The sequence below is a fragment of the Peribacillus sp. NPDC096448 genome, from assembly GCF_044762675.1.
Classification (GTDB): domain Bacteria; phylum Bacillota; class Bacilli; order Bacillales; family DSM-1321; genus Peribacillus; species Peribacillus frigoritolerans_B.
Window position 1 is genome coordinate 57,672 of record NZ_JBIWEU010000014.1, and the last position, 51,401, is coordinate 109,072.

At 37.7% G+C, this 51,401-nt stretch carries 45 protein-coding genes, 3 pseudogenes and 2 riboswitches (1 of these 50 only partly in view); of the genes and pseudogenes, 20 read left to right on the forward strand and 28 right to left on the reverse strand.

All coding sequences use genetic code 11. From position 1 onward, the window contains the following. From ACIQ0C_RS21280 to ACIQ0C_RS21305, 6 genes are all read left to right on the forward strand, one after another. A protein-coding gene (locus tag ACIQ0C_RS21280) for a GNAT family N-acetyltransferase (RefSeq protein ID WP_403063708.1) crosses the window boundary here: on the forward strand, positions 1 to 586 show its 3' portion. Its footprint begins 86 nt before the window's first position; the window shows 586 of its 672 coding nt (coding positions 87-672); the start codon falls outside the window, past its left edge; its stop codon occupies positions 584 to 586. Between the two features lie 232 nt (positions 587 to 818). Next, entirely contained in the window at positions 819 to 1,106 is a 288-nt protein-coding gene (locus tag ACIQ0C_RS21285; protein WP_403063711.1) for an SAV0927 family protein, read from the forward strand. A gap of 52 nt (positions 1,107 to 1,158) precedes the next feature. Beyond that, positions 1,159 to 1,407, forward strand: a complete 249-nt coding sequence (locus ACIQ0C_RS21290; RefSeq protein ID WP_403063822.1) for a biotin/lipoyl attachment domain-containing protein — start codon at positions 1,159 to 1,161, stop codon at positions 1,405 to 1,407. Between the two features lie 213 nt (positions 1,408 to 1,620). Then, positions 1,621 to 2,664 (forward strand): type I glyceraldehyde-3-phosphate dehydrogenase, encoded by a 1,044-nt coding sequence (gene gap / locus ACIQ0C_RS21295; RefSeq protein WP_403063714.1) that lies wholly within the window; start codon positions 1,621 to 1,623, stop codon positions 2,662 to 2,664. Next, the gene (locus ACIQ0C_RS21300) at positions 2,634 to 2,807 is read left to right on the forward strand and encodes a GapA-binding peptide SR1P (protein WP_403063717.1); all 174 of its coding nucleotides are present in this window, start codon (positions 2,634 to 2,636) and stop codon (positions 2,805 to 2,807) included. The genes gap and ACIQ0C_RS21300 overlap by 31 nt, the downstream gene beginning before the upstream one ends. Positions 2,808 to 3,008: 201 nt before the next feature. Then, positions 3,009 to 3,836, forward strand: coding sequence for an HAD family hydrolase (locus ACIQ0C_RS21305; protein WP_403063719.1), 828 nt, complete (start codon positions 3,009 to 3,011; stop codon positions 3,834 to 3,836). 287 nt (positions 3,837 to 4,123) lie between these two features. On the opposite strand, the gene ACIQ0C_RS21310 is transcribed toward ACIQ0C_RS21305, so the two are convergent. The 10 genes and pseudogenes from ACIQ0C_RS21310 to gnd form a co-directional block, all read right to left on the reverse strand. Beyond that, positions 4,124 to 4,432 (reverse strand): iron-sulfur cluster biosynthesis family protein, encoded by a 309-nt coding sequence (locus ACIQ0C_RS21310; protein ID WP_403063721.1) that lies wholly within the window; start codon positions 4,430 to 4,432, stop codon positions 4,124 to 4,126. Positions 4,433 to 4,615: 183 nt separating this feature from the next. After that, the gene (gene gcvPB / locus ACIQ0C_RS21315; protein WP_403063724.1) at positions 4,616 to 6,103 is read right to left on the reverse strand and encodes an aminomethyl-transferring glycine dehydrogenase subunit GcvPB; all 1,488 of its coding nucleotides are present in this window, start codon (positions 6,101 to 6,103) and stop codon (positions 4,616 to 4,618) included. Beyond that, positions 6,096 to 7,448 carry an aminomethyl-transferring glycine dehydrogenase subunit GcvPA gene (gene gcvPA, locus ACIQ0C_RS21320; RefSeq protein ID WP_403063727.1) on the reverse strand — a complete coding sequence of 451 codons (1,353 nt, stop codon included), beginning with the start codon at positions 7,446 to 7,448 and terminating at the stop codon, positions 6,096 to 6,098. The genes gcvPB and gcvPA overlap by 8 nt, the downstream gene beginning before the upstream one ends. Before the next feature lies 1 nt (position 7,449). Beyond that, entirely contained in the window at positions 7,450 to 7,845 is a 396-nt protein-coding gene (gene gcvH, locus ACIQ0C_RS21325; RefSeq protein WP_328176443.1) for a glycine cleavage system protein GcvH, read from the reverse strand. A gap of 73 nt (positions 7,846 to 7,918) precedes the next feature. Beyond that, a complete protein-coding gene (gene gcvT / locus ACIQ0C_RS21330) occupies positions 7,919 to 9,031 on the reverse strand; it encodes a glycine cleavage system aminomethyltransferase GcvT (protein ID WP_403063731.1) in 1,113 nt (370 codons plus the stop codon). A gap of 14 nt (positions 9,032 to 9,045) precedes the next feature. Further along, a complete protein-coding gene (gene sdaAA, locus ACIQ0C_RS21335; RefSeq protein ID WP_403063825.1) occupies positions 9,046 to 9,927 on the reverse strand; it encodes an L-serine ammonia-lyase, iron-sulfur-dependent, subunit alpha in 882 nt (293 codons plus the stop codon). Then, on the reverse strand, positions 9,927 to 10,445 hold the full coding sequence (locus tag ACIQ0C_RS21340; RefSeq protein WP_403063734.1) for a serine dehydratase beta chain: 519 nt from the start codon (positions 10,443 to 10,445) through the stop codon (positions 9,927 to 9,929). Before ACIQ0C_RS21340 ends, sdaAA begins: the two co-directional genes overlap by 1 nt. Positions 10,446 to 10,460: 15 nt before the next feature. Then, positions 10,461 to 11,711: a serine hydroxymethyltransferase gene (gene glyA, locus ACIQ0C_RS21345; protein ID WP_403063737.1), complete on the reverse strand. Its 1,251-nt coding sequence runs from the start codon at positions 11,709 to 11,711 to the stop codon at positions 10,461 to 10,463. A gap of 86 nt (positions 11,712 to 11,797) precedes the next feature. Continuing rightward, positions 11,798 to 11,918: riboswitch (glycine riboswitch) on the reverse strand. Positions 11,919 to 11,920: 2 nt separating this feature from the next. Then, a riboswitch (glycine riboswitch) is annotated at positions 11,921 to 12,026 on the reverse strand. A gap of 263 nt (positions 12,027 to 12,289) precedes the next feature. Further along, the gene (locus ACIQ0C_RS21350) at positions 12,290 to 12,493 is read right to left on the reverse strand and encodes a hypothetical protein (RefSeq protein WP_403063740.1); all 204 of its coding nucleotides are present in this window, start codon (positions 12,491 to 12,493) and stop codon (positions 12,290 to 12,292) included. Between the two features lie 574 nt (positions 12,494 to 13,067). After that, a pseudogene (gene gnd, locus ACIQ0C_RS21355) lies at positions 13,068 to 13,879 on the reverse strand (phosphogluconate dehydrogenase (NAD(+)-dependent, decarboxylating)); the annotation flags it as partial. Positions 13,880 to 14,292: 413 nt separating this feature from the next. Here gnd and hxlR point away from each other — a divergent pair. From hxlR to hxlB, 3 genes are all read left to right on the forward strand, one after another. Beyond that, positions 14,293 to 14,658, forward strand: a complete 366-nt coding sequence (gene hxlR / locus ACIQ0C_RS21360; RefSeq protein ID WP_328176449.1) for a transcriptional activator HxlR — start codon at positions 14,293 to 14,295, stop codon at positions 14,656 to 14,658. A gap of 518 nt (positions 14,659 to 15,176) precedes the next feature. After that, entirely contained in the window at positions 15,177 to 15,818 is a 642-nt protein-coding gene (hxlA, locus tag ACIQ0C_RS21365) for a 3-hexulose-6-phosphate synthase (protein WP_403063744.1), read from the forward strand. A gap of 16 nt (positions 15,819 to 15,834) precedes the next feature. Further along, positions 15,835 to 16,392, forward strand: a complete 558-nt coding sequence (gene hxlB, locus ACIQ0C_RS21370; RefSeq protein ID WP_403063747.1) for a 6-phospho-3-hexuloisomerase — start codon at positions 15,835 to 15,837, stop codon at positions 16,390 to 16,392. Positions 16,393 to 17,103: 711 nt separating this feature from the next. Here hxlB and gndA read toward each other — a convergent pair. Continuing rightward, positions 17,104 to 18,528 carry an NADP-dependent phosphogluconate dehydrogenase gene (gene gndA / locus ACIQ0C_RS21375; protein ID WP_403063750.1) on the reverse strand — a complete coding sequence of 475 codons (1,425 nt, stop codon included), beginning with the start codon at positions 18,526 to 18,528 and terminating at the stop codon, positions 17,104 to 17,106. Positions 18,529 to 18,812: 284 nt separating this feature from the next. Then, a complete protein-coding gene (gene zwf / locus ACIQ0C_RS21380; protein ID WP_403063828.1) occupies positions 18,813 to 20,267 on the reverse strand; it encodes a glucose-6-phosphate dehydrogenase in 1,455 nt (484 codons plus the stop codon). A 206-nt stretch (positions 20,268 to 20,473) separates the two neighbouring features. Between zwf and ACIQ0C_RS21385 the strand changes: the two genes are divergently transcribed. Then, positions 20,474 to 20,842 carry a winged helix-turn-helix transcriptional regulator gene (locus tag ACIQ0C_RS21385; RefSeq protein ID WP_202186438.1) on the forward strand — a complete coding sequence of 123 codons (369 nt, stop codon included), beginning with the start codon at positions 20,474 to 20,476 and terminating at the stop codon, positions 20,840 to 20,842. 348 nt (positions 20,843 to 21,190) lie between these two features. Here the strand turns inward: ACIQ0C_RS21385 and ACIQ0C_RS21390 are convergent, their stop codons facing one another. Together ACIQ0C_RS21390 and ACIQ0C_RS21395 are read right to left on the reverse strand one after the other, a co-directional pair. After that, entirely contained in the window at positions 21,191 to 21,409 is a 219-nt protein-coding gene (locus ACIQ0C_RS21390; protein ID WP_403063754.1) for a DUF3574 domain-containing protein, read from the reverse strand. A 714-nt stretch (positions 21,410 to 22,123) separates the two neighbouring features. After that, positions 22,124 to 22,321: an IDEAL domain-containing protein gene (locus ACIQ0C_RS21395; protein ID WP_403063757.1), complete on the reverse strand. Its 198-nt coding sequence runs from the start codon at positions 22,319 to 22,321 to the stop codon at positions 22,124 to 22,126. A 654-nt stretch (positions 22,322 to 22,975) separates the two neighbouring features. On the opposite strand from ACIQ0C_RS21395, the pseudogene ACIQ0C_RS21400 reads away from it, so the two are divergent. Further along, positions 22,976 to 23,173: pseudogene (locus ACIQ0C_RS21400) on the forward strand (aminoglycoside phosphotransferase); the annotation flags it as partial. A gap of 238 nt (positions 23,174 to 23,411) precedes the next feature. Here ACIQ0C_RS21400 and ACIQ0C_RS21405 read toward each other — a convergent pair. The 13 genes from ACIQ0C_RS21405 to ACIQ0C_RS21465 all read right to left on the reverse strand — a co-directional run bounded on the left by ACIQ0C_RS21405 (position 23,412) and on the right by ACIQ0C_RS21465 (position 37,852). Further along, the gene (locus tag ACIQ0C_RS21405; protein WP_403063760.1) at positions 23,412 to 23,741 is read right to left on the reverse strand and encodes a hypothetical protein; all 330 of its coding nucleotides are present in this window, start codon (positions 23,739 to 23,741) and stop codon (positions 23,412 to 23,414) included. Positions 23,742 to 24,059: 318 nt separating this feature from the next. Continuing rightward, a complete protein-coding gene (locus ACIQ0C_RS21410; protein WP_403063763.1) occupies positions 24,060 to 24,593 on the reverse strand; it encodes a hypothetical protein in 534 nt (177 codons plus the stop codon). A 17-nt stretch (positions 24,594 to 24,610) separates the two neighbouring features. After that, positions 24,611 to 25,645: a bifunctional lytic transglycosylase/C40 family peptidase gene (locus tag ACIQ0C_RS21415; RefSeq protein ID WP_403063766.1), complete on the reverse strand. Its 1,035-nt coding sequence runs from the start codon at positions 25,643 to 25,645 to the stop codon at positions 24,611 to 24,613. 91 nt (positions 25,646 to 25,736) lie between these two features. Then, positions 25,737 to 27,785, reverse strand: coding sequence for a CD3337/EF1877 family mobilome membrane protein (locus ACIQ0C_RS21420; RefSeq protein WP_403063769.1), 2,049 nt, complete (start codon positions 27,783 to 27,785; stop codon positions 25,737 to 25,739). Positions 27,786 to 27,796: 11 nt separating this feature from the next. Beyond that, positions 27,797 to 28,231, reverse strand: coding sequence for a hypothetical protein (locus ACIQ0C_RS21425; RefSeq protein ID WP_403063772.1), 435 nt, complete (start codon positions 28,229 to 28,231; stop codon positions 27,797 to 27,799). Beyond that, complete coding sequence (locus ACIQ0C_RS21430; protein WP_403063775.1) at positions 28,228 to 28,575, reverse strand: ATP-binding protein; 348 nt, start codon at positions 28,573 to 28,575, stop codon at positions 28,228 to 28,230. The genes ACIQ0C_RS21425 and ACIQ0C_RS21430 overlap by 4 nt, the downstream gene beginning before the upstream one ends. After that, the gene (locus ACIQ0C_RS21435; RefSeq protein ID WP_403063778.1) at positions 28,511 to 30,676 is read right to left on the reverse strand and encodes an ATP-binding protein; all 2,166 of its coding nucleotides are present in this window, start codon (positions 30,674 to 30,676) and stop codon (positions 28,511 to 28,513) included. Before ACIQ0C_RS21435 ends, ACIQ0C_RS21430 begins: the two co-directional genes overlap by 65 nt. Before the next feature lie 12 nt (positions 30,677 to 30,688). Next, positions 30,689 to 31,078 (reverse strand): TcpE family conjugal transfer membrane protein, encoded by a 390-nt coding sequence (locus ACIQ0C_RS21440; protein WP_403063781.1) that lies wholly within the window; start codon positions 31,076 to 31,078, stop codon positions 30,689 to 30,691. Next, the gene (locus tag ACIQ0C_RS21445; protein WP_016236199.1) at positions 31,075 to 31,305 is read right to left on the reverse strand and encodes a TcpD family membrane protein; all 231 of its coding nucleotides are present in this window, start codon (positions 31,303 to 31,305) and stop codon (positions 31,075 to 31,077) included. Before ACIQ0C_RS21445 ends, ACIQ0C_RS21440 begins: the two co-directional genes overlap by 4 nt. 5 nt (positions 31,306 to 31,310) lie before the next feature. Next, a complete protein-coding gene (locus ACIQ0C_RS21450) occupies positions 31,311 to 32,390 on the reverse strand; it encodes a conjugal transfer protein (protein WP_403063785.1) in 1,080 nt (359 codons plus the stop codon). Further along, positions 32,377 to 34,362, reverse strand: a complete 1,986-nt coding sequence (locus ACIQ0C_RS21455) for a type IV secretion system DNA-binding domain-containing protein (protein ID WP_403063831.1) — start codon at positions 34,360 to 34,362, stop codon at positions 32,377 to 32,379. The genes ACIQ0C_RS21450 and ACIQ0C_RS21455 overlap by 14 nt, the downstream gene beginning before the upstream one ends. Next, positions 34,331 to 35,125, reverse strand: a complete 795-nt coding sequence (locus ACIQ0C_RS21460; protein ID WP_403063788.1) for a hypothetical protein — start codon at positions 35,123 to 35,125, stop codon at positions 34,331 to 34,333. Before ACIQ0C_RS21460 ends, ACIQ0C_RS21455 begins: the two co-directional genes overlap by 32 nt. Positions 35,126 to 36,301: 1,176 nt before the next feature. Next, positions 36,302 to 37,852, reverse strand: a complete 1,551-nt coding sequence (locus ACIQ0C_RS21465) for a primase C-terminal domain-containing protein (protein ID WP_403063791.1) — start codon at positions 37,850 to 37,852, stop codon at positions 36,302 to 36,304. 1,043 nt (positions 37,853 to 38,895) lie between these two features. Between ACIQ0C_RS21465 and ACIQ0C_RS21470 the strand changes: the two genes are divergently transcribed. From ACIQ0C_RS21470 to ACIQ0C_RS21510, 9 genes and pseudogenes are all read left to right on the forward strand, one after another. Next, positions 38,896 to 40,755: a helix-turn-helix domain-containing protein gene (locus ACIQ0C_RS21470; protein WP_403063794.1), complete on the forward strand. Its 1,860-nt coding sequence runs from the start codon at positions 38,896 to 38,898 to the stop codon at positions 40,753 to 40,755. A gap of 161 nt (positions 40,756 to 40,916) precedes the next feature. Continuing rightward, a complete protein-coding gene (locus ACIQ0C_RS21475; protein ID WP_403063797.1) occupies positions 40,917 to 42,059 on the forward strand; it encodes an Alp7A family actin-like protein in 1,143 nt (380 codons plus the stop codon). Positions 42,060 to 42,068: 9 nt separating this feature from the next. Continuing rightward, entirely contained in the window at positions 42,069 to 42,488 is a 420-nt protein-coding gene (locus tag ACIQ0C_RS21480) for a hypothetical protein (RefSeq protein ID WP_289336461.1), read from the forward strand. A 1,256-nt stretch (positions 42,489 to 43,744) separates the two neighbouring features. Further along, positions 43,745 to 44,428 (forward strand): MerR family transcriptional regulator, encoded by a 684-nt coding sequence (locus ACIQ0C_RS21485; RefSeq protein WP_403063801.1) that lies wholly within the window; start codon positions 43,745 to 43,747, stop codon positions 44,426 to 44,428. Positions 44,429 to 44,977: 549 nt separating this feature from the next. After that, entirely contained in the window at positions 44,978 to 45,418 is a 441-nt protein-coding gene (locus tag ACIQ0C_RS21490; RefSeq protein WP_403063804.1) for a hypothetical protein, read from the forward strand. A gap of 468 nt (positions 45,419 to 45,886) precedes the next feature. After that, positions 45,887 to 46,459 (forward strand): recombinase family protein, encoded by a 573-nt coding sequence (locus ACIQ0C_RS21495; protein WP_403063834.1) that lies wholly within the window; start codon positions 45,887 to 45,889, stop codon positions 46,457 to 46,459. Between the two features lie 284 nt (positions 46,460 to 46,743). Beyond that, positions 46,744 to 48,195 carry an AAA family ATPase gene (locus tag ACIQ0C_RS21500; protein ID WP_403063807.1) on the forward strand — a complete coding sequence of 484 codons (1,452 nt, stop codon included), beginning with the start codon at positions 46,744 to 46,746 and terminating at the stop codon, positions 48,193 to 48,195. A gap of 12 nt (positions 48,196 to 48,207) precedes the next feature. Further along, positions 48,208 to 49,155, forward strand: coding sequence for an HNH endonuclease (locus tag ACIQ0C_RS21505; RefSeq protein ID WP_364277985.1), 948 nt, complete (start codon positions 48,208 to 48,210; stop codon positions 49,153 to 49,155). Between the two features lie 9 nt (positions 49,156 to 49,164). Beyond that, positions 49,165 to 49,278: pseudogene (locus tag ACIQ0C_RS21510) on the forward strand (cytidine deaminase); the annotation flags it as partial. 355 nt (positions 49,279 to 49,633) lie between these two features. On the opposite strand, the gene spoVB reads toward ACIQ0C_RS21510, so the two are convergent. Continuing rightward, positions 49,634 to 51,184, reverse strand: a complete 1,551-nt coding sequence (spoVB, locus tag ACIQ0C_RS21515) for a stage V sporulation protein B (RefSeq protein ID WP_403063810.1) — start codon at positions 51,182 to 51,184, stop codon at positions 49,634 to 49,636. Between the last annotated feature and the right edge of the window lie 217 nt (positions 51,185 to 51,401).

Here is a 51,401-nt window from a genome sequence, read left to right on the forward strand (position 1 = left end):
AGTATTAGAATTCGATCTTTGGAAAGAACCTTTGGAAGACCCAGGAATCCGTGTTTTTGTTGCCGTTCACAATAGGAAAGTAATAGGTGCTACGGAGTACCGTTATTATGAGGATTTTAATGTTGCGATGACAGATTTTACGATCATTGGTCAGGCTGGACTTGGCATCGGTCCATTTTTAGCCAATAAGAGATTAGAAGATTTAATTTACTTGGCCTCGATTAATGGCAATCGTTTATATGGGATGTTTGCTGAAATTTACGATCCATATCGAGTAGAACACTATGAATTTGGCGGGGTTAAGCCTATGAATCCATATGTCCGCCGTGAAGTATTGTCTCATCTTGGTTACAAGCGTCTTGATTTCCCTTATGTCCACCCTTCTTGGAACAATGATGGAGAGGCTGTAACAGGACTCGATCTTTGTTTTCTTCCAATGGAAGCTAGAGTCAATGAAGTACAAACAGAGCTGATTGTAAAATTTTTAAAACGTTATTACTCTGTCTTATCTAACAAACCGAAATCCTGGCATGCAATGATTGAGAACTTAGGAGCAAACGATAAGGCAACACTATTACCCATTTAGAATAAAGGATATATCCAAGTGATAATTATATCCCCAAAGAAACTGGAAACCCACCATTGGATTCACTCCTCTCACACCTAAAGTGAAATATAACCTTTAAAGGTCTTTGAAACATCCAAAAGCTTCGGCGTAAATATGAAAACGCGTTCATATATTGGAACAATTCGAAGGTTGACCCAAGTTCCACGAGTTAGTGGTTGGATCAAATAAAACCTTAAGAAGGAGCATAGACATGGTAGATATTTTATTTGAGGAAAGCGGAAGCCAATCCGTCCATCATTATTGTATAGCAACGGAACATCATCGATATGACTTTTCTATCATATTTACAAATAATTTTTTTGGGAAAGCAATGGTCGTTTCTATTCAAAGTGGCACAATGGTCTTAATGTGCAATGAAGATATCGAAAACGATTGCTATTGGGCAGAAAAATTAGGAATCCATCCAATTGATGTTGATGAATGCCGAATCTTTCTTCAGATGATTTTAAATCAGAAACTTTTCGTAAATCAATATTAAACGCTACTTTGAGCGGTATCCCTTATATCAAACCGGAAGGAGATTACTTATGATTCAACATGAAATGGTTATGAGCTCTTGTTATGGAACCATCCAAGAAGTCTCCATTGAAAATCATTCACGAATATATGAATGGGAACCTTTGTTTACCATAGAAACTGGTAAAGGAAATATTGAAACCATAAGTATTGGGATAAGTGGTGAAGTGTATTCTTTAGAAGTGCAAAAAGGGGATAAAGTAATTCCGGGAATGGTGCTTGCATTAATAAAAGAGGATTTGATTGCCAGTGGTAGCGACTAAATGATAATAATTTGTCGATAGGTCCCTTTATTATTTATCGAGCAAGGGGTTTCGAGATTCTTGAATGGGAAATATTCAGCGACTTGGTTACTGCCTAGATAGCATTGTTTTATAATCTAAAAAGCTTAAATTATTCTAATCTGTCAACATGGACGGATCATGACTTCAAGTGATCACTTAAATCAATACCTTTATAACAAAGGGGGCGACACAATGATAAGGAAAATAGGCATTAGTGGCACAGGGAGAATCGGTCGGCTATTGATTAGAAAAATGTTATCCAATAAACATGATCAACTTAAGTTAGTGGCGATTAATTCCATTTATCCTGTAGAAACAGTAGCTCATCTATTAAAATACGATACCATACACAGATCTTGGAATGCAGATATTTCAATACAAGATGGAAATCTTTTAATTAATGGTGATATTATTCAGGTCATTTCTGAACGTGAACCTGAAAGGATTCCATGGGGAACAATGGGTATAGACATTGCGATTGATGCTACAGGAAAATTCAATGACCGCCAAGGGGCACAAAAGCATTTATCAGCTGGAGCATCCACTGTCATTGTTACTGCTCCTGGTAAGGATATGGATTTTACAGTGGTTATGGGAGTGAATGATCATCTGTTAGATCTTTCGAAGCACACTATTTTATCCGCTGCCTCCTGCACGACTAACTGTGTTGCCCCTCTTTTAAGTATCATAGACCAATCTTTCCAAGTTAAAAGGGGATGGATGACCACTATTCACTCTTATACTTCTGACCAAAATCATTTGGATAACCCGCATAAAGATTTACGAAGAGCCCGCTCTTGTACTCAATCCATTGTTCCAACGACAACAGGAGTGGGTAAAGCCCTTGTTGATGTTCTTCCGCATCTGGCTTCATATATTGAAGGAATATCAATTCGTGTTCCTACACAGGATGTTTCATTAGTTGATCTCACTGTTCAAGTCGCCCGTGAGGTATCACTTGACGAAGTGAAATCAGTATTTCATGCAGCAGCAAATGGAAAACTGTCTCATTATCTCAGCTATATTGAACAGCCGTTAGTATCCTCCGATTTTATAGGGAATGAAAAGTCAGCGATTGTAGATGGACTTTCAATCATGACAGTGGAAAATCAAATTAAAATATTGGCCTGGTATGATAATGAATGGGCGTATGCTTGCAGGGTCATTGAGTTGGCTCAAGCAGTAAACGAAAGGATGGATAAAAAATGGAAATCCCCAGTCGCCCTCAAGCATTAGGTACAGTTATATGTAAATACTGTGGAGAGCTCATAGACAGTGTCGATACGGAAAAAGTCATGACTTATTACTCTAACTGCAAGCAAGAACAATGCCTCAATCAAGATTCAGAATTTCAACGCGGGGAATTAAAGCTAGAATAGAGGTGTGTTGCAAAAGCATAAGACGAGAACCGAAGTGAATATCAAAAGATACCTTTTATTCGAATATAAACTTTATGCCGAACTTTTCATGATAAAAAATTAGGAAGTTCGGTATTTTATTTTTTTAATATAAATAAAACAGAGATTTAAACCAGAATCTTTAAAAATAGCCAAATCCAAATTAGGGAAAGGACTAAAACCATGAAATGTATTTCGATTGATTTAGACGGTACGTTATTGAATTCTCGACATGAAATATCCGAGGAGGATTTGAAAGCCTTAAAAGAACTGCAAGAAAAAGGACATACGATCATTTTGAATACAGGTCGATCTTATTCAGATGTGGTAAAAATAAAACCTATACAAAACATGGAGGTTCCAATCTTTTGTTTAAATGGTTCCCTTTTATACTCGAAAACTAGAGAGCTGTTGTACGAAGTTACTTTATCAATGTCTACATATAAAGAGATATTCTCCGTTTTGCAAAAATTAGGAGTAAGAATACTCGTATATACAAATTATGGCGGTTTCCCTTCCACTTTGCCTCCATTACATCATAAAAGTAATGAAGAGCTAGACACTCTTTTTCAAACATACAATTACGATGAAATTTTAAATCAAGACAATCTTAAAATCTATAAACTAATTGCTTTGGTACAGTTTGATCAACTAGAAAAAATTGAGGTAGTAAAAAAGACATTAGCTAATAAATTTGATGTTTCGATGGCTTCTTCTTTTCCTAATAACGTAGAAATCACTTCAAACGAAACACACAAAGGAAAGGCTATATTGCATTACCAACAGAAGATGAATCTAGCCTTTGATGAGATTGTTGCTTTCGGTGATGGGGGCAATGACCTCGCCCAATTCGAGGTAGCGACCACTTCCGTTGCGATGGGTAATGCCCCTCTGAATATTCAACAAAAGGCAGATTTAATAACCAAAACAAATGATGAAGATGGATTCTCCCATGCAGTACGTCACCTTCTAGATTTACTGAATACACAAGAAGTCAAATCCGTGATTTGATTTTATTTGATTCCGATGTTTTTCTAGTCGTTTTTTTGATAACATAACCAATCCCCCATAAAAAGTAATGTTTTATTTATAATACAAAAAAAGCTTGTAGATCTATACCCTTCAACGGGACTTTGTCTACAAACTGAAGCAGCCAAATGGCTGCTTTTTTTATTATTTTTTCCTTTGCCTTCCGAATCGTAAAATCGTGTAGTCCGACCAACCTTCCATCTCAATAATCTATAATCTCTTCTTTTAATTGGTTCAAAACTATATTTAATTAGGAAGAACCACGACAATTAATCAACCTCTATTGAACATGCACTGGAAGAAGCAAAGCTTTCTCCCACAAGAAAGCCGTGCTCTTCTGTATAATCTATTTGTGTCTCTTCATCTAAATAGCGTTTTGTAAAACGATCGATTCGAATCTGGATATCACCATATTCAATAAACGTATCGTTTCGTCGGGGTTCTTCAAAAACAAGCGTAAACTTGATAGACATCCCACATCCACCTGCTACATTGGCATCAATTCGAGGAGATTGATCTTTTTTCAACTTCATTGTTTCCAGCTTGTTCACTGCTGATTTCGTTAGTGTTATAACCATCAAATCCCCTCCTTCTCTCCAATATCATGTTTTTAATCATCAAACATTTGATTTTACACAAACATAAGCTTGGTGGGAGAACGATTGAGTGGATGTCGAACCACCAAGAAGAAAATCTCAAGACAAAACAAGTTCTCTTCCTATTCATTACCGACGGACCTTAACAACCTGAAGTTAATTTTATTATGTCACCACTTCATTTTCTCTCACAACTTCCTCTTCTTTTGTGTAACGCAATATAGGTTGTCTTGCTGCCTGCACTTCATCTAATCTTCCTATGATCGTTGTATGTGGTGCTTCTAGTACAATACCTGGATTTTCCTCCACTTCTTTAGCAATTTGAATCATTGTATCTGCAAAGGTATCGAGGGTTTCTTTTGACTCTGTTTCTGTCGGCTCAATCATCAAACATTCCTCTACATTTAACGGGAAGTAGATGGTCGGTGGATGGTAACCGAAATCAAGTAGCCGTTTGGCCATATCAAGGGTTCTTACACCCAATTTTTTCTGTCTTGAACCTGATAACACAAATTCATGCTTACAAATTTGTGAATAAGGTGCTTCGAAATATGGTTCTAGCCTTTTGCGAAGATAGTTTGCATGGAGGACTGCACTTTCCGATACTTGACGTAGGCCTTCAGGTCCCATTGTGCGAATATAGGTATACGCACGAACAAGAATCCCGAAGTTTCCATAATAACCTTTTACACGGCCAATGGATAATGGTTGATTATAGTTCAATACATAGTGATCCTTATCTTTTTCAATGTGTGGCACCGGCAAATATGGAATCAGCTTGCTTTTTACACCAACAGGACCAGCACCAGGACCACCTCCACCATGAGGAGTTGTAAACGTTTTATGAAGATTTAAGTGCACGATGTCAAAGCCCATTTTTCCCGGTGTTGTTTTCCCTAAAATCGCATTGGCATTGGCCCCGTCATAATACAGTAAGCCACCTGATTCATGCACCACTTTAGAAATTTCCACAATTTCTTTTTCAAAAAGTCCAAGTGTGTTTGGATTGGTCAGCATTAGGGCTGCTGTATCATTATCCATATGTTTCTTTAATTCTTCCAAATCAACTAATCCATGTTCATTAGATGGAATCGTAACCGTTTTATATCCGGCCACTGATGCACTGGCAGGGTTGGTACCATGAGCCGTGTCTGGAACAAGTACTTTTGTTCTTGTCTCCCCTTTTTGTTCATGATAGTTTTTGACCATCATTAAACCGGTCCATTCTCCTTGAGCTCCTGCTGAAGGTTGTAACGTCACAGCATCCATACCTGTAATTACTGCTAAATCTTCCTGTAATTCATATAAAAGCTTTAGTGCTCCCTGCACCGTTTCGGCTGGCTGATACGGATGAATGCGGCTAAAACCGTCGAAACGAGCCACATCTTCATTGATCTTCGGGTTGTATTTCATCGTACAAGAACCAAGTGGATAAAACCCATTATCAATCCCATAGTTTTTATTGGAAAGTGCTGTGTAGTGGCGAACAAGCTGAAGTTCTGACACCTCTGGGAGTTCTGCTGGTATGTCACGAATCAAATGCATGGGAAGCTTATCTTTTAAATCGATTTTGTTGACATCACTTTCTGGAAGGCTTGAACCAATTCGACCAGGTCGACTGATTTCAAAGATTATATCGTTATATTCAACCATGTACAATCGCCTCCAATACATTTACAAATTGGTCAATCTCTTCTTTTGTCCTTTGCTCGGTTACCGCAATGAGCATTTGATTTCCCAAGCCGTAATCACGGTCTAAATCAAATCCTCCGATGATTCCTGCTTTTAGAAGCTTGTCATTGACTTCCTTAGCCGGAAGTGGGAGCTCGACAATAAATTCATTAAAAAATGGTGCTTGATTCATAATCTTACATCCTATTTCTTTAAGACGTTTAGCCATGTAATCAGCTTTATCGAAGTTTAGCTGTGCCATATGGCGAATTCCCTGCTTTCCAAGTGCTGTCATGCAAATGGAGGAAGCTAGCGCATTTAACGCCTGGTTAGAACAAATATTGGAAGCTGCTTTATCACGGCGAATATGCTGCTCACGTGCTTGCAATGTTAGCACAAATCCTCTTTTTCCCTGTTCATCTGTTGTTTGACCAACGATACGTCCAGGTATTTTGCGCATAAACTTTTTATGAACCGAAAAGTAACCACAGTGCGGACCACCAAAGCTCATTGGTATCCCTAAAGGCTGCATATCACCTATTACAATGTCTGCTCCAAGATTACCTGGTGGTTGCAAAAGCGCTAATGCCAGTGGATTAGCACTAACGATTAACATAGCGCCTGTTGTCTCGGCAATTTTCTTAATTTCTTTCAAATCTTCAATAGAACCAAAAAAATTTGGGTATTGGACGATAACAGCTGCTGTGTATGGATCAATTTGTTCTTGCAGTTTCTCTAAGTCTGTACAGTCCGTCGTAAGATTCACCTCTTCCACTGCATACCTTTGACCATCTGCTACTGTTTTTAAGATGGCACGGGATTCTGGATGAACCGCCTTTGATACAAGTACTTTCGAACGTCTTGTTGATACAACTGCAAGTGATGCTGCTTCTGCAAGGGAAGTAAAGCCATCGTACATGGAAGAATTGGCAACATCCATTCCTGTCAGCTCACATACCATTGTTTGAAATTCAAAAATGGCTTGTAATTCACCCTGGCTAATTTCTGGTTGGTAAGGGGTATAAGCTGTATAAAATTCAGAACGGGAAATCATATGATTCACAACACTTGGAATGTAATGATCATAAGTACCCGCACCAAGAAAAATTGGATATTGATTGGCATGTTTGTTTTGCGAAGCAAGCTGATGCATCTTTTTCAACAGAAGTGGTTCAGGAATTGCATCAGGGATGTTTAACTCCTCTTCCAGACGAATATCATTCGGGAGATCTTCAAACAGCTCCTCTGCCGAAGAGATTCCAAGAAAGGATAGCATTTCCTCTTGATCTTGTTTTGTATCAGGAAGATAACGATAGGTCGCTGTCATTTTATTCCTCCCCTTCATTCACAAAAGTTTCGTATTGATCTTCATTTAGAAGTACTTGTAACTCTTCTGGATTAAATAGTTCCACTTCTACCAACCACCCTGCTTCATATGGCTGGTCATTGATCATTTCAGGCGCATCATCTAACTCCTCGTTTACACGAACTACCTTACCAGATACAGGGGTATAGATTTCAGAAGCTGTTTTAACCGACTCGATCGATCCTATTGATTCATTAGCCGTTACTTCATCACCCACTCCTGGATTTTCAACAAAAACGATATCACCTAATTGTTTTTGGGCAAAATCAGAAATTCCAATACGGACTCGGTTTTCGTCTAATTGTAGTACCCACTCATGTTCCTTGCTGTATAGTAGGTTAGCTATCACTTTTGTCATTGTTTGTTCTTCCTTTCGCTCATAAAATTTATTAATATTCACTGGTGGGTGCTTACTATATCATGCAACGGAATTATCTTTTTTTATAGAACGGTGCTTTTACCACAATAGCATCAACCATCTTCTTACGAATTTCCACTTTAAGTTGTGTTCCTAGGTCAGCATTTTCTGCTGATACAAGCGCGAGACCTAAGCTTTTCTTTAAAGACGGTGAATGGGTTCCGGATGTAATAAAACCAATTTCCTCTGCCCCACCTGAAAACACTTTATAACCGTGACGAGGAATGCCTCTTCCTGTCATTTCAATTCCAACTAATATTCGTTTTAACCCTTCTTCTTTTTGTTTTGTAAGTATGGCTTTGCCGATAAAATTACTTTCTTTGTTTGTTTTTACGACAAAACCGATTCCAGCTTCAAGAGGGCTGATTTCCTTTGTGAGCTCTTGTCCGTATAGAGAAAGACGTGCTTCAAGGCGAAGAGTGTCACGTGCACCAAGTCCGCACGGCTTTAAGCCGTTTTCTTTTCCAGTTTCCAGGAGCTTTTCCCAAAGTGCTGGCGCCTTGTCCGCTGCTAAATAAAGCTCAAATCCATCTTCCCCTGTGTAACCCGTACGGGATACAAGCACGTCCGTAATGCCATCCAGATTAACATGTTGAGTAAAGTGGAAAACGCCAATTCCCGATAAATTGATTTTCGTTAGCTTTTGTAAAATGCCTTCCGCCTTTGGACCTTGAATGGCGATCAGCGCGATGTCATTTGAAATATTACGAAGTGTCATTTCTCCTTTAATATGCTGCTTCATCCAGTCGTAATCTTTCTCAATGTTTGCTGCATTAATCACGAGAAGAAATTTATCATTTTTCAGTTTGTAGACCAATAAATCATCCACTGTCCCGCCAGATGGATAACACATCGCGGTATACTGTGCTTGATTAATGCTAAGCTTTGTTACATCGTTTGTGACAAGGTAATTAATATAGCTTTCTGCATCTTTCCCTTCAACAAGCACTTCCCCCATATGAGAGACATCAAAAAGTCCTGCTTCCTTTCGGACAGCATCATGTTCTTCTAAAATGTTAGAAAACTGAACTGGCAGTTCCCATCCACCAAAATCAATGACTTTTGCTCCGTATTTTTTATATGTTTCAAAAAGTGGTGTCCTCTTCAATCCGGTTGCTGTGCTCATTGCTACCCCTCCAATTAAGATCTCTTGCTAAATAACTGTTCTTTTACCCTTTTACCTGTTTCGGTCATTGCAAGACCACCAAGTGCTGTTTCTCTAAGTGTTCGAGGCATTTCCTTTCCAATCTCGTACATGGCTTCAATGACTTCATCACAAGGTATACGACTTTCAACACCTGCAAGAGATAAATCAGCAGCTGAAAAGGCAATGGATGTTCCAATCACATTTCGCTTAATGCAAGGCACTTCAACAAGCCCAGCAACTGGATCACAAACGAGGCCCAACAGTGATTTTAAAGCAATTGCTGTTGCATTAACCGCTTGTTTAGGTGTGCCACCTTTTAATTCAACAATGGTCCCTGCCGCCATTGCCGTTGCAGAACCGACCTCTGCTTGGCATCCTCCTGCTGCTCCGGATATAAAGGACCGGTTGGCAATGACATACCCAAGGGCACTTGCGGTGAACAGCCCCATGACTAAGTCTCTGTAGGAAGTTCCGTCATTTTTGTGAAGCGAAAACAATACTCCGGGTAATATACCGGCTGCTCCGGCTGTCGGAGTTGCCACAATGACTCCCATTCTCGCATTACTTTCAGATGTCGCCAGTGAGAAAGTCATGGCATCGCTAATATAACTTCCCGAAAGAGAGTTACCTTGATTCACGTAATCGTACATCTTAACGGCATCACCACCAGAAATGCCACTTGGTGCAGTAGAGGTGTCTTTTTTACCGCTCTCAACAGCTTCCTGCATTTTAAATAACCGTTCTTCCATCATGCTGATGATCGTCTTTTGATCTCTCCCCGATTTTTCTATTTCCATCATCAACATGGCTTCACCAATCGTTTTCTGTTTGTGTGTACAAAATTCAATTAGCTCGTTCATTGACCGAATTTCCATCATGCACCCTCTAACGACGTTTTTTTCAACACATATGAATGGTAATGTGTAGCAAGTACCGAAAAGTCATCGCTAGTGCTTAAACGAATATCAACCATTTCATCGCCAATCATAAAGATTTTAGATAAACCGCCTCCAAGGGATGCACCACCTACTTTTACCAGCCATTCCCCACGTTTTGCCGTAACGATTGTTGTATTCGGATGTTTAAAATAAGGGCAGCTCTCTTCAAATTGAAATTCGTAATCTAGACCATGTTCTTTAGTCAGCTCTATGGCATCTTTAATCCTGGAATCATCTGTATCCATGCCAAGTAATCCGCCAAGTAGGGCTTTATCTGTTCCGTGACCTTGGTACGTTTCAGCAAATGAATCGTAGAAAATAATGTTCGCCTCTTCCGGACAACCACCTAATAGTTCATGAATGAACTTCCCCATTGATACAACACCAGCAGTATGAGAACTAGATGGCCCTACCATGATAGGGCCGATAATGTCAAAACAACTTTGGAATTCCATGTTGTTTCTCCCTTCTTAGACCGTTATAGGCTGTTGAAACAATGGATATCCTTTACAAATCTCTTTTGTTGTTTCTTTTACTTTTTCTAGAACAGCTGTATCTCCATTGCTCTTTAAAACAGCCGCAATCACTTCTCCGATTTTAACCATTTCTTCCTGCTTCATACCACGTGTCGTTAAAGCCGCTGTTCCCATTCGAATGCCACTTGTGACAAATGGGCTTTCAGTATCATAGGGAATCGTGTTTTTGTTAACTGTTATTCCCGCCTCTTCTAGTAATCGTTCTGCTTCTTTTCCGGTTAAATTCCATTGGCGAACGTCTAAAAGGACGATATGGTTGTCCGTTCCACCTGAAACAAGAATTGCGCCTGCTTTCTTTAATGTTTCGCCAAGTGTTGCTGCGTTTTCAATGATTTGTTTGGCATAGATCTTAAAGCTGGGTTGCAATGCTTCTTTAAAGGAAACCGCCTTTGCCGCAATAATGTGCATGAGTGGCCCTCCTTGAATCCCTGGGAATATAGCTTTATTTATTTTCTTTATCATGTCTTCATCATTTGTTAAAATGATGCCGCCACGTGGACCGCGTAAAGTTTTGTGCGTTGTGCTTGTCACCACATCCGCATATGGGATGGGCGATGGATGAAAACCTGCTGCCACGAGCCCTGCAATATGAGCCATATCCACCATCAGTTTTGCTCCAACTTGATCGGCGATTTCTTTAAAACGTGCAAAATCAATTGTTCTTGGGAAAGCACTTGTCCCCGCAATAATCAATTTTGGTTTTTCTTTTTTCGCGATTGCTTCAAGATCATCATAGTCTATCAAGTGAGTATCTTCTCTCACCCCATAAGACACAATATCAAACCATTTCCCCGAGATGCTGACGGGACTACCATGAGTTAAGTGTCCTCCATGCGAAAGGTTCATCCCCATCACTTTATCGCCCGGCTGAAGCAGCGCATAAAAAACAGCTAGATTTGCTTGTGCACCTGAGTGTGGTTGTACATTTGCATACTTAGCACCAAACAGCTTGGTTAGGCGTTCAATCGCTGTTTGTTCCACCACATCTACATATTCACAGCCTCCATAGTAACGCTTCCCCGGATATCCTTCTGCATACTTATTAGTGAGGACAGACCCCATAGCTTCCATCACTTCTTTACTTACGAAGTTTTCTGATGCGATTAATTCTAACGTATTATGTTGTCTTTCCCTTTCATTCTCCATGGCATTATAAATCTCTGAATCATAGTTTTGTAGACTCATATTCAAATATCCTCCTCGATTTTCTTCCAAGCTCCCTTTCCTCACAAAAAAGGACAGAGGAAAGGCAGGATAAATATCCCACCTTTCCTCTGTCCTTTTTACCTGAGAGATTACCTTCGGTATGAAACATATTACAAAACAATCTGTCTTGTATATTCTTTCATCAAAAGGATTCCCCTTTGGTGGCTTTTCAGCTCTCTCCAGAGGTGCGTCCAATTGTAGTCTTTTTACCTGAGAGTTTCTATCCCAAGGTTTTTTTGGGAATTGCTCCTTCGGTGCCGAATCGATTTCTTCGGTCTCTCCCACAATTATCATCCGCTTATATAAATTTCCATTATAATTGCATGTTAACGGGTTTAAATGAAAATTTCAATAATTATCTGAAAAAACTTTATTTTCAGAAATTTAAATATGGACGGTATAGATCTTTCTGACAGTTCATAAAATAAGAAGTTATTCGTTATGCAATATCAAAATTGTTAACTGCTTTTCTGAATCCCAACAAGTTTCTGTATCTAGGAACCGCTCCACTTTTGAACGGTTGCTAAGAAAAGCGAAAGATGGAAAGGACATCATGTCTAAATTTTTAACACAATGGATGTTTGGAAAAAGAAAAAATTAAGGTAGTGCGAGATTTGCGAGAATCCTTGAAGCAATAAAGATTGCTTAGCAACTTCCTCTTTGTCCCAACCACTTGATATATTAGCTATAACGATAATTGCTAGAACCCATACCCACCACTTCTTTGGCTTCTTTAGATTGATTTTCTTTTCCATACTCATTTTGAATTCTTCTCCTTTACCTTACAGTTTTACTATCTACGACTATGTCACCACCTCCACTTCCCTGTATTAATAGTAAGGTAATTATTTTCCATCTCCTTGATTTAAATGCCTTTTTTTCAATACCCTGTTTAAATCTTGATTTTAAATAGGGAGGGTATGAATCAGCACCGGACAGGGAATGGGATTTTCCATTCCCTGTCCGACAGAGATAAGTAATCGTTTGGGTAGGTAAAGTAAAACCCCATCTTTTATTTGTTTAATATGACTCTCAGTTCACCAATTTAAGTATTCATGCAATGGACTATAAGTCTACTATCAATCAAGTAATCATTTCTTTATAGCTATTTGGATTCACTTTATTTACAGTAAAATCAGCTATAGCAACTTGGTAATAATTTGATAATTTATTTAACATTAGATCTAATTCTTTATTGCTATATAGCCCTACTATCACTTCATTTAAAATAACTGTATTGTTTCTTTCCATTTTATTTTCCTCCTTTTGTTTGAAAAATTTTTCATCTTTTATTTGCATTTTAGATCTGATGGAAATGAACATTAAATGTTTTACTAATGAACGATGGCTCATCAATGAAATGGCGATGACGGGAGTGGCTGTTTGTAAATCAAAAACAGTGCCGTCCATTTTCCTTCTCAAGAAGAATTCCATATCTACTCTTTTTAGTTTTTTCTAATTTTTCATCTTTAGAAAATGCTCTTCCCGTTAAATCCATAGGCCCTGGACGAATAACCGAACCGCTTTTTCCATACTCTTGCTACATTCTCAGAGTTATACTCAAGTTCCCTTTTTTCTAATAATTCCAATCCTTCCCCAATGTCATCCATTTCGTTATCAATCCCATTGTTGGTCATTTTCAAGAAGTGACCACTCCCTGCTTTTCCTGCATATAAATATCCATTTTCTACAGATATATCTCTGAAAATGGGCTCTACTATGCGCCAAGCTTCAAGGTCTCCTCCAATCTTGAAACAAGCACCTTTTCGAGCACCTTCCTTTCCTTCAGAGGACACGACATCCATAAAGTTCACACCATATCTCTTTAGCCTATTGTACCGGCGAATGGTATCCTTATAGTAGGAATTTCCAGATTGAATTAAAATATCGCCAATATTTAGAAACGGTGTCACTTCACTAATTACTACATCAACTGAATCAGGAGGAACCATAAGCCAAATAATTCGGGGTTGCTCTAATGATTTAATGAGTTCTACTATATTAGTTGTTCCCTTAGCTCCGTAACTTTCCATTTCTTCTATAGCACCGGAATCTAAATCATAGGCCACAACGTCGTGGCTTTCTCCAATTAGGTTTTGACCTAAGTTTAATCCCATTTTTCCTAAACCGATTAATCCAACTTTCATCGTGATGGCCTCCTTTTTAGAATAGAGTACTTCTAATTGTGCATCTTTCCTTTTACATATTGGTAACTTCGTTAGATTTAATTAGTATAAAAATTCACCTTATTATCTAAAGCCCCTGTTGCTTTAAATAAGGGTCACAGTATGCATTTCCGTCATTTTAGGATATTTAAACGCATTCCTGTCTAAAAATTTATTACGTAGAAAAGTCATTTAATCCCCCCTGTATTCTTCCTTGATTGTAAAATTGTGGTGTAGTAAGATTCTAATAGATGTACCAAGTAATAGTTCTTGTGGTGATAATCCTCTAGGTATATAAAAGTATAATATCTATATTTTTTAATTGTAAGTACGCACTTTTTTATTATATAGTATTATAAAGTACACTATTATTTTATGACCTGGGGGGAAAATAAATGGGACATCTGCGTGACAAGACGTTTTACTGCGAAAAAGAATTGACACTTTCTATTATTGGCGGTAAATGGAAAATGCTTATTATGTGGCATCTAGGGAAAGAAGGAACCAAGCGATTTGGTGAACTAAAATCTCTGATTCCTGAAATTACGCAGAGAATGCTCGCTAGTCAATTGCGAGAGCTGGAAGGAGACCTCATCGTCCACCGTGAAGTCTACCCTGTTGTTCCACCAAAAGTTGAATATTCTCTGACCAAAAGAGGAGAAAGTTTGATGCCAATTCTTGAATCCATGTATGACTGGGGCAGTGAGTATATGGAGACTGTCTTGAATAACCAAGCAGATAGAAAAGAAGAGTCCCTCTAGTAGAAAAAAGCTTCCCTCATGAAGGATTAGAAAATAATCCTTTTTGCCTCCTTTTTGAAAGCGCTATCTTTGTTGTGGACATATTAAGGAAAATAACGTTAATTAGATAATTTGTACACAAAAACCACATGGAGAAACCTTTATAAAGGTTTCCCATGTGGTTTTTTAGCCTTTTAACCCATATCACCGGACAGTATGATTCGAACTGAATTAGATCAGTTGCTTTAAGCTCACTTTACTGTCAATTTAATTGCCGGTAAGAATAAGTATCACGCTTATCTTTTTGAATCGCATTTTCCCTTTAACAACTTCTACATAATAGTGCTTGAAACACAATCCTTCAACGAATTTTTCAATAAGCAACTCTAGGTATATTCCCTTTTGCTTCCTTTCTTCACTTTACACATAGTATACTTTTAAACACTATATGATATAAAAGTGGGTACTTCTCATTTAAATAATTACAGAATACAATAAATGTAGTATCAAACAAAAATTATTTAAGGAGTGAAGTATTTATGAAACTTCAATTAGCATTAGACCTTGTAAACATCCCACAGGCAATAGAAGTAGTGAGAGAAGTAGAGCAATTTATCGATGTAGTAGAAATTGGAACTCCTGTTGTCATTAATGAAGGTCTTAGAGCAGTAAAAGAAGTTAGTGCAGCATTTCCTAATTTAACCGTATTGGCTGACCTGAAAATTATGGATGCTGGAGGATATGAAGTTATGAAAGCATCTGAAGCTGGTGCTTCTATCATCACAGTTCTTGGTGCGACGGATGATGCAACAATCAAGGGTGCAGTGGAAGAAGCTAAAAAACAAGGAACACAGATTCTTGTTGATATGATCAATGTAAAAGATATCGAAAAACGTGCGTACGAAATCGATGCACTGGGAGTTGATTACATTTGTGTGCATACAGGGTACGATCTTCAGGCTAAAGGAGAAAACTCATTTGAACAGCTTCAAACAATCAAACGCGTTGTAAAGAATGCGAAAACTGCGGTAGCAGGCGGAATTAAATTAGATACATTGCCAGAAGTCATTGAAGCACAGCCTGATCTTGTCATTGTAGGCGGTGGTATTACTGGACAAGATAATAAAAAAGCAGTAGCTGCGAAAATGCAAGAATTAATTAAACAAGCGACTTATGCTTAAGAAAGGTATGTGAATTATGAAGACTACTCAATACTTAGCTGAAATTGAAAACGAATTAAATCGGACTATCGAATTAATATCTGAAGATGAAGCTGAAAAATTGGTGGATCACATACTTAAATCCAAGAAAATCTTTGTGGCTGGTGCAGGTCGTTCTGGGTTTATGGCCAAATCTTTTGTTATGCGCATGATGCACATGGGGTTAGATGCCTTTGTAGTAGGAGAAACGGTTACCCCTGGTTTAGAAAAAGATGATATTTTAATTATCGCTTCTGGTTCAGGAGAGACAAAAAGTTTAGTGTCAATGGCGGAGAAGGCTAAAGGTTTAGAAGCATCTGTTGCAGTTGTCACGATTTCCCCTGATTCAACCATTGGAAAATTAAGCGATTTAGCTATTAAAATACCTGCCAAACCTAAGGCTGGTGCAGACAGTGACTACAAAACTATACAGCCTATGGGGTCTTTATTCGAGCAAAGTCTCTTGTTATTATTTGATTCTGTCATATTAAGAGTGATGGAGCAAAAGGAATTAGGCGGCCAAACTATGTTTGGAAGACATGCAAATCTAGAATAGGATAGGCATAGTTTTATGCTTATACTCCTAAATGAAAGACTAGTAAATTATAAAAAATTGAACATACTAAGTCAGGTTTTGGTAAAAAAATCTTTAGACATAAACATATAACTTAAAAAGAGCTGTCGAATTAGAGATTCTAATGCCTTCCCAAATTTATGTATGAATCAATATCATTCCGGGCAGATTTCACCATTAGGTGAAGCTGCCTTTTCTTGTATACAGGTGAAATGTTTGTTTTTCTATTATTTTATTATACATTGCCCATGTTTGCCATTATTGTTTGCTAGTATAAATCAGCTTGAAAAATAACAAATTGATAGAGCATGTTTTGAAAAAAGATTATTAAAACATGCTTTTAACACATTCATTTGAATCGTTCTTTTATAAAAAAGTTTGGATCATTTTCCATACTTCTTATTCAACTTCCCGTTAGCTCAATAAGAAAAAAGAAATAATAGATAGAATTCAGTTTTTCATTTTTATAAAGTCGTTAAACCTTTTTCAAAACGGTGCAACTTAATTTCAAACACAGTTACCTTCTTTTCAGTCTGGTACGGACATTGTTCAACTAAAAGAATTCTTTTGAGTAGGTTTTTACTATTCAGACTGCTGTCGGTTCGGCAAAGTGACTTTTCCTCTTTTCTGATCGACGGGCTTATGCCAAAAACCCCTGTCCTATATTTAAGACAGGGGTTTTGGTCTATAATATTAATTTAATTGCTTTTGAAACCAGTCTGTATGGAAAATGCCTTCCTTATCTACACGCTGGTATGTGTGCGCACCAAAGTAATCGCGTTGTGCTTGTATCAGATTTGCTGGCAACGTATCTGTACGATAACTGTCATAGTAAGATAATGCGCTGGAGAATGATGGCACCGCTATGCCTCGCTCAATTGCCATAGCGAGTACTTGACGTAATGCAGATTGATAGCTTTCTACAATTTCTTTAAAGTAAGAATCCAATAATAAGTTTGGTAAGTTAGGATCACGATCATAAGCATCTTTAATTTTTTGTAAGAATTGGGCACGAATGATACAACCGCCACGAAAAATCATTGCAATATCACCATAGCGAAGGTTCCAGTCATACTCTTCTGACGCAGAACGCATTTGTGCAAATCCTTGTGCATATGAACAAATTTTACTCATATATAAAGCTTTACGTATTGCCTCTATTAATTCTTCTCCATTTCCTTCATACGTCTTCTCCTCAGGGCCTTTTAATAGCTTACTTGCCTTAACTCGCTCTTCTTTCAAGGCAGATATAAAGCGAGCAAACACAGATTCTGTGACGATTGGAAGGGAAACTCCTAAATCTAAAGCACTTTGACTTGTCCATTTACCTGTACCTTTTTGGCCTGCTGTATCTAAAATTAGGTCAATAAGAGGTTTACCTGTTTCTTTATCTACTTTTGTAAAGATGTCAGCTGTAATCTCGATTAGATAACTATCTAATTCCCCTTTGTTCCATTCTGCAAATACTTCATGAAGTTCTTGTGCACTTAAACCAAGCACCTGTTTCATAATGAAATACGCTTCTGAAATTAACTGCATATCTCCGTACTCGATGCCATTATGGACCATTTTTACGTAATGGCCGGCACCATTAGGACCGATATATGTACAACAAGAATCTCCTTCTACTTTTGCTGAAATCTCTTTCAAAATTGGCTCTACAAGTTCATACGCTTCTTTTTGGCCACCAGGCATAATAGATGGACCTTTCAATGCCCCTTCTTCCCCACCTGAAACACCTGTACCAATAAAGTGGATACCTGTGACTTCTAATTCTTTATTACGTCTAATCGTGTCTTGGAAAAATGTATTTCCGCCATCGATGAGGATGTCGCCCTTTTCAAGATATGGTTTTAACGAATCAATCGTTGCATCTGTTGGTTCACCCGCTTTAACCATTAATAATATTTTGCGTGGTTTTTCTAATGAATGAACAAATTCTTCGGTGCTTTTCGCACCAAAAAAATTTTTCCCATCTGCTTCGTTCTTTAAAAACTCTTCTGTTTTTTCAGACGAACGGTTGTAAACAGAAACAGAATGCCCTCGACTTTCAATATTCAATGCGAGATTTTTACCCATTACGGCTAAACCGATCACACCGATTTTTTGTTTTGCCATTATCAATTCGTCCCTTCTTCATTTTAAGAATCAATCTTAGCTACTTTGAGGTCAGACTTTAAATCTCATCTCAAGTTATACAATAAATCTAATTCCTTGGATAAACGCTGACCCCAATTCTTTCTTCTCTTTTCAAAGCTTTAACGCTTATGATTTACTTATTTTTACATCGCGATCATGAATCCATTTTTTCTTCTTTTAATTTTCCTATTTTGGCGACCTATAGGAATGCATGAATTTATGTTTTCAATAGAGGGAGTCAATTTCCATACAAGCATCAAAATCTATAACCACTTAAATCCGTCCTCTTCCAATAATTGATCAGAAGCGTCTGGCCCCATCGAACCTGAACGATAAGGACACAGGGGAAGGGCGTTTTCCTCAAATACCTCCAAAATAGGTTGAACCCACTTCCAAGATAATTCAACTTCGTTCCAATGAGCAAAGAAAGTTGGATCGCCACGCAAAGCATCGAACAGTAAAAGCTCATAGGCTTCCGGTACTTCTTTTGCATTAGCTGAAAAAGTCACCGTAACGGGCTCAATTTTACCGTTTAACGGGTTTTTTCTATTTAATTGCAAAGAAACACCTTCGTTAGGACTGATCTCGATGATTAATAAATTTGGGGCTGTTTGCTCTTTTTGGGAAATGTATATATCCTTTAACGGATTTTTGAACTCAATCACAATTCGTGTGGACTTTTCCCTCATTCTTTTTCCAGTACGGATATAGAATGGTACCCCACTCCAATAAGAATCATCAATCCACAAACGGGCAGAAACAAAGGTATCATTTGTTGAAGAAGCATCAATTCCAGATTCCTCTTTATAACCAACAACTGGTTCACCTTGAATTTCCCCTGGACCATATTGACCACGAACCACGTGTGAAGCTACATCTTCTTTCTTCAATGGTCGTAGAAATTCCATGACCTTCCTCTTCTCTTGACGAATATCTTTTGCGCTTATTCCTTTTGGAAGGTGCATAGCTGTCATCATCAGTATTTGCAGCATATGATTTTGGACCATATCACGAATTGCTCCTGCTTGGTCATAATAACTCGCTCTTTCTTCTACCCCAACCGTTTCACTAGCCGTAATTTGTATATTGGCAATATATTGGTTATTCCATAGCCCTTGAAACATAGGATTCGCATATTCTAATGCTTCAAGGTTTTGGACCATCGGCTTTCCAAGGTAATGATCTATACGATAAATTTCGTCCTCTTCAAAAGTTTCACTTAATAATTCGTTCAGATTTTGGGCGGATTTCAAATCGTTCCCAAAAGGCTTTTCGATAATGAGTCGTTTCCATCCTATTGTAGAGCCTAATCCACTTTTTTGGATGTTTGATGTAATCACATCCACAAACTCGGGCGCAACAGATAGATAAAACAGGCGATTTTCTGGAATACTCAATTCTTCTTCACGAGTTTGAATCAATTCAAGTAAGTTCTTATACCCTTCTTTATTTGTTACATCCAAAAGGCTATAGCGAAATGCATTGAGAAACTCTTCCGTTTTGGATGACTCATTTATCATACGTCTAGAAAATTTTTGTAACGATTCTTTCACGTGTTTTTGAAAAGATTCATCAGACCAATTTCTTCTACCTAAACCAATAACCGAAAACGAGTTAGGAATTTTTTTATCTAAAAACAAATTATATAAAGCAGGAAAAATTTTTCTCTTAGCTAAATCCCCTGTCGCTCCAAATAGAACAAAAGTCACAGAATCCATTTCCAACGTTTTTAAGACATCGAGAACATTCTCATCTAAATCAATGTCACGTGGAATAGTTAAGTCATTCACTTGATCCCCTCCTTTGAACGTACCACCTATACAGAAATTAGTATAACGTGTATAATATTTATGCGTAAGTACGCACTTCATAGTCATATAGTGACAAATTGTATACCATTACGCTGGAAATGGAGGTGAAATTAATGGGACATCTTCGTGATAAGCCGTTTGATTGTGAAAAAGAATTGACACTTTCTGTAATTGGTGGTAAATGGAAAATGCTTATATTATGGCATCTAGGTAAAGAGGGAACAAAGCGATTTAATGAACTGAAGTCTCTCATGCCCGGTATTACCCAAAGAATGCTAGTTAACCAATTGAGAGAATTGGAAGATGACCTCATTGTTCATCGTGAAGTCTATCCCGTTGTTCCACCCAAAGTAGAGTATTCACTGACAGAACAGGGAAAAAGTCTAATGCCGATACTAGAGTCTATGTATGAGTGGGGTAAAAACTATATGAAAAATACAGCTGTGAAAAACGATGGAGAAATCAAGGAGTCTATCGAGTAGAAAAATCCTTTTTGCAAAAACAGAAGAGATTGGTTAGGTCCGAGCAATGTCGAAAGAAGAGATTGTTCCAGACAGCACTCTGATAGAACAATACTGGCTACTTCATAGTTGCTTTATATGAAGGATATGAAATCCACAGATATGTTAACCTGAATGTGAATTTGTGTGATCAAATTTTGTATGAATGGTTATTTTCAGAGTAAATATAAAATCTATATGTTAAAACCCTATAATTGGTTAGATGCCAAAAGATCCTTAGGATTTGTTGACTCCATTCCAATAGCAACAAAATCTTATTCTTGAAGACTAAAAAGCCTAGAGATTTTATCTCTAGGCTTTTTACATCATTTATTCAATAAAGTACATCTTCCCATTCACTTCAAGAGACACTGATGATTGTTTCATCTCTTCCTTTAGAGATTTGGCATAGGTAACTACTTTATTAATTTTTTTCTTGTCCAAATCTTCTGCATAACTATAGACAATCGTTACTTTCTCTTTAATTAGCTGATTATCATCAGATAGCCATGATCCTGTCCCATCGATGGCTGTTGCTCCTCCAAACATTTTTGAGAATTCCTCCAACGACTTGTTAACATATGGAGTATTATCAATTGGTTGATCAACATTATATGTAGATGGTACATAAATTTTTACTACGTCTTCAAGGTAGAATTGCCCCTTTAATGCAGAAGATTGTTTCTCTTTAGTTTCTTGTTATTCTGCAGCGTACACAGCATTACCTAAAAAAACAAGTAACAGAATCGGGATGATCCAATAGAAGATTTTTTTCCTTTCCAATATTGCCACTCCTTCATATTCAACAGTATTGCTGACAAAACAATGGTGAATTTTCTATCCTCATTATACATGCAACAATCATATTTATAGGAAATTTTTACTTACATTTTATTTAGTGAGTGACGAACGAGTGCATTAATTCAATAACCCACATAAAAGAATCTTCTATTGAAGATCCTTTTTCAGTACCTAAAACATCACATTATGAAAAATAGTTAGACAAAGAAATATGTTATCCTTATTCCGTAATCGGGCGCTTTAGTAGAAGAAGAGATTGCATAAAACCCCATTTTACAGCAGCTAGGCTTCTTCAGAAGCCCAAAATGTTGATAAATCAACAATGTTTAATATTGTGCTTAATCGATAAAAATCAAATAAACGCCAATCCCTTAGATATGAGATTGGCGTTTTGGCGTACTTCTTAAAATTACGATTATGTTAAGTTCATTTCAAAATCATCTCGATATATAATACAACATTTTAAGAAATGTTTTTTAATTCCTCTGTTAATCGTAGGAATTCTTCTTTGTTTTGATTCTGTAATGACTGGTCAATCTCTTTTCGGATTTGCTCTTTTCTAAAATTACGAAGGGCTTCGTTTAACACCATTTCAGCAAATTCAAAATCCGTGACGTTTACTTCAGGTTGTGGTGGTGTATTAACCAAATTCCTTTCCATAGGAAACCAACTCCTTGACCTTTTTTCTATTATACTAAAAATTTTCAGACTATTCAAATATTTCACTTAGTAGTTCCATGGTATTTTTAGCCAATGAGTTTACATCTGAAAGATAAACTCATTGAAACCTTCAGTTATGGTCTTTAAACAAGAATTTTTTAATTCATCTCAAATACTATTATTCTTTCAGTTTATTTAATCGTTAATCTATACCATTCTATCTTTAGACTGATTCAGATCATTATCATAAAATTGATGGATCAAATAGGTAAGATAAGAGTTTAGTTCAAATCGATCTTTATTAACAAAATCAGACAACGTTAATTTGCTTTCTCTTAACACTATTTTACCCCCTTTATTTAACTTCTTTACCTTTATGATTCCCAAGCTATTATTCTTTTATACATATAAATTAATAAAATATTTATTTTTGAGATAAATCAATATATTAAAAAGTTATAGACCTTTTCTGGAGTAATAAATGTTTAAATTCGCCAATCGTGTTCCATTAAAGGGCCATTTAATGGAATAAGACTTGGATATTATTTTATTAATTAATTGTGAAGTACTGTATTTAAAATCACGGGAGGTTAATTATGAAGGGTTTATAAAAAGTCATATTAGGGGGGAGTTGTTTGTGTCAAACCTTGAAAAATGCTAACAGGAGGGAATGTCACTAACGTTTATCGTTCGGGAGATACTGTGCGACGAGAATTAAAGCCAGACAGTACCAAAATTCATAAGATATTAAAGCATTGGGAGAACAAATATTTCAGTTATGCACCAAAGTTTTTACGTATTGATGAAAAAGGAACATTTATTGAGGGAGAAGCTGGTAATGATCCTTTAAAAGGGGTCCCGCCAACCAAATGACATAAAACCCAGGCTAAGACATTTTTCGGAAGATAAAAAGCCGATTTTCCCACGTTAAGGGATTTCGGCTTTTATGTTTTACTTTCGGAGTGGTCTAACGATTATATAGTAGTTGATTGGTTAATGGCGGAGAACACTAAGTATTTAATGTCAATTCCTCATATGCCATTTTACAGTGATATATTGGATATGTTTTTTAGATACCCAACCTCTTTTGTTACCATAATGGTTTAACTTTGCTGTATTGGATAATAATTTTACTTACCATGGTAATGGCAGCTTGTAAAGCCTTTTGTTTAGATGAAAATGTTCCTGCAAACTCTTGGAAATCAACACCTATTTTTTCACAAAGATCTCGATTATTATTAGCGCTACAACGAAATTCTTCAGGAATTAGATTGTCATTGATATTAAATTGAAATGCATAAGCTTCATCATCCAAGAAATACATTAATTCTATGTTAGCTTTTTCCACTCCTTGATAACGAAATTTATAGTTTTCCACTTGATATAAAATATCTCCTTGGTGTTCGTAAGCAAACTTCATAAAAACCCCCCCTTTTTAAAATCGCACACTTCATAACTAATTCTAGCACTTATTCAGAAATTTCCCATTTACAAATGCTTTATTTGTAGTTTACCAGTAATAAAAATGGCCGCCTAGGAACCCTGTACAATAAAGCCACATTCTCCTTGAAATATGAAGGAATTACAAACTTAGAAACTTAACTGGATTATTTAAGGCATGTATTTTACAGCATGCTCCTAATTTTCGGATTTACTCAAACCATTCAAACTGCTGTTTTCTATTGAAGTGGAAAAGACGGTTAAAAGGCATTTATGTAAACGCCATAATAATCCTCTTTTATTTCCCGCCCGTTAATTCCCCGATAAATTCAACATCATCAACTTTCCAGCCTTGCTCCTTCACATAAATAAGCGACGTTTTGACGATAACCGTGTCGGTAGCAGCCACATTGTTAAATTCCGTAGTGAGTTTAAATTCATTAAAAATTTCAGCTTCCGTTTTAGAGGTCTGATATTCAAATTGCTTCAGGCCCACCATGGACGACTTCACTGATTCTTCCGAATCCGGAGGTTCTGTTCCGGAAGGATGGGTCGCTTTGAATCCTTGATCGGTCATGAATGGTTCAATTTTTTTATAACGTTCGGCAGTGGTTTGATAAGTGAAAAAACTTTCAAGAAACTCGCGATTCACCTTTAAAGCATCCGTGATTTGGATGAAGGATAGGGATTGAATCTGCTCTTCATAGTTCCCCTGGTTGGCTCTGACTTCCTGCAGCTGTGAACGCAAACTGAAAACGTACATAAAAACCAAAGCAGCAGTGATGAATACTATCATTAAAAACAAGAAATTTTTATTTTGGGTTGGCCCCATGCCCTGTACCTCCATTTCTAGATCCGTCTAAAACCTAGGAAGGGATATAAGTTTTTCCACTCTTCAACGGACGAATAAGAAATACCACCACTGCTATTGGCATTGATAAATTGACCGTTCCCCACATACATGCCAACGTGCGAAGCCCCTGGCTTATAGGTGGAGAAAAAAACGAAGTCACCCGGCTTTATATGTTCCTCTGAAACCGGCTTTGTTTTGTTGTACTGCGATTGAGCTGTCCCGTACATATCCATGCCGACCTGTGCAAAAGCATATTCAAGCAGCCCACTGCAGTCGAACCCTCCTGCTGCTGGTGTCCTGCCTCCCCATACATATGGTCGGCCGAGGTACTGTTTCATAATGTTATGCACTTTCTCTACATCAAAGGATTGTGAACCGTCACCCAAAACAACCACGCTGCCTTTTCCACCTTTGTAATATTGCATAACATGGTCCACATAATTTACATCGCCGTAACGGCTCCACCCCTCCCTGGCAGCCATCATATGACTAAACTGGGTAGCAACTTCTTTTGAATAACCTCCACGCTCTAATGCGTACCCAATAAACCCATCTCCAAAGTTATAGGATTGCAAAGCTAGATTTACATCACCTTTGGCTTGCTTCATCACTTCTGCAAAATGTTTCATGCCTACCTGAATGGAATACTCCGGGTCGGTAATGGTTCCGGGTGGGAGCCCGATTGATTCGGAAGATTGCATCACATCTAATTCACGTCCACCAGATTCCTGTTGGATCATGGCCATGATAAGCCCGACATATTCCCCAACCCCATTTTGTTCCGCATATTTCCGGATTAAGGGTTCGTATCTCAAAACTTCAGCTGACAATTGAGCCGATTCCCCGGCTCCTTCCCCAGACATTTCGGACTCAAACTGGTTCTCACCACCCAAACTGATAGAAACAAACAAAGCAAATCCAAAAATGGAAGTAAGGAGAAGGAGAATACCTGCAATAATCCAGGTGATAGGGTTTTTGAGAATGGCAATGGTACCAACGACTTTTGCACCTTTCTTTAAAACACCTTGCATAGGAACTCCTTTCTAAAAGAGATTCTGAAAAAACGATGGGTGTGGATGTTCACAAACATACATGTCATGGCTACTCACTTCCCTCGAATTATCATTTTAGATCCTTTTCGGTTTCCTTGGCTTTGGGCTTCCTGCCCTCCGAACGTTTGACGGTTACGGAAGGTGATACATTTGCTTTTCTAGCATCAATCTTCTTTTGGATTTCCCATTGCGTTAGGTGTTTGACTGGTTCTCTTGAAGCTGCTGCTTCTTGCTTACTTTCCATTTTTGTAGCTGGATTACGATGTGAAGAAGGTTGATTTTCAGGGTCACGTAACCCCTCTGTCCTTTGCCTAGAAGGCTTAGCCTGTTCTTGTTTTCTATTCTCTTGTCTAGTTGAATCCGGAGGGTTACCACCTGGCTTCCGAGCTCCCGAAACGGTACGTTCAGAACTTCGTAAAGGTTGTCCACTGACTGGTCCTTTGCCTGTTGCCCCTTCCCCCTTTTCACTTTTATAATCCTTTAAATCCACAATCGCAGCTCCTGCATTTCGTGAAGCTGATCGGTTGGCCATTACTGTATTCAAACCCGTTGCTGTATTTGACCCTTTTCCGATTGATTGTTGCCCTTGATTTCTTCCTACACCTGGTTTTTGAGGTGTATTCTCACCAACAGCTTTTCGATGTTCTGACCTTCCACTGTTTGCTACGGGTGGATGGGTAAAGGTCTTTCGGCCCGAGCCTTCTTTTTTTGACTGGTATTCTTCTTGACGCTTTTTATTTTGGTGGCTTCTATAAAATTTGGCGACCATTCTTTTGGCTCCCTTGATTCCTGTTTCACCAGCATCCCCCATCTTGTCAATCGAATTGGTTGTCGCTCTCTCGACAACTTGCTGACCTTGAATCATACCAGCAGAAGCAACCTCAAAGATTTCGGAACGATATTTGAACAATCCCCAAATGGTCATGCAGATAAGAAAGACTACAAAGACATACCCTTCTACACCATTCGTCACTTTTACTGATTCGTAAAGCAAGGTGACAAGTCCAGTAATGACGGCAATCAAAAGGACTAATACCGCTTTCATAAGTATTACGCCCACAAGCTTCTTCCCGTGATTCAAGGCCGTTTCACTATAAGAAGGGATTACGGAAAGAACTAATGGAATGGCTGTGAAAATGACTAACGCCAAGAACCATACTTGAAGCAAAAACTTAAAGATGCCTAATAACAAGATCGGAATCGAAAGCGCAATGGTTGAAAGAATTGTAACAATTAGGTATCCAAACCGTTCACCACTAAAACTGGCAGACATTTGATTGTTGTCAAAGTTGGAAACCTCATCACTGACAATAATCCTTCTTTGCTCTTTGCCTTCTTCAGTATGAGGCTTGAGTTCCAAAAGTTTATTTACCCGGTTTGGATCATCTTTTAAAACATCAGATACTTTTGTTGAACCATAATTCAAGAGTAAATATGGACGCTTCACCATTAAGTTAAATAGTTGATTTTCCAACACCGCAATTCCTTCTTTAGAATCATAGGCAGCATTGCTGTCAAACTCATCAGAACTGACCAAAACGTTTGCAGAGCTTGCAATCCCTTCGAGCTCCGCCCCCCGATCATTCAGCCATTTAATGTTTCCGGTTGGGTCGGAATAAAACCAAAAAGTAATAACCATGATAGACATGGCGCCAAGGATTGATTTCACCGCATGCCCGACTTGTTGATTTACAAGGTAACGCCAGGCAGCTGTTCCCCCAACTAAAATGACAAACAAGGATAAAAACGTTCCAGACATAATCTCATAGATTCGTTCACTCATAATTCCAGCTTCATCCACAATATTGCTAATTAAATCAAAGGACATCAGCTGGTTAACCGAATATAAAGTAAAACTGGCAATCGTTTTATTAAACCCCCACATTCCTTGATTAATGGCATGTAATGCATTATCACCAGCTTCCGTAATACCGTCGCCGATATCTGCTTCCATCTGATAATGATAGAGAGGATATTCCTTACTTTCCAAAGTAACACGGCCCACTGTTTCTTCCTTTTTCTGAACAGTAGGGGCCGCATCTTCTGCATTGGAAGACGTTGGCAAGAGAAGAAACAACAGCACTAAACAAAAGCCTAGGCCTTGTTTAAGGGTTTGCATCCAATCCCTCCTTATTTGCAGTTAATGCACGCTTCCCGGTCAAACTTCTCTGATATATCTTCACGAACAATATCCAAGCTTTCGCTGGTATCAACTTTCCATTCTTCACCTTTTTTACGAAAGACAATATTATCCTCTACTGAATTTTCACCATTCGGGTTTTTAAAATCGGTAAAAACATAATACCGTTCTAAATCTTCATCGAAATAGATTTCATAGCGAATATCTTCATACTTTATTCCGGACTCTTTTTGTTTTGTAGTTTTATGAATTTCATAAGACCCTTCCTTATAAAGCAACTCTTGCTCACGATCATAATCCCGATCAAAATTTGCTTTTTCCCACTCGTAAGCTAGTTTTGAAATATCTTCCGTAGTTGATGCACCCTGATTGCACCCGGTTAAAAGTGCAATCAAAGCAATAAAAGAGATGAATATTCTTTTCACATGAACGCCTCCTCGGTCTCTGCTCTTCCACGATCACTTTCTTTTGTATTGAAGGCGCAGATCCACTCATCAAACAAGACATCCGTCTGAATCTTGCCCGTTCGCCCGTACATATCCTCAATAATGCATTGACCTTCCGAAAGGTTTTTCAGCATATCCCGGTTGGCCTTGTTATCTTCCATCCCGAGGAATTCAATGATGTTTCCAGCTTCTTCGGTTGTTTTCGCTTTAAAGGCAAACTTCGTGCCTATATTCTCTTTGATTTGCGGCTTGTTGTATTCATACGTGGACTGTGTGACGATATAGACGGCGGAACGCAAGGCTCCCTGTACGAAGCAATTCATTAATCAGGCGATCCCCGGCACCCGTATTCATGAGCATCCATGCTTCCTCAAACACTGTCATCTTGACGACCGAATCATCTCGCGCGAATTTCGTTGCGAACTTGGCCAGTGGCTGCATGAGGGCAACAGCAATATGTTCGTCCCTCGTGGCTGCCCTTTCACCTTCATCCGGAAGATTCAAATTTTGAATCTGCAAGATATTCACTTGTTCATCAAGACTGATTCCGACAACATCACCTTCTGAAAACATCAGTTTCGCAACCCCGTTTGTTCCAATCTCATAAAGCAGGTCCCCCACATTTTTAATGTCCTGATCCTCCGCTGCCTGCAAGTAACGTACGACTTTCAGAAGGCCTGGCTTCTCTTCCTGCTGAAGGACATGACGAACCCCTTTATAAATGGCCGTTTTCACATTCCTTTCATTCGATTGAAGCTCCGATAAGTATTCGAGCACGCTAACGGCTGCATCCTGCGCCTCTTCCCCTTCAAGGAAGGTAAGTGGATCAAGCTTTCCCGCATCCTTCTTCTCGCTTGATAGAGTGATATAGTTGAAACTCTCAATTAATTCTTGAAAGAAGGGGGCGGTACGCCTCATTTCAGGCGTAAGGGCTTGCTTGAATTTCTTTTCCACCTCGTCCTTCGGGTCCGTCATCAGGACTTTCGCTCCGAAAAAGACGGCATTCAATAAAATATCTTTCAGGAGATAGGATTTCCCCATCCCTGTCGGTCCCGAGATGGTCACATGCGGGGAGGAATACTTGGATCCCTTTAAGCCCAAGTGGGCTAGGAATGGATGGTAAAAGACGAGAGAAGGAGAGCTTTCCATGCTTTCCCCATCATGCGATAAATTCTTACCGAGATAGAATCCCACGGTATTTCCGATTTTTCGTGTAAGGGAGAAAAGGGATTCGGCAAAGGATTCAGGCGTAAGGATCTGCTCCCAATCCCCTGCTATTATTTTGGCTGCTGGTAACGATTGATGGAATAAAAGGAGTTGGTCGGCAAGTGGCTGCACAAGTTCAATTTGCTGATCCTTAAAATCTGATTTGAGCCTTCTGGCTCGTTTTCGGACTTCTTCTTTAGTTGGACCATATACGACAAAATGGATGTGCGTTCTAAGAAGTGGTTTTCCTTGGTTTTTAATTTCATTTTCCAGTTCATGCAGGAGCTCACGTCCCGTATTGATTAAACTGTCGTCATCCTCATTCGCTTCAATCAATTGAGCGTCCTGATCGCGAAATCGCTTCTTTATGGTATTGGTTTGGTTCTCATCCTCTTTTTTTCTTTTGTAAATGGTCCGCATATTGACTTCTACCGGGAAATGATAGGACTGAAAAAAGTAAGCCCACTCCTTATGGCTTAAATCAACTGGAAATTCTGAAACAGGAAGGAAAGCACACCATGATTCATCATCCAGTTGACTAATATGGAGATAGCCGGCTTTCCCTGGATCGAGAATGCCTTCCGTCAGGCTGTAGACACTTCCATCAGCGTCAGGCTGTTTCTGGCCCCTTACGAACTGATGACGGATGATATAACGTAGTTCCTTCTCTTTCACCCTGAAGGCCCTTAGATAATGGTTCAAGGTCGTAAAGGCATCTTCCTCGGATTCCTCGAACATACTGGCTGTAAGATCGTCCACCTCATGCCCTCCAAAACCGGCAAGCTTTTGCAAATAACGGTTCATGCTTTTAATGGAAGAAGTAAAGGCACTGATGATACTTTCATCCAGATCCCTTTTCTTTAACTTCACGCCTACGAAAAATTTGTACTCTACGATATGTTTAGCTTCTTCACGCAAGATTTCTTTTGCCCGTTCCGCATAGTATTTTCCTGTTTCTGCATATTTCCCTTCATATTGTTGTTGCAGGCTTTCCATACGCTTATCAATATCAACAGGTATCGGCACGATTTTATAGTCAATTTCCTCAAAGGCCGCCATTTGCCAGGCGAGCCTTTGAAGTCGGTTCACCAGATGATTTTCAGCTTCCTGCTCATTTACGCCTACTGTATTCTCATGTACCCGATAATAAGACCAAGCCTCCAACTCATGCGTATAGATCACATTGTCTTTATAAGAATGAATCGGAAATTGAATCACGGGTTCACCCCCTTATTGAAATCGCTCGTATGACTGTGCTTTCTTCATCTGTGGTTGGTAAACGGGTTTATGGCTACTGTAACTAAATCGTTTAGTATACAAATATCGGAAGTATCCAATAAAAAAACGATCAAGTCGTTTACCGTCCAATTTGCTTCGACAGATCGCTCCGGCGATCATCCAAGGAAGGACGGCATAAAAAGCAAGCTGCAACGTCGTTGGCAGGACTTGGTTGATGCTCCCTCTGAAAAGAAAGAAGACACCAAAAAGCACGAGGGCAACCATGATCTGCCTGATCTCAATCCCCTTGGAAAAGACGAGGGATTTTTCATCTTTTCCAATTTTCCAAATTTTCAAGGGGTATTTGAAGAATTTCCGGTAGCTATAGGCAGCAGGCCTCATGAAAGACCTCCGCTTTTCACTTGATTCCAAATGGCATTGGCCATGCTTTCGAATTCACCCGGATTAGAGACGATCACATAGCAAACGACCGCAAAGATAAAGCTTGAGAAGAACATGCCCCAACGTTGGGATATAAAAGCTCGAACAATCATGACAACCATAACAATGAACAGGACCGCCGCGACCTGGGACGACACGTAATCTGTAAGACCTGTAATATCTGGCATGAAAATCATCCTCCTTTAGTGTGTTTTAATTCATGAACATAAAATTTATTGTTCTGCTTGCTCACAACAAGGGTAAACGGGTGTTTCGATTGTAGCCCCGTATTCGTCTCTTGTAAGAGGACCAGTGTCTTCACGATGTATTGCCCTTTTTTCTCCCCGTCATAGACCACAAAGCCTTCCAGGCCCTTATACTCGTAAAGGTCTTTAAGAGATTCGGGGGTTTCCATGAGATACGACATTTCCTCAGTAGAATTAGTCGTATAAGAAGTGAAAAATTGTGTCGCGAACTGCTTAAGTTCACTCTCTACCTTAGTATTCTTGTCTGCCTGGTCGGTTTTATCAGCAATGGCCGTCAATCGAGTATCATTCGGAAGAGCTTGATAGTAAGGCTGTTCCATTACGTTAAAGGAATTCCCGTCTGTCCCAAGCCGAACGACAATCATTTGCTGTTTCTTTCCTAGCGATTCATCTTTCCTAGAGGCCTTTTCTTCTTTCACGACCTCTACTTTGCCCTTTTTGTTTTTCTTCTTCACTTCCACCTGTTCTTTTTTCTCTACGATCTTGAAAAGTTCATATTCTATACGATACACATAACTGGCCGCTGCTTCCGAAATATCTTTCACATCATATAAACTAGCACTCTTCAAAACTCTTTTCCCTTTAAACTCTGAAAGGTTTTCCAACTGTCCAACTTCTAACCCTTCTGCAAGAAAGCTTTGGAGTGCCTTAGATCGTTCTTCTCGCTGCTTTTCTTCATCGGGTACGTTGATATAAGTATCAATAAACTGTCTGGAATAATTTTCACCAGCTGGTGAATTGGCGAAACCCACTTCATTTAGGCTCGCGATCTGCGCCGCGGCTTTGTCTTGGTATCCATTAACCTTCTCGTTCAGGAAACCTGTTCGAGACCATGATAGAAAGGTCAAAAAGATCACTCCTAAAAGGACAAGCCAAAATACAATGCTAAAGGCCATTCGCCCATTAAATCGCGACGTTTTAAGTCGCCTTTCATCTTTCAACACTTTCTTGCGCCCTCGATTTGCATGGTTCTTCAATCCCTGTTTCAACGCATCAAGAAGCTTCATTTGGTGGAATCCCCCCTAATTCTAGTGCGTTTCGAACATAGACTCGTCGGAAATAGGTATCACCTATACCTTCTTCTACCATTTTACGATTGATGAAAATTTCACCGATTTGCAAATTTTTAATCTCGCTCGGATTGGCCTTAAACCGTTCTACATCCCGAACCGTTCCCATGGTTGCTTCATAACGTATTCGAGGATATTTTTTTTCAATCTGTTGCGTGATTTCCTGGTCGGAATACGTACCAAAAACTTGGGCGATCCGTTCAGCGTCTTTGGAAGAATTGACACGGCCTGTTGCGATAATATTACAGTTTGAAATGATTTGCTCCGTCATGATTGGGTCAATGGCATCAATATCAGACAACGTTTGGGTGGAGATAATGCATTCAAAGCCAGCAGAACGTGATTTATTGACGATATCCACGATCCTGCGATCACCATAGGCAGAAAACTCATCATACACTCCAAAAATCGATTTACGTCCTTGGGCTTGTCTATAAGCTACCAAACTATTTACATCCAAAATGATCATTTTTCCAATCTTTTTAATGTATTCGGCATATCGGCTTCCGGAAATGCTGAAAATGACGACGTCGTTATGATCGGTAATTTTTTGAAGATCAATGCCGTTCTCCCTTTCCACAAATAAATGACCAAGATCGGATTCTAGGAGCTCACCCAGTTGCATTTTCAATCGTGTCAGGCATCCCTCGACAATTTCTTCCGAAAATTCATTATCTAACACCTTTTTTATACGCTGCATGCCCTCTTCAAGCTTTGTGACATATCGTTTCCGTTTTTCTACAATCATTTTTTTGACCGTTTCCTTCTTTGGTTCTGCATTGGCTATAAAACCGCTTAAATCGTCATCCGTTGTAGATGCCGCCTGCCTTTCGACAATGACTTCTTCCTCTATTTCAACCCCGAGCTCTTCTTCGATTTCTACTTGGCTGCTATGTTCTCTGAAAAATTCGCTCATGTATTTATAATTGGTTAACTTCAAAATCGTCTTGAGGTCTCTAGGAACCCCTGCTTCATCAATCAACTTGACCACCAATTGCAAATAACGGGAAGCAATATCGGTATAGTAAGCCCCATCCCCTTCATTCGAAAAACTAAAAAGCGACATGAGCTTATCTCGAGTTTCCGTTGGGGTGCCATTCTTGATCGGATTGTATGTGAGATCGTCCATTTCGGAAAATAGATACACGTTCCTGCCATAGGCTTCACACAAGGCCTTAAATTCAAGCATGGACTTCCTTTCGCCCTTCCCATCCATGAAAATAACCGGTTTGTCCTGTTGCAAAGCCGCTTCCATTAGGGAAGCAATCAACGTAGTCTTGCCAGTACCGGTTCCTCCTGTTGCTAGCATGTGATAATTGAGCTCTGTTGAATGAAGCGTTACACGCTCTTTAAAATCGGAGTACCCCACAAACACTTCTTTAGACGGTTTATTTCGATACTGTTTCTGCTTCTTATTCAAAAACTTCACTCGTTTTTTACGGAAAGCCTTATATTTCTGCTCTTCTTTTTGCTTCTTCACCTCTCCAGATTTGGTGGTCACCCGCTTTTTCCAAAAGTATTTGGCGAAGATAAAAAATCCAAATGAAAATAGAAAGGCTAAACCGAGTAAAACAAGATAGGAAGTACTGGTCACGGCAATGGTATCCCCCTGATTGAGGAATTTTTCCACACCAGCCGACATATAAGGAATATTCATTTCTGAAATCAATCCAAAATAACTGAGGAGTCGCCCTGTTTGAAATTGCCAAAACAAAAGGATGACCCCGGCTGAAAGGATAACGTAGGAGATCCAATCCCGCTTAAAGAGGGTAAGGATCGCGAAAATCAGTATTCCAAGCATGGCCGGAAGGAAAAAAAAGACTCCAATTATGCCGATTAATCCGTAAATCACTAGATCGCCAATAATCTGATCGGTTTCAGTCTGCTTCGGCTCTCCCTGGCTTTCCATCGGTCCCAACCGGCAACACCTCTTCCCAACGTTCTTCCAAAATGATAGAAGGTACATTACGCACAGTAATCTTGCTGGCATTAATCAACGGCTGTTTGGCCTGATTGATCACATTATGAATTTTTACGTCATTCGCAAAATAAATCACCTGATCGTAGGCGTAAAGCTGATGGTCCTGTCGTCCACCGGAAAGCATGTCATCAAACATCTTAAACTTGTAATCATAGCGCTTACGATCTTTCTTGTTCAATTCCAGCTCAACCCAAGTGGTAGTCACATTCCCATCCGTTCCTTTAAAAAAGAAAACAGCATCTGGAATTCGGTCTCGATTATCATTGTAGGCCTTCAATTTACTTCGATTATCTCCTTCTCCTATCATAGAAAAACGAATTTCTCTCTCTGTCCGATATTTAAAGTCAACAGCCTGCTTTTCCGATTGTAGTTCGTAAAAGAGGATTAAGTCGGTAATAAGAAGATCATGCTGCATGGTATAGATCGTTGCCTTATTTGGAACGGTTACATTGACATTCGTTAATTTCCTGGCCTCAATCGTTCCAAGATAAACCCCTACTTTATGTGCAATGCGTTCATGCTTGACAAACTTTTGCCCTTCTAATTTTCGTAGCCTGCGATAAACTCGGTGAATGTTCGGCTCCCTGAATTTCAACATGATTTGTTTGGCCGTCACCATACCATTCCTCAAAATAAACGATAAATACTCCAAATCTTTCTCTTTCAACGAAGTGTACTTTAGCATTACCAAAAATATCATCCTCTTCTAGAAAATATAGGAACCACTCTCCCTCTTGAAGTTTACCAAAATAGTTACTAGTTTCATAAATAAAACCGCAGATAAAGCAACAACTGAATTCACGATAGAAGTATACTCAGGCCCAGCCACAACACAAAATCATAAGACAAATCCATAAACCGATTAAACTCTTATTCTTTTATAAAAATGTATGTTTATACAATCCTTTAAAATAATATCACCCTTGTTAAACCCTTGACATTTAGCTCCCCTGCTTACCATTTTCTCCACTTTCTTATTCCCTTTACCCTGACCTGGATCTTGAACTTTTTTTATTCTTGAACTTGATATTTGACCTTGAACTTAATAACTTTAACTTATTTCTTATCTCTTGAACTACCTAACTATCACTCCTCCCCATTATCTAATATCTAACCTGACCACCCAATCACACTTTGAATATCCCCGCCTTTAGTCGAGTAGCAGAAGACCTCGGCTATGTTTACGTAGTATAGGCGAGGTCTTCTGCAGGTAACGAGAATAAACAGGGGGTATTCAGCCCTTTGTGTGATTGGGCTGGTCGCCATTTCATAACCGCAAATAACAAAGACATTCATTCCCGTTCCATTTACGTATAGGAATCTATAATATTTGTTATTTTTTTACTTATTTTAAGTCTACTAGACGTACATTTGTTTGGCAATGTTTGTAAAGAGAATTGATTAAAAATTACCATATTTTTGGATGATCACTTATGTATAATCGCCTACATTTCCTTATAGTCTAATACTAAAATCACCTGATCATCAAACAAGAATAAGGACTTAAGATACCTAGTTTCAGGTTCTTAATGAAAACAACTAAAGATTACTAAAAATCTAAGATGACCTTTTGAAATTTCAAAAATCCCACTAACTAAAATCCCCTATATGTATAAAATAATGAATGGAAATTGATAACTAGCAATTATCCAAGCTGCTACTACTCTCCCCACAAAATTCATCTATCCAGTTACTAACCATTCAAATACCCCTACATTCCCCAGATAAAATTAGATCAACAAAAGTGATCATCAACAAGAACACCCTAGCCTCCATAGAAACACTAAGTATAACTAGGGGCAATAATTCTTATAAAACCACAAGGACAGGATACTATAGATATGTATTGGCAGATTGGCTTATTATTTTAAGAAGTCCTCTTTTCCGGTGGAGAAGATCCTGACCTATATATTATATCCACTTCATGCGTCAACAATTCGGCTTCCAATGTGGGTAATGGAAGGACAGCCGTAAATTGATTCGGAACGGGCAGCAATTCGGCAAAAGTCAGCTGGGCTTGGCGAATGTGATTCCTACGTAATAGTAACAAGTTTTGGAATAGCATGGAACGGCTGGCCAGTTTAGTGACTGCCCCGCGTCCGCGGCCTATCGTAAACTTTTTGAGTTTACTAGATTGCTTGCAGACCTCTTTAAGCGTGGAGAGGGGCATTCCAAAGATTTCAGCAAGGTTTTTCAAAGAAGCCTCCAAAAACGGCGTTTCAGGGCTTGTATGGGTATCCAGATAGGAAATGATATCCTCTTCCCACTCCTTATAATGGGATCGCACTCGTTCTTCCCGAGGCTTTTTGAATTTATACCACCCTTCCCTTCCCTTAAATTTAGCTTGTCCATTTGTCCAAAGCTCGAGTAAGTCTTCCACATATGAACGCTTTACGCCCTTATATTTTCCTGAATAAGCACTCTTCAGGATTCGTTCAAATTCTCTTTTGTTAAGTGGTTGTTCGAGGTTGCTGTTGAATTGATCAAGTTCATCATAAGCTTCTTCGATTGTCTTACCACTCGCAAAATTGGCAAGTGCAAGCGTCATGAGCGCATTATTGCGGCTGGAGCCATAATGCCCCTTCTCGATATGTGTAGCCTGAATAAGCGCACGATACCAGTCCGAGGATGTTTGATCGATTGCTGGTGCATTCTTGTTGTAGACCACACGCAGGAAATTCCTATTCTCCTGCTCTTCATACTGTTTGGACCAGGTAAGCAATAGGCTTGTATTGGCAGGCTGGTCATAGAAATCCAGTACATTGTCTTCTCTTGGGATGCGGTAGAAGCCGAAAGGGATACATCCGGTATCGACCGGTACATATTTCTTAAGCGCTTTTCGAATATTTTCTGACAGGCGCTCGGCCACTCTTAAAGCCTTGTAATCGTGTTTTTTGTTTATGTGGAAGGGAGTTTCCAGGACAAAGAAGACCTGGAATCCCCTTGGAGTTTCCAGCAGAAGATTTGGCCTTGGTAATCCCAATTCCTCACATCCAAGGTAAAGGGCGTACAAATCCACTTCCTTCGAATCTATATCAAGTCCTATGACATGAATTTGTTTAAGGTTTTCACGCTGATGCCCCTTGATGATGCGTTTTTTGAAATCATAGTATGTACCACCTCGGTAGGTATTGGGTGTCCAGTGTGACAGGTTTTGATACTTTTCCTGAAGCGTTTCGTAAGAGGTCACGACGTAGCCTTTTCCCTCCACAAGTTCGGCCTTGGATGGCGATACAAAGACCACGCCTTTATGATTCTTGGATTCGCTCATAGCTTTCTCGTATGCAACCACCCTGCTTATAGGTTGGCGGGTACCCTTTTTTTTGTATAGAAGCAAGCCATCATGGGTCATAAATTTCATGATTTCAACGATTGAATGAAGGCCTCTTTTACGATTTTCTGCCAATGGAGTTCCCATGATTTGCACCTTCCTCCTAATACTTGATACAAACAGCTAAAGTTAAAATAAATTGCACCGATTTACACTTCTTACATGGAACTTTTTGTTGAATAAAGTATATCGAACTCGACTTTTGAAAAATGGTGCTCTCTAAGAGAAATGCACCAAAAACAAAAAAGCCCCTGAGGCTTAGAGCCCCAAGGGATAGAAAAAAACATTAAATTTTTTTATTATGCAAGTTACGCTCGCTTTTTGCACCAAAAAGGCCAATAATGGACCAATTGTGCACATATATCAAATTGAATAGGTTACTGAAAAAAACAGTTATATTAAGCATCGTGAACGTAAAACCAAAAATTTTGCCAAACAGGTTACGCTCAACTTTATGGTCATGTGGTGCACTTTTGGTATACAGGTTACGCTCAACCTCTAAATATTCCTTCAAAAGGTGAGTGCAATTTTAAGGTGAAGAAAAGTAAATCGGTGCTGAATGGTTGTTTCACCAACGTTTCCCCCACCTACACAGGTTCCGCTCACTTCGTCTCCGAAAATATAAGTTTGGTGCATTTCTTTCATAGGATAGTACACAGGTTCCGCTCGAATTCATTGTATTGGTGCATATTATACTCAATATCCCCAAAAAGATTTCAAAGTGGCATTTTCTAAGATTTCATGATCACTAAAAAATGTGCCACATATAGGGCATATGTGGTGCATTTCATCTATGAAATGGTACACAGGTTCCGCTCACACATAGAATGATGGTGCATTTTAAAAGCTCAATTTCAAAGGAATATTTCTAATAGTGAAGTGACTGACTATTCCTCCTTGTTTTAAAGCGTTTAGCTAGTGCAGAATTCCTTATTATTAGAGGTATGGAAGGAATTAGACTGGAACTGGTGCATTTGCACCATTAATTCGAAACCTGTGTAGTAAATGGTGCATTTACTCTTCGAAATGTGGTCCACTCTTGTTATAATGATAAAAAAGTGGTGCATTTTAGATGATAAGGTTCTAATCTTTCCACCCAAGGATTCCCTGCAATAGAGAGGATGGGGTTGTTGTTGAGGTATCAGGACATACATGATCGTATGATTTTGAACTATGAGTTTCTGAAAATTTCTATTTTCGAAGAAACCAAGATTTTATTTGAAGATCGTCCTTATATTTTGGACAAATGGAGACAGGAAGCCTATCGTATGACAGAGGAAGAGGTAAAAAATCAGGTTCCGGGCTTTACCATGGGACCAAGCTTCCGGGCCTTATTTTCCTTATTCACTCAAACGTTATACTTCGAAAAACTTATAACAAAAGAAATGATAAAAAAGGCCGTGGACAGTTATCAGGATACAATCAAGGTCATATTGGCCGGACATTTCATACACGAATTCCCGATGGACGAGATAAAACGCAGTGCGAACGAAGAGAAAATAAGTGAGGCCTTGAGCCGTCACTATATCTATTCAAGCATGGATATTGACTATCATTTAATGAGAGACATCGTGACAAAGAAAAAGGACTTTAAAAAAGGAGAGGCTGGTCTCTTGGCAACCGAGATTATAGACAACCGTGGACACGTTAGAGGATTAGCTGAAATAAGGCCCCCAGAATCACAGAAAGCTGAGCTAGCTTCCGATCAACAGGAAATGTGGCTTGAACTAATAGAATCCACTATAAACTCATTGGATGAAATGACCGCCGACCTCTTTGACTTAATTACATATTTATGGATGGTCTCGCCCAAGTCCATTGACGGGTATATTGAGTTTCATAGCAATGATGCCTTACAACTTAGGAACCTGAAAAAACGGACTGCACAAGGACGGGAACTGGACTTCCGTGAGGAAGATCGCTTCAATATCATGAAACGGGTAGCTGCACTTTCAAGCATTTGGATCTCTCTGGGCAATCAACAGGTAAAAGTGATCAACACCCAGGATATCCAGGACAATGAACTTTATGAATTCAAGGATTTCCAGAGAATGTTCGAAATCGGAAAAATCCGTGTTGCTTATGATAAAAAGACAGGGGAAGCGAAAGGGATATATGCCGTACAGGTAAAGCCATCCCCTATTCTTACCCCTTACTTAGATGGACCAAATCGCACACTTGGCTTGTTGGATTTAAAAGTGTTTCAGTATAGCCACTACACTCAGCGCGAACACAAGCGATTGACCCGCTACCTAAATCTACAGTGGAAAATCAGGACCATTAGAAGATCCTTGCATCAACCGTTTAAGGTCTCTACCCTGTTGAAAATAATGGACATATCCAGTCGATATAACGGGGTGCAAAAAAGGGATAAGTTTGAAAACGTTTTGGATGAATTGCAAAAGGACAGCGTGATCAGTAGCTGGAGCTACACCGAGGAGATCGATGAAGAACAAGTTGGAAAAAAGGGATGGTTCCAAGGCTATTGGACCAAGTTGAATGTGCTTATTCTACCAACAGACATTGTCGTTAAAGAGAACCAGAAAAAAATGATGATAGATTCAAACCGCTTGGTGAATGAGGAAATTATTGAACGGATGAATCAGATAAGTCACGAAAATTCGATTTCAGAAGACCTTTTTTTCTCCCAGGACTTTTCACTAAATGAGTTGGCTCCTACACTTGAAATGGAAGACTCCATTGAGATTCCATCCAAAGTGACATCCGTGATCACCACTAACCTTCCGAAAACAGAGCAGCAGGTATTTCATTTTGGACCGGAAAAGGAATTGGCGCTTTCTCCTGAGACGATGAGAGAAATGATGGACTCCCAAAATATGAGTATACGACAGACGGCAGAGGAAATCGGCATTTCCCACTCTACCCTTTCGCGATACCTAAGAAAGGAAAATAAGCGTCAAAACAACAAGAACGATGAAAAAATGCTCAATTGGATAAAAGAAAAATCCAAAAGACAAAACTCTAATTGATTATCGTTAGAGTTTTGTCTTTTTGTTTACTCCCTACATCGGAACAGGAAATTCTCAATTGCATGCAATTTGCATTCAAGTTTGACAGTTGCATACAAAAAGCATACAATTACATTAGATTTCAATGAAAATAAATGAAACCAAGGAGGAATCTATTAAAAATGGCTAGATTTGTATCAGTTGATGTTGGTAATGATGCGGTGAAAGGATTCTTGGGAAGTATTGAAAATCGTGTATACATACCTAACGTTATAGCAGAAGTGCAAGATCGGGAAATTGTGGAGATGGAAAAAAACATATTGAATGGATTACATGTGGAGATTACTTCATCCGCCTTAAAAAATAAAAACGGAAGTTTTGCAGTCGGAAAGTTAGCATCCAAGTATCCAAATAATGACGAATTAACGCCAGACCAGGATAAATCCGAAAGTGACCAACCTGTCATCATGCTATTGACAACCCTTGCTTATGATGCCGTGGAACAATTCCCTGAAGAAGATGGTGTGATTGAAGCCACATATTACTTATCAACAGGATTGCCCCTGGATGAAACTAAACAAGGAAAAGCTAAAGACTTCCGAAAAAAGTTGAAAAACTCACAACATGAGGTAAAATTCTTAAAAACACCTTCCCTAGAAGGTAAAATTATTCGGATTAAATTCGAGCAAATACTTGTGAATACGGAAGGATTCGCAGCATTTGTGGATTTGACAACAAATGATGACGGTTCTACCAAAAACGAAGAACTCATAGGAAAAACAATACTCATCAACGATATTGGGGGCTTATCAACGGACTCAGCCATCATCACCGATGAAGCTGAAGTGGATAATGAATACAGCAATGGAATAAAAAGAGGTGTATCCACCTATTTGGATAACATTATCAAGAAAGTCTATTCCAAATACAAATACACCATTAAAAGTAGACGCACCCTCGTAGAAATCATCACAAATGAACAGCCTGATGAACAATATCATATCTGGGTTAATGGGAATAGAGTCTCCATAAAGGATATCATTGATGAAGAATTATCCGTTTTGGCCAAAGAAGAATATAAATTAATTAAAGATATGTGGCGGAATGTTCCGGATATAAGACTGGCCTATCAAATTGGGGGCGGATCCTTAGTGTTAAAACCTTACTTGAATGCACTGAATCAAGCTGACAAAAACTACCCTCTCCGTTTCGTTTCGGAAGATGACAGCGTATGGATGATTACACGAGCCTATTTTAAAATTTTGCTTATGTATTTACAAAGTAAAGGGATATCTACACAAAACGTGGCAGCTACAAAAGAGTGATATAAATCCATGGAACAATTTGAGCCTGGAAAAACCATCTCTTTTCGCTTACCCTCTGACACCCCTTTACATGTCAGTGAGTATTTAATAAGCAGGAAAAAGGAATTAGGCAGGAAATTCAGTAGTGAAATAGCTCCGATCTTTGTTAAGGCTGTTTCGCAAAAAGCCTTGGGGAATACAGATAGTGATCAAATCACCATTAGTCTGCCCGAAGGTTTGACAGCTGAACAAAAGGAATGGATGAACCATCCTAATACAAGGGCATTGATTGGTCAACTTCTTTATCAGGTAGTGACCAAGCCTAATAAAGCCTTTGAATTTAATCAGACTCTTGAAAATAAGCAAGAAGAAAACACCGCATTTAAAGCAAATGCAGCCATTCAAAAATTTGCACAAAAAACATTCTTAGATTTTGACGACGACGACTAACCCTATCCTTTGATGGGGTTTTTCCTGTTATAGACAAAATCAGTCAAAATCAGAGAAAGGACATTGCTTATTGAAAGTCAAATACATATAGAAAGCTATATAGAGCACAAACAACTTGAATTCTACATTTTTTTGTTACTCACATGGTTAGAATGTTACCCCTCCCCCAAAGTTGCAGCAAACAAATCTCTTTATATAGATCAGTGGTGTTCTGTAAACTAAATATAGTCTATAAATTTATCAGGATTTAAGCTACAGATGGTTGAATTAAAGGAATAATCTCCCCCTGCTCCAAAATGGCTATAACTTTCTCCTTAAATAAAAAATTATAAAGCAAAAATGGCCATCTTATAATTCTTTTTTATTTTGTTATTCGTTACTAGTCTTGTATAATATTATTAATCATGTGGTCCATTTGTATTTTGTGTTCCACATATAGGCTATAATTTAGAGGCTACATCTATTCCATATATTCACTAAATCTAAATAGGTAGTTTTCAAGTTTCAAAACAATGTATCTTATCTAACTTAAGTAAAGGAACTTATAGAGCACATATACTCTATAATCTATAAATGGTCTATAAACTATCTTTATATAGCCTACATAAACCCAGATCCATAAATAGAACATTTTTTTAATCATATTCTTTTTACCACTTAACTGTTACTGCAAATACAACAGTTACTGGTGTAGACCATATATGTTTTGTATTCTACATATAGACCATATTATAGAGGAATATCTACACCATATATTCCTTGTTGCTAACTTAAGAAAAGAAACTTAGAGGGCACATATACTCTATAATCAATAAATAGTCTATAAAGTATCACCATATATAGCCTACATGAATCTGGAACTACAGCTAGATAATTATATTAACCTTTTTCATTCTATTATTTAACTGCTACTCCAATTATAACAGTTACTAATGTAGACCATTTGTGTTTTGTATTCTACATATAGACTATAATCCAGAGGCTACATTTCAATACTAAAAACCAATTTCTAGACAAGGTTTTTCGAGTCTACGATCAACGGTCATTTTCTTACTTAATTAGAAAAAGGGTATAGAGCACAGATACTCAATAAACCATAAATAGTCTACATAAACAGAACATCTTATTATTCTTTCTATTACTACCGGTAAAACCGTTATATATGTAGACCATTTGTGCTTTGTGTTCTACATATAGTTCATTATTTAGAGACTTTTAATAAATAAGACAAAAAAATAAATTTAGGGGGTTCAAAAATGTCAGAAGAAACCTTTTGGAAAATTAGCGATTTTGTAGAAACGTTAAAAACTCATCTGAACAATCAAAATATACATATTAATACAGTGGACGGTTGGTTTAAACGGTTAGAGAAAGAACGCCTCCATTATATAAATCGTACTCTAGAAACCAATGAAAAGGTGTACGATGAATTAGATTTAAAAATTGCAATGTTTATAAAGAAGAGAAGGGAAGAGAAGTGGGCCTTATCAGCAATTTCAAATGATCTCTCAAACTTTTTTGAGTTAAGACCATTCCCTGTAAAAAAAGAGAAACCTGCTCCATATGTAGACAATATGGAGACTTTGAAAAAACAGATAACAGATGAAGTAAAGAAAACTTTTGAAGAAATGGCTACCGCAAAAGTCGAAGAGTTGAAAAGCCAATATGAACAGTTACTAAACGGCTTGCCCAAACCACCATCTATAGAAGAAAGAAAGAACCAAAGCTTTCAAGCGATGGTGATCCAGAGAAAGATTGAAAATTCACTGGAAGAGGAGGCGAACCAGGCATGGTCCAACTTGCCTGAGGATCAACGCCTTAAGAGGGTGGGTTTTTTTAGAAAAGACATCGATTTGGAGAAAAAGGACCAGTTTGTCCGTACTTATATCAATGACCGTTTTGTGGAACGGTTGAAAAAAGAAATGGAACTGGAAAAGTAGAAAATGAAAAGTCTAGACCCTAATTAATATGGGGTATTATACAAAATTTATAATTTCTGAAAACTAAAGGGTGGCGTTACTTCTAGAAGGAAGTGACGCTTTTCTTGTTCAACTATCGGGGCAGATTAGTTGAAGAAGAAGTTGATGATAATGGTAATATTTAGATATAGGGGTTCAGCCACATGCCAATCAAGGTAAGGTATCATAATACCCCCAGAACGAAAATTTTGTGCATTTTACCGTTTTTATCGTTTTGGGGTAACTCGTTATTGTTAGCTTGATGTGCATGTGGTAGGACCCCTATTTATAAAGAACAACAAAAATTGAGTGGGATACGGCTGTATTAATAGCTATGTCATAGAAACCATGACATTTTGACACTACCGTATGTGACAGAAAAACACTTAGAATCAAAGAGCAGTTTTTAACGCATTAACAATAAAATGAGGAGGGGAGATTTTCATTGTGTATGATAAAAATATAAAGTGGCGTGAATGAAGAAACTTGATTAATAAGTCTTACTTTTTAAAGGAGAAGGGAGAAGAAAAAATGACATTATCTCAAAGAATTATAAAGAAATGGCTGTTACCGTTTGTTTTATGCTTTTCAATGATTTTTGTAATTTTCCCTCAATCTAAAGCAGATGCTGGCTCTAATACTAGTACATTTGAATTTAATACTTATTCAAAATCACGTGAACATCGAATTACAAACGTAGGACGAGGAGCAAATATTTCTTTTTACACTGATTCTTATTGGTATAAAACACATACATCTACTTGGGAAACACAAGGAGGAATACAGAATGATGGAGCACTTTCTGTTAAACTCTGTAGAGCAGGTACCTCAACATGTACTACAACTAAATCATTTCGATATACTGCTCCAACATTTACAAATATGAACGGTGGAGATTATGACGTTTATGTTTATGATAATGAAACATATTGGTACCACCATGGAGATATGTTATACGAAGTTTGGAGATAATTGTTGGATGAAAAATAAAATTATTAAAGTAAGGGAGTACTGTATTAACCAAACTACACCCCCTTATTCTATGTATACTATATTTCCATTCTTCTCTTTAGTGCAACTAGGATTTTCCAAAAATGATCAAACTTTTTTATATAGAAGTTAATCCATTACATTAAATAAGAGCATGTTTTGATTAATCTTTTTTCAAAACATGCTTTTTCTAATTGCTCTTATATTAAGGTTATTAGTGTTAATTTGATCAAAATTTATTTCAAAGCAACAAATGCGGCTGCCTTTTATCATGCTCACATCAGTTTGCACTAATGATTTTCTGTGTATTTAGAATGTCTAAAAGTTAAAACTTTAAGACATTCTAAAATGCAGTAAAATTATTTGTTTATTTATTCTTGTTTTATGTCTAAAAGTTAGTCTATAATTAACTGTATAAAAGATTTAAGACTTATAGACAGAGGGTGATACATATTGCTAATTGGTTATGCGAGGGTTTCAACTACTGGCCAAGATTTAGAAACACAAAAGGAAATCTTGGAAAATGAAGGGTGCAAAAATATTTTTGTTGAAAAAGTAACCGGAACAAGTACAAAACAAAGAACCCAACTTTATGAAGCTATTGAATTTGCCCGAGAAGGAGATACATTAGTAGTAACGAAAATAGATCGTTTAGCTCGTTCTATTATGGACTTAAATAAGATAGTTCATGAATTAGCTGAAAAAGGGGTTAATGTAAGATTTGTAAAGGAAGATATGAAGTTTGATGGTTCAAACGAAGGAAACAGCTTACAAACACTGCTTTTTAACATTTTAGGTTCATTCGCACAATTTGAACGTGATCTTATTGTAGAAAGAACAACAGAAGGCCGGGAGAGAGCAAAAAGGCAAGGGAAACATATGGGAAGACCAGGACAAGACGAAAAGACTATAAAACGGGCTATTAAGCTATATAATGAACGTGTAACAAATGGAATGAGTGTGAATGACATTGTAAAAGCTACAGGAGTTCCACGTTCCACCTTATATGCAAAAATTAAATAATATAAATTTGGTGAAAGTACTGATAATCAGGTTTATTAATAAATTCGAAATTGAAAACCCCATTTCCAATAGGTAGTGACAATATAGAAAGTGCGCGACTTTTTAATGTCGTGGGTATTATTTAGTAGGGCGTCCGGAAACGATGATTCGTGCCTAATATTTATGGAAAATACTCAAATATTAAGTGTCTGATTTTTTCAATTAAAGTACAATAATAGTAAGAATTTCAATCGAACGCACTCCAGCTAAAATTAATCCAAATAAAAACTTGGAGGTTTCAAATATTGTTTTATTTAACTCCCTTTAATACTAGAAGATATAGACCAGGATTTCATTTAGTTAGCGATAATTGGAATGATTATGGATTCTATACACTTTTCAACCTATTTTATCTTGATGAAAATTTAAATGAAACCGAGATTGGGCATGTCAAGATTGGTTATAAAGGGCAAGAAGAAGGATATATTCAGCTTCAAAACTCTTTCAATAGTCTTCCTAACGATTATTTTTCTCTAGGACAAAGTGTGAAATTTTATAGTAAACTTCGTAGGCTAGGCGATGATGTTAGAATCGATTGTTTAATCGGTTTAAATGATTTAGCATACTTTGAAAATATTTACGATGAGGTCATCGAAGAAGAAGTAGTAAAATCGTCATTGCTAAGACAAGTGAATAAAAAAATAATAAATACACAATTTAGAAGAATAGCTCATGGTGGCGCAATTTTAACTGAATATGATTTTAAATTTGATACACAATCAGGAGATAAAGTTTCTACATTTAATTTTGAAGTAATACCTGAATCATTACCCCCAACCAACATCCATACCATTATTGGTACTAACGGTTCAGGAAAAACTACAACTCTTAAAGGAATTATAGATGGATATTTAGGAAATAGTTTAAATGAGGAATTTTCAAATGCTATATTTATTTCCTTTAGTATTTTTGATAAAAATGGCCATTATGAATCCACTAATTCAGGAAAAGAATATTATTATGTAGGTGTCAAAACTCACGATTCAAAAACAAAATCACAAGAAGATCTGAAATTAGAATTTCATAATTCGATTAAAAGTATACTATCAAAAAAAAGATACCACTACTTACTTCAAATGTTGGTAATATTAAATTCAGATTATAATTTAGAAAAATTTGGTTTAATAAATATTCTAAAACAATTTTTCAATACTTCTCAAGATAATGAAGCTGTAGAAAAATGTAGTTCTTTACTTAGCGAAGGTTTTGATATTCTTAGTTCTGGTCATCAAATAATATTATTATCAATAACTAAAATTGTTGATTTAATAGTAGAAAAAACATTAATTCTTATTGATGAACCAGAAACACATCTACATCCACCTTTATTATCAGCCTTTGTCCGTGCAATTTCAGAAATTACGATTGCAGAAAATGCTGTAGCTATATTAGCAACCCACTCACCCGTTGTATTGCAAGAGGTACCTAAATCATGTGTATCTATTATACGGAAACATGGAGCTCAGATGAATATTACTCGTCCTCGTTTCGAAACTTTTGGGGAAAATATAGGTGTCTTAACAGAAGAAGTATTTGGACTAGAAATCCCTAAAACAGGATTTCATATGCTACTTAGAAAAGAAGTTGAAAAAACCCCCAATTATGATGAGGTTCTTAATCTCTTTAACAATGAACTTAGTATCGAAGCAAAGTCAGTTATTCGAACACACTTAAATGAAATAAATGGAGAAAAATAAGAGGATAACTATATGTACTTATTAACTTTACCAGAATATAGGATTGAAGATTTTTTTGATGAGATGCTAGATGGTCGGCATGATAATCACAAAAATAAATTCTTTAAAACTAGATTATTGTCCATAAAACCTTTCCTCCAAGATGCTCAAAACGATTACCGAATATTAGGTGAAAATAAATTACTTCACACACTTACAGAGCACAATACCATTAGTATACCTACTAATGCTGAGTTAGGTGATTTAGTCCCTAGGATCATCAGTGCTACAGAAATGGAAAAGGTATATTCGAACTTTCTAGTTGATAACCCTTATTCAAATAAGATTGGACGTACAGTGTATGATTCAATTTTATCGAATACATATTATAATCTTTGTCCGTACTGTTCACATCGAGAGGTTAAGACAGTAGATCATTATTTACCTAAAACCAAATTCGTCTCGTTTGCAATTACGCCCGAAAATTTGCTACCTTGTTGTTCGGACTGCAATAAAGATAAATTAGATGATTACAACCTTAATGAAGATAAAATGTTAATTCATCCTTATTTTGATGATATAAGTAATCAAGATTGGTTAAAATGTAAAGTTGTTGATAACACGTGGCCAATCACATTTTCTTATGATGTTTCAGATGCAATCGTAGATTTAGTACTTAAATCGCGTATCAATTATCAATTCAAGCTACTTAATTTAAGTAAATTATATGCTGACAACGCTACAAGAGAATTTAATAAAAGAGTAAAATCATTAGTTAAAGAATATATTTCTAACCCTTCAAACAAGGCTAAAGATTTTATTAGTGATAATCTAGTATCATATCAATCTGAAAATCCGAATTCATGGCAAACAAAAATGTTTGAGGCTTTAAAAAATTCTAGTTGGTTTATAGAAACTGCTCTCCCACAACTACAAAGCAATTATAGAAAGTTTGATTCTCAGTTAACGAGTAGAAGCTAGTCTATTTTAGTATTAACTCCTTATGGGGTCTGTCAAGAAAGATTATTTTACTGGGGAAGGGATGTAAAAGTCGCAGTATCTATCTCAAATAATGAGAAACAATTACATTTTAAAACCTTAGAAGGTCCAGCTGTATCCATGAGTGCTACCCATAAAGGGCGCGACAGTCGGTGGTACACCGTGGTCGTCGGAGTCAGACTAACGGATGGGCTCAAAGGCACCATAGTTCAACGACCTTCTTCGCCAGCCATTAAAACATTATCGACATAGAGACCAATTTTCATTCTCTGTGGTGAAGCGCTGATTTTTGCGCTTCATGGATGGCTAACGGGTGCGTTAGTTGATTAAGGAAGATGTTTAAACGACTTATTTCTGCTGATGGTTAAAGAAAATTTTAACACCGTCTGAATAATAGGACGGTGTTAAGTGTGTTTTATAAAAGCAAAATTAAATAACTGTATTGTCACCGATCAGTAAGTTAGTTAAATGTATGCTTTTTATGCAATTTTTTTAAATCAATGATTTTGAAAAAAAGTAGAAATAGTAGATAACTAAGCAAGGAAATCGTTAAAGATATAACCAATATCACGATTGAATTTGTAGTCTTACTTTCAATATATTTAAATGTAATTAACCCACCGTACCCCATGATAATACCGGATAAAGTAACTTTGATAGTATCGATTAAGTTTAAATAAAACCCAATTAATTTTTTAATTGAAAAGAAATGAAGGGATGTACCTAAGGTCAATCCTATATTTAAAGATAGGGCGACTCCATAAATCCCTAATTCAGGGTTTGAAGCAAGAAGGACTATTGAAATTAAGGATATTATAGAAGCCACTAAATTATTTATCATGACAGTTTTCGCTTTTCCTAAACCAATCAGTACTGCTTGAAAGGGAGTACGGAAATAGTGTAATAGAAAGAATGGCCCCATGTTTTTAAGAAAAGTACCTGCTTCTGGTGACTTATATATCAGAGTCGTTAAGGGCTCTGCAAAAACGTACAAAATAATTGTCCATGGAACGCCTACAATCAAAGCTATGTTTACAGCTTGTTGAATTCTTTTCTTAATGAGAAGCTGATTATTATTCTCTTTCGATTCACTAATGGCTGGTACTAAAGCTACTGATAAAGAATTCGTTACAAAACCCGGAAGAAGCATTAAAGGTATAGCATATCCCATCACAATACCATATTGTTTTGTAGCTAAAGCCGTTCCAATACCGGCCAGAGCCAAACTTTGTGTAATCAGAATGGGCTGAATGATTCCTACCAAAGATTGTATAAAGCCGTTTCCAGTTGTCGGCAGACCAGTTTGAAGTAAATCGAAGAAAATTTCCTTACCTTTGCTGAGCTGTTTAATAAAGGAATGGTGTAATTTGAATTTTTTATGTTTGGACCATTTAAAAACAGAAAATAAATATAGTAGAGAAAATCCTTCTCCAATAATTCCACAAAGTACTGCCCCAGCTGCAGCATATTCGATTCCGTAAGGAAGAAGCCACTGAACTAGAAAAAATATAAGCCCAATTCTAACAACTTGCTCAATTACTTGGGATAGCGCAATTGGCGTCATGTTTTGTTTGCCACGGAAATATCCTTTTATGACTGAAGAAACTGCCACAATAGGGACTATCGGTATAACAGCAAGTAAAGAATAATAAGCTCTTTGATCTGTTAAAAAATGTGAAGATAATGCCTTAGCACCGAAAATTGCAATAATCATTAAAATAAATCCTAATAAGCTAGTAGTTACTAATGATACAACCAGGATTTTTTTTACACGTCTATAGTTTCCCTTTACTTCAGCTTCAGCAACCAGTTTAGATATAGCTATGGGAAGTCCTAACGTAGTTAATGTAATTAAAAGACCTGTAACAGGCATTGCCATCATGATAAGTCCGACGCCTTCAGGACCTATTACATTTGCTAATACTATTCCGTTGGCGAATCCCAATATCTTTGTAATGAATGCGGCAACTGTTAAAATCATAGTTCCTTTAAAAAGAGTTTGTTTAGTCATCAATTATTCACCCTTTATCTTGTCCATATTTGAATATATGCATGATAAAGGTAAACTAGCTTTCTATTTTTTCTTTTTGTAGAACTAACGGGTGCGTTAGTTCCATAAGGAACACAAAAATGATCAATCTTTTTTATAAAAGAATAATCCAATTAAATATTATAAGGGCATGTTTTAATTAATCTTTTTTCAAAACATGCTCTTTCTATTTATTCAT

Coding starts and splice junctions, on each gene's coding strand:
- glyA (WP_403063737.1), bottom strand. CDS start 11,711: ATGAGTCTACAAAACTATGATTCAGAGATTTATAATGCCATGGAGAAT.
- ACIQ0C_RS21430 (WP_403063775.1), bottom strand. CDS start 28,575: ATGAATTGCTTCGTACAGGGAGCCTTGCGTTCCGCCGTCTATATCGTC.
- ACIQ0C_RS21475 (WP_403063797.1), top strand. CDS start 40,917: ATGGCTAGATTTGTATCAGTTGATGTTGGTAATGATGCGGTGAAAGGA.
- ACIQ0C_RS21350 (WP_403063740.1), bottom strand. CDS start 12,493: ATGAGTATGGAAAAGAAAATCAATCTAAAGAAGCCAAAGAAGTGGTGG.
- ACIQ0C_RS21465 (WP_403063791.1), bottom strand. CDS start 37,852: ATGGGAACTCCATTGGCAGAAAATCGTAAAAGAGGCCTTCATTCAATC.
- ACIQ0C_RS21285 (WP_403063711.1), top strand. CDS start 819: ATGGTAGATATTTTATTTGAGGAAAGCGGAAGCCAATCCGTCCATCAT.
- gndA (WP_403063750.1), bottom strand. CDS start 18,528: ATGGCAAAACAAAAAATCGGTGTGATCGGTTTAGCCGTAATGGGTAAA.
- ACIQ0C_RS21455 (WP_403063831.1), bottom strand. CDS start 34,362: ATGGAAAGCCAGGGAGAGCCGAAGCAGACTGAAACCGATCAGATTATT.
- hxlR (WP_328176449.1), top strand. CDS start 14,293: ATGGGACATCTGCGTGACAAGACGTTTTACTGCGAAAAAGAATTGACA.
- ACIQ0C_RS21450 (WP_403063785.1), bottom strand. CDS start 32,390: ATGAAGCTTCTTGATGCGTTGAAACAGGGATTGAAGAACCATGCAAAT.
- gcvPA (WP_403063727.1), bottom strand. CDS start 7,448: ATGACAGCGACCTATCGTTATCTTCCTGATACAAAACAAGATCAAGAG.
- ACIQ0C_RS21415 (WP_403063766.1), bottom strand. CDS start 25,645: ATGCAAGGTGTTTTAAAGAAAGGTGCAAAAGTCGTTGGTACCATTGCC.
- spoVB (WP_403063810.1), bottom strand. CDS start 51,184: ATGACTAAACAAACTCTTTTTAAAGGAACTATGATTTTAACAGTTGCC.
- gcvT (WP_403063731.1), bottom strand. CDS start 9,031: ATGAGCACAGCAACCGGATTGAAGAGGACACCACTTTTTGAAACATAT.
- ACIQ0C_RS21305 (WP_403063719.1), top strand. CDS start 3,009: ATGAAATGTATTTCGATTGATTTAGACGGTACGTTATTGAATTCTCGA.
- hxlB (WP_403063747.1), top strand. CDS start 15,835: ATGAAGACTACTCAATACTTAGCTGAAATTGAAAACGAATTAAATCGG.
- ACIQ0C_RS21310 (WP_403063721.1), bottom strand. CDS start 4,432: ATGGTTATAACACTAACGAAATCAGCAGTGAACAAGCTGGAAACAATG.
- hxlA (WP_403063744.1), top strand. CDS start 15,177: ATGAAACTTCAATTAGCATTAGACCTTGTAAACATCCCACAGGCAATA.
- ACIQ0C_RS21410 (WP_403063763.1), bottom strand. CDS start 24,593: ATGGGGCCAACCCAAAATAAAAATTTCTTGTTTTTAATGATAGTATTC.
- gcvH (WP_328176443.1), bottom strand. CDS start 7,845: ATGACAAAAGTGATAGCTAACCTACTATACAGCAAGGAACATGAGTGG.
- ACIQ0C_RS21385 (WP_202186438.1), top strand. CDS start 20,474: ATGGGACATCTTCGTGATAAGCCGTTTGATTGTGAAAAAGAATTGACA.
- gap (WP_403063714.1), top strand. CDS start 1,621: ATGATAAGGAAAATAGGCATTAGTGGCACAGGGAGAATCGGTCGGCTA.
- ACIQ0C_RS21390 (WP_403063754.1), bottom strand. CDS start 21,409: ATGTTTGGAGGAGCAACAGCCATCGATGGGACAGGATCATGGCTATCT.
- zwf (WP_403063828.1), bottom strand. CDS start 20,267: ATGGATTCTGTGACTTTTGTTCTATTTGGAGCGACAGGGGATTTAGCT.
- ACIQ0C_RS21485 (WP_403063801.1), top strand. CDS start 43,745: ATGTCAGAAGAAACCTTTTGGAAAATTAGCGATTTTGTAGAAACGTTA.
- ACIQ0C_RS21395 (WP_403063757.1), bottom strand. CDS start 22,321: ATGGAAAGGAATTTGGTTAATACACCACCACAACCTGAAGTAAACGTC.
- ACIQ0C_RS21445 (WP_016236199.1), bottom strand. CDS start 31,305: ATGCCAGATATTACAGGTCTTACAGATTACGTGTCGTCCCAGGTCGCG.
- ACIQ0C_RS21405 (WP_403063760.1), bottom strand. CDS start 23,741: ATGAAGTTTGCTTACGAACACCAAGGAGATATTTTATATCAAGTGGAA.
- ACIQ0C_RS21480 (WP_289336461.1), top strand. CDS start 42,069: ATGGAACAATTTGAGCCTGGAAAAACCATCTCTTTTCGCTTACCCTCT.
- ACIQ0C_RS21490 (WP_403063804.1), top strand. CDS start 44,978: ATGACATTATCTCAAAGAATTATAAAGAAATGGCTGTTACCGTTTGTT.
- sdaAA (WP_403063825.1), bottom strand. CDS start 9,927: ATGGAAATTCGGTCAATGAACGAGCTAATTGAATTTTGTACACACAAA.
- ACIQ0C_RS21440 (WP_403063781.1), bottom strand. CDS start 31,078: ATGAGGCCTGCTGCCTATAGCTACCGGAAATTCTTCAAATACCCCTTG.
- ACIQ0C_RS21300 (WP_403063717.1), top strand. CDS start 2,634: ATGGAAATCCCCAGTCGCCCTCAAGCATTAGGTACAGTTATATGTAAA.
- ACIQ0C_RS21505 (WP_364277985.1), top strand. CDS start 48,208: ATGTACTTATTAACTTTACCAGAATATAGGATTGAAGATTTTTTTGAT.
- ACIQ0C_RS21420 (WP_403063769.1), bottom strand. CDS start 27,785: ATGCAAACCCTTAAACAAGGCCTAGGCTTTTGTTTAGTGCTGTTGTTT.
- gcvPB (WP_403063724.1), bottom strand. CDS start 6,103: ATGGTTGAATATAACGATATAATCTTTGAAATCAGTCGACCTGGTCGA.
- ACIQ0C_RS21340 (WP_403063734.1), bottom strand. CDS start 10,445: ATGGAATTCCAAAGTTGTTTTGACATTATCGGCCCTATCATGGTAGGG.